The following is a 56,104-nucleotide window of genomic DNA, read 5'->3' on the forward strand; positions in this document are numbered from 1 at the left end:
ATAATCGGTGTGGTAGCCGGCGTTTTTATCCCCTATACGGTTTCCGCCAGCTATTCCATCTATGTGGCTATTGCTATCCTGGCGGCTTTTGATTCCATGCTGGGCGGCTTTGTGGCCATGATGAACAAAAACTTCAAACTGCTGATTTTTATAACTGGATTTTTCGGCAATGCTATTTTGTCCGTACTGATTGTTTTTCTGGGCACGAAGCTTGGATTGGATCTGTATATTGCAGTTGGTGTTGTATTTGCGATCAGAATTTTTCAAAATTTCGCAATTATCCGCAGATTTTTATTGAATAAATGGCCGAAAAGTGATAAAATAGAAAAAAACGCTGAGAAAAAAGCCTGATCACCGTTGCAGGCTGCTTATATAGTGTGGTAGGAGGAACTGATATTATGCCTTATGATGTTTCATATGAAGACAGCCAGGATACTGCTGTACTGAAGGTTATCGGTGTCGGCGGAGCCGGCAATAATGCGGTTAACAATATGATTGACAACCAGCTTTCCAGTGTGGAATTTGTTGCGGTTAATACGGACAAGCAGGCACTGAAGCATTCGCTGGCTACTTATAAAATTCAGATCGGTGAAAAGATCACAAAAGGTCTTGGTGCGGGTGCCAACCCTGAAGTGGGGAAAAAAGCAGCGGAAGAGAGCCGTGAAGAGATAGCACAGATCATTAAGGGCGCGGATATGGTATTCATTACAGCCGGCATGGGAGGCGGTACTGGTACCGGTGCGGCGCCTATCGTTGCTTCCGTTGCCAAGGAGCTTGGAATTTTAACCGTTGGCGTAGTCACCAAACCCTTCTCCTTTGAGGGCAAAAAACGTGCGGAATCAGCTCTGCGGGGGATGACGGAATTGAAGGATCAGGTGGATTCCCTGATTGTTATCCCGAATGACCGTCTTTTGCAGGTGGTGGACAAGAACACCAGCCTGATCGATGCGTTTAAAATTGCAGATGATGTGCTTCGCCAAGGTGTGCAGGGTATTTCCGACATCATTCAGATTACCGGTATCGTCAACAGCGACTTTGCTGATGTAAAAGCGGTTATGAAGGCAAGCGGTCTGGCTCATATGGGGATTGGCAGTGCCAGCGGTGAGAACAAGGCGGAGGAGGCAACCAGAGCGGCAATCGAAAGTCCGCTTTTGGAAACCTCAATTGATGGCGCACAGGGCGTTCTGGTCAATATCACTGGTGGTTTGGATATGACCATTCTGGATATCAACACGGTTTCCAGTATGATTCAGGAAAAGGTAGATGAGGACGCAACCTTCATCTTTGGCTCTGTCACAGATGAATCTTTGAAGGATCAGATAAAGGTTACCGTGATTGCAACCGGGTTTGACAACGGTCCGAAACAGCCTGAAATTTTCCGTCCTGCAACGCAGAGAGAACCGGAATTAGAAACCAAAGCAAACGATTCCCAGATTGATCTCTTCTCTGAAATGGGGCAAAACAGGAAACCCAATACAGTGGAAGAATTGGATATCCCCTCATTTATTGAGAGCATCTCCCATAATAAAATGAACCGGGATTCTTAATGATACGATATTAGGAGAGGCAGAGCATGTTTTCATGCCCTGCCTTTTTTCATCGTTTAAAGCTCCAGTGATGATTTTCCTTCTTTTCGAAGGAAAGAAAAATACTGCTTTGTATAAGTTGTATATATTCCCAAAATTGCATGCGAAGCGGATTTGTGATTTTCGGAATAGGGATTGAAATTATGGTGAAATGAATAAAGAATAAAAAAGAAACATTTTGTGAGAAAAAGATAGAAAGAAGAAAAGAGAAGATGAAGATACAAACAATAGAAAAAAACGGAATTCGAATAGCATGTGTGACCAGCTCGAAAATCGTAATTTCAGATGTCAGCTCAGCGCTGGATTTTATGATGTCTATCCATCATAAAACCGGAAGCCGCTGCATCGCTCTGAATAAGAAAGCAATTGACGACAATTTTTTTCGATTGGGTACCAACATCGCAGGGGAAATTCTCCAGCGTTTTATCAATTATAGGATAAAAATGGCCGTTTACGGTGATTTCAGTGTTTATTCCAGTAAGCCGCTGAAAGACTTTATTTACGAGAGTAACAAAGGAAAAGATTTCTTCTTTGTAGAAACGGAAGCGGAAGCAGTCAAATTACTTGTCAAAGCAGTTTGCGGAAGCACACAAGAATAAGTGGAACTCCTGCGTAAAACAGGATACGGTCATAAAAGGAGTAATTGTATGAATGACAAAAAGTCTTGGGCAAGAACGTTTTTTGCCGTCTGGGGAGGTCAAAGTATCAGCTTGCTGACTAGTTCCATTGTTCAATTTGCAATTGTATGGTATATTACACAGAAAACAGATTCCCCTGCAATGCTGTCATTGGCATCTCTGATGGCTTTTTTGCCTCAGGGAATACTAGGCCCCTTCGCAGGTGTATTGATTGACCGCTATGACCGCAAGAGAGTGATGATACTATCTGATTTGTGCATTGCTGCAGCAGGATTTTTTCTGGCGGTTTGGGGAATGTTTGGAGAGCTTCCAATGTGGGCTGTTATGTCTGTTTTGGCGGTTCGTTCCATAGGATCCGCTTTTCATACACCGGCCGCACAAGCACTCACACCGTCCATTGCTCCGGAAGAGATGCTGACGAAGTGTGCGGGGTATTCCCAAAGTTTTCAGTCAGCTTCGCTGATTGTCAGTCCTGCATTGGCAAGTATTCTCTTTGCTGTGTGGAAACTGCCGTTTATTATTCTTTTGGATGTGGGGGGAGCACTCATTGCAGTATTTATTTTGATGGGAATTCGTCTGCCAGAATACCATCCTGGTAAAGAGACTGAAATGCCGAATGTACTGCGGGAGATTAAAGAGGGATTTCTTGTATTGAAAAAGCAGAGAGCACTGTTTGCCCTCACCGCTATTTCGTGTATTTTTGGTCTGCTCTATGCTCCGATTAATGCCTTATTTCCCTTGATGAGTATGTCTTATTTTCAGGGCACCGCATTTCATGCAGGATTGTCGGAAAGTTTGTTTTCCATAGGACTTCTTTTGGGTTCTCTTCTGCTGGGAATATGGGGAGGTTTCCGAAACAGGTTATATATGCTGATTCTGTCCTTTGGAATAATGGGACTAGCATTGACCGGTACAGGTTTGCTTCCGCCCGGCGGTTTTGTATGGTTTGCAGTGTTTGCTGTTTTTATGGGTGCTTCGGCTCCCTATTTTACCGGTACTTATATGGCCCTCTTGCAGGAGAGAATTGCACCAGATTATCTTGGAAGGGTATTCTCTCTGAGCGGAAGTCTGATGATGCTTTCTACCCCGCTTGGATTGTTGGCTTCCGGTCTATTTGCGGAATGGCTGGGGATAGAGAGATGGTTTGGGCTATCCGGCATTTTGATTCTTTTTCTGGCCGCCGTATGTGTGCTTACTCCTTCCATCCGAAGAATTGATAAGGAGGGAAAACGTTGATTATCAGTGCAAGCCGCAGAACAGATCTTCCAGCCTTTTACAGCGATTGGTTTTTTGAACGGCTGAGGGCAGGATTTGCCGATGTGCGCAATCCAATCAATCCCCGCAGAGTCAGCAGAGTATCTCTTCTCCCCGAAGATACGGATTTGTTTGTGTTTTGGACAAAGAATCCGGCGCCCATGCTGAAGAGACTGAATGAAATGGAAAGTCCGTTTTATTTTCAGTTCACCTTGACGCCTTATGGCAGAGAACTGGAGCCGGGTCTTCCGGACAAAGAAACGCTGGCGGAAACATTTCGTGTACTGGGCAAGAAAATTGGAAAAGAACGTCTTGTATGGCGGTATGATCCAATTGTTTTAGGCGGGCAGTACAATCTGCAGTATCACGAGCAGGCTTTTCATGCTCTTTGCCATGATGTGGGGGTGTATACCTGTCGGTGTATCATCAGCTTCCTTGATATTTATCGCCGCAACCGAAAAGCAATGCAGCAATATTCAGGAGTTGCCGAGGAATATCGGATTCTGGCAGCGAAACTTTCTGTTATTGCAAGGCAGTATGGACTTCCGCTTTACACTTGCTCGGAGGAAATTGATTTGTCAGAGTGTGGTATTTCACATAGCGCTTGTATCGATCCGGTCTTGGTGACAAAACTGATTGGAAAGAAAATAAATTTTTCAAAGGATAAGAGTCAAAGAGCTTCCTGTGGTTGTATGCAGAGTGTGGATATCGGCGCTTACCATTCCTGCCTCCATGGATGTCACTATTGTTATGCGAATGGAACGGAAGAAAGGGTGCGGAGGAACAGCAAGCTTCATGACCCCTCGTCTACAATGCTTGTAGGCTCTCTGACGGAGAATGATATTTTGAGGATTCGAAAATGAAAAACGACAATCCCACTTCGTTCTCTGTTTTTTGGAATTTCCTAAATTGTGATTTTCTCAATAGAAATTTTAATTTATTTTGACGTAATCTTTTAAGCATTAGGGAGTCGAACACAATATGGTTTCCGCAGGCAAATTTCCCGCAATCCTGCGTCAAAATGCTCGTCAATCCGTCAGGATGATCTGCGCTTTTTCCTTGTCTTACAAAAAATTTGCTCTGTGGAAACTCTGCGACCCTGCATGCAGGAAAAATTTCGTTTTTCTGGCGCGTAAGTGTGCAGCAAGGCTGACGCCTTGCAAGACCGACAATACGAAAAGGCGAAAGTTTAACAAGTGCAGGGCATATGGGGTTCGACTCTCTAATGCTTATGTCATAAAAAGCGGACGCAATTCAAGCTGCGTCCGCTTTTTGCAGTGATATCATCCAAAAATTGTCTGTACTAAAAACATATAAAAAATGGTTCCACCGGCAATGCTGAGCAACATACTTTTCTTCCAGAGATGCAGTGCGGTGATACATAACAGAGCGATCGCTTCCGGAATCCCATGACTTCCGCTGAATAATGAGACATCCTTCAGGGAATAGACAACTAGAAGCCCCATGACAGCGTAAGGCAGGATCTTCCCCAGATACCGGATGAAAGGAGGAAGCTCTCTGCTGTCGGGAAACAGTAAAAAAGGAAGAAAGCGGGTTGCAACGGTGCCTAAAACAACCGCCGCAATGGTCAGAATGCTTTGCGTAACCGTCATGATTGTACCTCCTGCTCAGAACCAACCGGCAGTTTATTGCGAAACAGGGCGAAAAACAGGACGATTGCTGCCATAGCTGGAAGCATAAAATGTTCTGCTCCGAACAAAGCCAGACAGAGCACAGAGAAAAGAATACCAATCGCCGAGGGAATATGCCGCTTTGTTTCCATCCACTGATCCAAAAATATCACGGTGAACAGAGCCGTCATAACAAATTCAATGCCTTTGGTGCTGATGGTAATAAAACTGCCCAAAACAGCCCCAAGAGCTGTGCCGCCAACCCAATAAATCTGGTTGAGCAGAGTGACGAAAAAGTAAAACCAGCCCTTGTCGACATCTTCCGATATTTTGGCGGAAAAATTGATAGAAAAAGATTCGTCGCACATACCGAAAATCAGATACCATTTTTTTCTCCCGGTCCCTCTGTATGTTTCCAGCATAGAGATTCCGTAAAACAAATGTCTTGCGTTCACCATCAAAGCCAGAAAAAAGGCGGACAGCGGCTGAAAAGCGCTGAGCAGGAGATGAACCGTCACAAATTCCATGGAACCGGCAAAAATAAATGTTGCCATAAAAATGGGATACCAGATGGAAAACCCTTTGCTGACCATCAAAACTCCATAGGAGCAGCCTAGAAACAGAAAGCCTGCCAAAATGGGCAGTGTGAGGGGAAAGGCGGCGCGAAACGCCTTTTGTTTTGCATGCATAACGTTTTTGACCTCCGATGTGAAAAATAGGATCCTGTTAGATCATATTTTAGGAGGAATGTGGCGGTTTGTCAAGGAAGGGTTACTTCGATTGGTATATTTTCTTTATGGCTCGGGCATCCCGGTAAAATCTTATACAATGACATGTCTTTTACATTTAACAGCGGGAATGAAAATGAAATCTAATGTTTGGGAAAAGGCTTTTTTATTTTTGAAATACCACATATATAATTCATATCGACGTCATAGTGGCTGGCTAAAATGATAAAAACATTGTAGAGTATATCACTCTAAAAATCAATCTAGGATTTTATTCTATGGTATACTTTTCTAAAATGGAGGGATTTTTATGGATGTAATAAATATGATTAGAGAGTATAATGATAAAAGCAAAACAGATATAGAGAAATATCAAATGTCGGTTAAAAATGTATTCTGATTATGAAACAAGAAAAATAAGAATACCTTTGGAAAGTGTTATATAAAATATGCGTTTTTAAAAAATAATAAAAACATATTTATACATAAGAAAATTCAGAAATTGCAATAAAAAAAGGCATATTTATAAATAAAAATGTGGGGTAAACTCCTCTTAAAATAGGGACGATTTCGTATTAGAATAATGAGGAAGTTTATAGGAGGCTTGGATAAATGAATCAGTATTTTGATACAAAATTTGAAAGGAAAGAAGCGGTTTATCGCAGAAACTATGATATAGATGAAAGCTTGTACAGCCAGTTGGAGGAATTATCAAAATATTATGCGGCATCCGTTACCGATTTGATCAATGCAAGTATTAAAAAGCTCATTCAAACGGAAAAAATAGCACTATATGAAAAGAGAAGGGATGTTCTTTCCATACGACATAGCTTGCTTGTCAAAGAGAGCAATTTAAAAGGATTGGATAAATTAAAGGACAAATATGGAGTCAGCATTTCAAAACTTGTAAATATTGCAATTAAAAATACACTGGAAGATGAGGAAAATGAATGAAACAGTACAAAGTGACTTACAAGAAAGTATTGCAGGAATTTATCAGTCAGTTTGTTGAGGAATATTTTTACTCTTTCTGTAATCAGAGAGGATTTATTTGCGGGATGGAATTTTTGGATAATGATGATTTCTGCATGCATCTTTATTACAAGGGTAAAAAGTACAATATTCAGGCCATAGAAAAAGAAGGATTTTACCTTTGGCATTTGGAGCCATACCGTCAGACATTCTTTGAGACAGATCTTTGCGGTATAGACAGCTTTCGGCTGGTTTTGACCGCGATTCTTGAGAATAAATGAAATTTTTCAATAAGAGGAAATTGCGCCGTTATAGTCTGCTTGAAGAAAAAATGAGAATCCAATGGAAACGAAAAAATCGTCATGGAATATTCTGAATTCCATGACGATTTCTTGTATTCTGTTCCTTCAGATGTGCTTTTACGATGCCTCGGTTTTATTTCATGATTTACTCGCCGGCCTGGGCAATATGTCTTGCCACAACAACGCCGCTGCAGGAGGCCTGAATCAATCCCCGGGTGATTCCTGCGCCGTCGCCTGTGACATACAGACCTTTTACCGGAGTCTGCAGATGCTCGTCCACGGTGATTTTGGCAGAGTAAAATTTGACTTCGGGACCGTATAGCAAGGTGTCCCTGCCGTTGATACCGGGACACAGGTGATCCATTGCCTCCAGGCATTTGAGGATTGGTTTTAATATTCTGGGTGTGAAAGCATGCCCGATATCGCCGGGAACAGCGTCCTTCAGAGTTGGGTCGAGCGCAACCTTTTTTAAACGCTCCGGCGTGGTGCGCCGTTCCATTTTAATATCCTCCAGCCGCTGTACCATGATTTTTCCGCCGGTCAAATCATTCACCAGTTTGGCAATCCGTTTTCCGTAACCGATGGAGTCCTTAAAGGGCTCTTTGAAACGAATGGAAGTAAGAAGGGCAAAGTTTGTATTCTGAGATTTTACATCCTGGTAGCAGTGCCCGTTGACCACAGCCAAATCATCGTCATAGTTTTCCTGTGACACAAATCCGCCCGGATTCATACAGAAACTACGCACTTTATTTTTGTCCCAGAAAACCACTTTCATCTCATACAGTTCGTTGGTCACGTGATCCATAACAGAGCGTGGTACCTCCACCCGCACGCCGATATCCACTTCTTTGGAATTCAGTTCAATCCCTAAGTCATAGCACTGCTGTGTCAACCAGCCGCTGCCTACCCGGCCGACTCCCGCAACCACATTCGCAGCATGATAGATATTCCCGTCAGAAGCCAGCACGCCGGTAATTCTTTGGCCGTCCTCCGAGGGGATAAGACTTTTGGCATAGGTCAGCTCTTTCACGGTTACATGAGGGTAAGAGACAACCTTATCATACATTCTGAGCATAATCTGCGCGCTTTTTTCAGAACCCAAATGACGGACAGGACACTGAATCAGTTTCAGAGAATATTTGCTGGCCTCATAGGAAAGTTTTTCCGCAAATTCTTTATTAAAATGTACTACCGGTGATCCGCCGAATTCCAGATATATATTGTCTACATAACGGATCAATTCATCAATGTTTCCGACATGTTCGGGTAACTCTCCGCCCACATCGGAATTTAAGGAAAGTTTGCCGTCAGAAAAGGCGCCTGCGCCGCCCCAGCCGGTTGTGATATGGCAGGGAGAACAGCTGACGCAATGTTTTGTTTTTATCTTAGGGCATTGCCTGTGAATTCGCCCTTTCTCCAGAATCAGAATTTTTGTGTCTGCATTGTACTTTAGAAGTTCCAGAGCGGTGAAAATACCGGCAGGACCGGCTCCTACAATGATAACGTCATACATGACAGAAACCTCCATTATTTGAGTAGGTTTTTGCATACTGCAAAAAGACCCTAGACTATTATAGCGGTTTTCCAAAAAAAATCAAGAGAAATCGTCAAATGAAACAAAAACGATGCGAAGAAGGGGAATGATATTGCTCATATGGTCATTAGGTCTATATGCGGCCGGGCTCTAATTTAGAAAGAAAAAGGAAGATATTTCCTGATAGGAAAAGTTGAAACGCTTGTATGATGGATTTTGCCGCCTATTATGCGCAAAAGCATTTCATTTTGTTATAAAATACGCTGTGTATGGCATAATATAGTAAGAGAGGAAGAAATCTCTGGGGAAAATAAACAAATATGCTTTTGCCACTTGATTTTTAAGGAAATTTTCAGTATAATTACAATGATTATCGTGGGGTAATTTTTAAAAATAGCCGTTAAAACGAAAAGCAAGATGTTCGCCGCCTCTTCAAGCGGTTGAGGATCACTTTCTTTTTTCAGCGAGAGTATCATCTTCCGCTGAATCGTCGCATAACGGAGCAAAGCCCCTTATTGAGCAAGAAAAAACGCTTTTGCAAAGCTCATTATAAAAGCGTTATAACCTTGTCAGGCGGAGGATATATATTCTTCGCTTGCTCACAAATCGGAAACCGTCTGCAAGTTGGGATGGGAACCGATTGCTTGTTTTCATAATGAGCTATTATGGAAGCATGAAATGGCGGAATGATCCCTCTTTTGATAAAAAAGAATTCTGCCGCATTTGTCGGCTGCGAATGGAAAGCTTCATTCCGTGCTAAAAATGTGGAACGATGGGGGAGTCTTTCGTTGAAACAGTTTTCCGGATAAAATCATGTCCGGGATACGGGAGGATTTTCGAATGTGGACTGTTGTTTATATGGCGCAGAATAAAGAGGATGCTGACAGTATCGGTAAGGTTCTGGAGGAAAAGGGTCTTTTGATCAAAGTGCGTACCATGGGGGAAAACAACGATGAAGGTGAACTGTGCTATGAAATTTTGGTTCCTGAATCAGAGGTAAACGAAGCACATGAAATCATCATTGAAAATAATATTTGAAAAAGCGTTTTTTTGAAGGCTTTATTTAAAATTTAAACAATGTTGGACAGGCTGTGCTGTAAAAAGGGCTTGCCTGTTGGAATTATTTTGATGGGAGATGGATGTATGAAACGCATAGGTGTATTGACAAGCGGCGGTGACGCGCCGGGCATGAACGCGGCGATTCGTTCTGTTGTCCGCAGCGGCCTGCATTACGGAATGGAAGTGTATGGAATACGGGAAGGATATAAAGGTCTTCTGGAAGAAAATGTGGAAGCAATGACATACCGTTCTGTTTCCGAGATTATAAACCGCGGCGGCACCATTCTGAAAACCGCTAGATGTCTGGAATTTGCCACAGAGGAAGGCGTTTCCAAGGCAGTGGAAGCGGCAAAAAGGCTGGGCCTTGAAGGGATTGTTGTTGTTGGCGGTGATGGATCTTTCCGCGGTGCACGGGATTTAAGCCGGAATGGCTTGCCCACGATTGGGATACCCGGAACAATCGATAATGATATCGCCTGCACCGATTACACAATCGGTTTTGATACAGCGCTGAATACGGCGTGTGAAGCGATTGATAAGCTGAAGGACACCTGTGCGTCCCATAACCGCTGTAGCGTGGTGGAGGTTATGGGGCGGCATGCGGGGCACATCGCAATGCATGTCGGAATTGCCAACGGGGCGGAATCTATCATCGTGCCGGAAAAGCGGTTTGATTTAAAGGCTGATATTGTAGACCGAATAGAAAAAGCGGATGACAAGGGGAAATCTCATTTTATTGTCATTCTTGCAGAGGGAATCGGTCAGGCTTCCATGATGGCGAAACAAATTGAAGAGATCACCGGAGTGGAGACCCGTGCTACCATTCTTGGACACATACAGAGAGGCGGTTCTCCGACTGTTCAGGACAGGGTTATGGCAACCCGTATGGGCGTGAAAGCAGTGGAATTACTCAAGGAAGGTGTTGGCAACCGAGTTATCGCTTATAAGAGCGGCCAGGTTGTGGATTATGATATTACCGAAGCATTGAACATGACCAAGAGTGTGGAGGAAGATCTGGTACACGCGTCACAGGTCGTTACCGAGTAGTCCGGATTGGAGTGAGTTATTTGAGAAAAACAAAGATTATATGTACCTTAGGTCCGGCGACAGACGATGAGGAAATATTAAGGCAATTGATGCGAAACGGCATGAATGTAGCGAGAGTTAATTTTTCGCACGGCACCCATGCGGAACAGAAGAAACGGATTGAGCGGTTCAAAAAGATTAGGGATGAATTACAACTTCCTGTGGCTTTGCTGCTGGACACCAAAGGACCGGAAATCCGTATTAAAACATTCTCAAAGGGGAAGATTACCCTTTCAGCCGGAGAACAGTTTACCCTGACCACAGATGAGGTGGAAGGAACCGATAAGATTGTCAGTGTTACATACAAAGACTTGAACAAGGATTTAAAGGCCGGTGATACGGTTTTGATCGACGATGGTCTGATTGAACTGAATGTTATCCGGATCCAGGGAACGGAAATTGTCTGCGAAGTGAAGAACGGCGGAGACGTTTCCAACAATAAAAGCATCAACATTCCCAATGCGGCCATTCATTTGCCTTATATGTCTGAAAAGGACCGGGCGGATATCCTGTTTGGAATCGAAAACGATTTCGATTTCATCGCGGCTTCTTTTGTGAGAACTGCTTACGATGTAATGGAAGTCAAAAAGATACTGGAAGAGAATGACGGGCTTAATATCATGGTGATCTCTAAGATAGAGAACCAGGATGGGATCCGGAACATTGATGAGATTCTGAAAGTCAGCAACGGCATTATGATTGCCCGCGGTGACATGGGGGTTGAGGTTCCGTTTGAAGAATTGCCTACCATTCAGAAAATGCTGACACAGAAATGCTATAAGAGCGGAAAGATTGTTATTACAGCAACCCAGATGCTGGACTCTATGATTCGTAATCCGCGCCCTACCCGTGCGGAAACCACTGATGTGGCAACGGCTGTGTTCGATGGAACCAGCGCAGTCATGCTCTCCGGGGAGACAGCGGTGGGAAAATACCCGGTTGAAAGCTTGAAAACCATGGCTAAGATAGCCAGAAGGACAGAAAAATCCATCAATTATAAAGAAAATTTCAATTTGAATAAAATGGACACGGCCCAGAATGTCACCAATGCGATTTCCCATGCAACCTGCATGACTGCGCATGATCTGGAGGCGTCCGCGATCATTGCCATCACCATCAGCGGTGCAACAGCGAGAATGGCTTCCAAGTTTCGCCCTAACTGTCCGATTATAGCACCGACTCCCTCCCAAAAGGCCTATCGTCAGCTGGCGCTTTCCTGGGGAGTATATCCGGTCTTGGCGGAAATGAAGGAAAGTTCTGATGAGCTGTTTGAATATGCGGTAGATAAGGCATTGGAAACAAAGATTGTAAAGAACGGGGATATCGTGGTGATTGCCGCGGGGCTTCCCTCCGGAACAGGCGGTACCACCAATATGCTGAAAGTTCAGCTAGTTGGCCGCAGCCTTGCAAACGGAACAGGCGTCAATGAGTTGGTGATAAGCGGTAAGCTGTGTGTTGCCAAGACAGACGAGGAAGCGACCACGAAATTTGAAGAAGGGGATATTTTGGTGGTGCGTTCCACCAGCAATCTGCTGCTTCCGATTATTAAAAATGCAAAGGGTATCATCACAGAGGAGGAAGGGTTGACTTCCCATGCTGCTATTGTGGGACTGACACTGGATATTCCGGTTATTGTTGGCGTGAAGGATGCCACTGATATCCTGGAACATGGAATGACCGTCACAATCGATTCCCGCCGTGGATGTGTTTATTGCGGTGTGACAAAGGTGCTGTAAAGATATTTCATTTGTATACTCGTCAAAAGGCTTGAGACATAAGGCAAATTCAGTGTGTGATAGGAAGATACAGAGCGTGGATGCTGCATCTTTGCATGGCGCTTTGTTCAAAGGAGCGCTTATGAATAAAAATATACCGAATATCATAACGGTGTTTCGTTTTGTGTTGGTGGTTGTTTTTGCTATTTTCTTTTTCTCTCCTTTGGAGAATGGAAGAATGATTGCTGCAGGTATTTTCCTGCTGGCTGAATTCAGTGATGCGCTGGACGGCTATCTGGCACGAAAGTATCAAATCGTCAGCGATTTTGGAAAGATTATGGATCCTCTAGCGGATAAAGTGATGCAGATTGTTGTCGCAGTCTGTGTAGCGGTGGCTGAGCCCAGCTTGATTTGGGTGCCCATCTTTTTATTTGCCAAGGAAATTGTGATGGTGATTGGTGCGGCGAATCTGCTCACCAAGGATACCGTTGTCAAGGCAAACTGGGCCGGTAAACTGGCCAGTGTGATCTATTTTGTAGTCTTTACCGTTATCATGCTTTTTAAAGATATCAGTCCGGCTGTGAAGCAGTTGCTTTGCGGTACCTTTGTGGCGTTTTCCATCCTGGCATTCATCATCTATGGAATAGATTTTATTCATATGGTGAAAAAAAAGAAATAAAGCAATGAACTGTGCTTTGACGCTCTTAGAAAAACGCAAGGTTCTATAAGATAAAAGAATACAAAAAAAGAATCGTCATAGAAGTTAAATTATTCTATGGCGATTGCTTATTCGTTACATATTTTTCACGTTCAGATAGAGGAACGCATTGAAAAGTATCTCGGAAAGGATTGGTTTTATGTTCTTATTTGATACCCATGTACATACAAAAGAAGTCAGCCCCTGTGGGAATGTTTCGGCAGCGAAAACCGTGCGGTTATATCATGAAGCAGGCTATAGCGGGCTATGCATCACGGATCATTTAAAGAGGGGGTATATCCGTGATCACTGTTTTGAAAACTGGAAGGAATATATCTCCTGTTTTCTCCGCGGATGGCATGCTGCAAAAGCGGAGGGAGAGCAGCTCGGAATGGATGTGTTGCTGGGAGCTGAATTGTGTTTGGATGAAAGCGTCAATGAATATCTGCTGTTTGGTATCAACGAAAAATTTTTATACGACCATCCGGATTTATATGCCAAAAGTTTACCGGAATTGAGGAAGATTGCTGATCAAAATGACATTCTTATTTTTCAGGCGCATCCGTTTCGTCCAGAGATGGAACGGGCCGATGCAAGGCTTCTGGACGGTGTGGAGGCGGTGAACGGAAACCCGCGGCACAACTCTCATAATGAGTTAGCGGCTCAGTTCGCGGAAAAGAATAAACTGCTGGTATGCGCCGGCTCCGATTGTCATGAGATAGAAGATGTGGGGAGAAGCGGTATCAGGACACAGAACCGGATCTGCAATTTATTCGATTTGAAAAATATACTGAAAAATGGAGCATTTGAGTATATTTCGATTAGATGATGTTTTTCGATTAGAAGGCCTTGCAGCAGCAAGGCCTTCCGTATTTTTCATATGTACAGCAGCCGCAATAAATAGCTTCCGATAACGCCGTATATACCACAGAATCCATAACATATCGCTGTTACCGCGTTCACACCGACTGTGAAGGAGAAGGCCTGTGTCACCAGATTAAATAAAAAGACCAAAACGCTGTAACACAGGCCTCTTAACACAAACTTTGATAAAGTTAAGATTGGTTTGAAAAATACAAATAAAACAATTAAGGTAACCGAGATTACCAAAAGTAGCATGCCGATATTGCCGAAATCAACCTGTGATCCCATCCTGCGCACCACCCATTTCCATTTCAGAATGATATTGAGCTGTAAAACCAGCTTTTTTCGCTTGATTCATCAGGTTTTGATATCTTCTTTCAGCGGCATTCAGTTCATAGATTGCAAGTTCCACATTTTCCGCACCTGCGACCATATCAAAATTTTGTCTTGCGAAGTTCAGTTCTTTTAAGGCCCATTTAATGTTTTTGCGAAGGATTTCTTCCTCACTCATCTGTGGTTTTATAAACAGCGCTTTCAGATTGTATTTTTCCAGCATTGATTCACCATCCTTTTCTATTTGGCTCTTATTGTATTTTATGCCCAGTTTGTACAATTTTATAACAAGTTTTCCTATCTTTTTACCTAGGATCAAAAAGAAACCATTGATTGACGGTGGAAGCTTGCCATGTTACAATGGACAAAGAGGTGAGAAGAATGACGAAATATAGAATCCTCGCTTTTTTGGAGAAAGAAAAAAATAATGTGATATCCGGTATGGAAATCGCTCAGAAGATGGGGATCTCGCGCAACGCTGTTTGGAAAGCTGTGAATTCATTAAAGGCCGAGGGGTATCCAATTGAAAGCATAAAGAACGGAGGGTATTGTTATTCCCCTGTTGAAAAGGAGGATATCCTTTCCGTATATGAGATCCGCAAGCGGCTGCGAAGCGGTAAATTCGGAGAAAATATGAAGGTGGTTCCCGTTCTTGATTCTACCAATACGGACTTGAAGCGTATTGCATTTGAAAAGGAAGACGGTTTTGTTTTGGTCTCGGAAAAACAGACTGGAGGGCGGGGCAGGATGAACCGGACCTTTTTGTCAGACGGCACAGAAGGAGCCTATTTCAGTTTTTTACTGAGGCCGGAACTGTATGCGGGGCAGTTGCCTCTGCTGACCGCCGCAGTCTCGCTGGCGGTTGCAGAATGCCTTGAAATAGATTTCCAAATAAAAGCAGATATCAAATGGCCGAATGATATCTTTGTAAATGGCAGAAAAATTTGCGGGATTTTGACTGAAGCATCGGTAGAACAGGAATCCGGAAAAGTGGAATGGGTGATCGTCGGAATCGGAGTAAATGTTAATCAATCCTGTTTTCAGGGAGAGCTATTAGATAAGGCAATATCGATAAAAATGCTTATTGGCGGCAATGTCTGCCGTGCAGATGTGATTGCTGGAATACTGAACTGTTTTGAAGCTTATTATGCGGACGGGATATGCAGAAAAGAGATGATTGCAAACTATCGGAAAAAGCTTTCTTCCATTGGAACGAAAAGACGGGTTTGGAGCAATGGAACTTTGTATGAGGGAAAGATTATCGGGGTTGATGAAGACGGCAGACTGTTGGTGGAACTGCCGGATCAAACAGAGATAACGGTAATGTCTGGGGAGCTGGAGAATTGAGTTTTTCGTGCTAGCAGAAAAACAGAATTCTTTGTATTTTTATATTTAACAAAAATGCCAAAGATGAAAATCTTTGGCATTTTTATCTTATTTCATTTTTCGAATTATGATAAAATTTATTCTGTCATCATTTCCTTGATGATATCCGGTGCGATTTTTTGGAAATTCTCTTTTGCTTCGTCGGTCATAAGAGGCCGGTTGAGCTTTCTAAGATAAAGCACCGAAGCGATCCAGGCGTTCGTCCAGCCTGTTTCCACACACCAGGCGCCCCAGTCACGGTCGGCACTGCTGCCGAAATATTCCCACTTGTCAAAATCAAAGCTGCGCATCCAGGCACCGTCAAGATTCGGATGGCTGTCGGACTTGATCTGGATTCGGCAGAGAAATTCCGCAAGCTTGTCTTCCATGCGTTTCAGCTCCGGATCACCGGTGGCGTCCGCCGCTTCGTGAAGACCCAGGAAAGCCCAATTTGTTGTGTAGAGCAGATCCGTGGCAGGATCTCCGTTGTTCTGCACCAGGGAAGCTTCGGTGGTGCCATATGCTTCATTGGACTGTGGGGGCGGGTAGGTACCCTTGGATACATCACCAAACATATCAAGTACAGCACCGCATTCCACCAGCTGTTTTGCCAACGCATCCGTCATCGTTTTCAGCCAGCTTCTGTGCTCCTGCGTATCTTCCACTTTTACTAAGAAAGAAAGGGGAAGGATCAGCCTTGCAATTTCAGCGGTCAGACTGTTCGTCCACTGCCAAGTATCCGGGAAGCCGTCCACTGAAATTTTCAATCCGCTTTTTGCTTTTTCCAAAAATTCTGTATAACCTGTCAGTTCATATGCCCACAGGAAGGTTGCCCAGACATAACATTGGAAGTGGGGGCGGGGAGGAAATTCCTGATCCAGATGATAATAGTACCGCCAGTCCTTTCCGTCCTTAAAATCCTCACTTGTCAGAACGGTTTCCTTAAAACCTTTGTCGTTGGAGGTCCGCAGGTTTGCCAGAATACATTTCAATATTTTTTCGTCCCATGCGGTTTCTCCTGTCACGCTTCTGGCGCACATTGCCGCAAGAAGCGCTCTTGCATTGTCGTCCCCGTAAAAGGTCTTTTTATTTTTAAACCAGTTTAAGAAACCATATTCGGAACTGGTTTTGTCATCGATAAAAAATTCATCCGAGAAGCCGTAATTCAACAGTTCTTTGAAGATAACATCTGCCTTTGGATTATGGTTTGCAACGCTTTCCAGAGCGAATACCAAGGAACTTTCCATAATACAATCACAGCGCATCACGTTATGTACCCGCTGATGTCCGTCAAACTCAATTTTGGACATGAAACCTTCAAAAGTGCCTACGCCGTGTTCCTCCTGGGCTACCATAAAATCCTTGAACCAGTTATAACTGCGCTTTGCCGTATCCATCTCGTAGCTTTGGGGCAGCGAATCTTCTTTTCCGTAAGTCGCGCGTACAGTCAGTTCATAGCGCAGCTGCGGACGGACATCTCCGCTGGTTAACCAGCATATAATCTCTTTCCACAAAGCAGTCCAACTTTTGGCAGGTGAAAAACGTCCGGTGACAAATTTGGAGAGACAAGTAGTGGCGATCATGACATTTTCACTTTGCTGATACAAAGCAGGATAAACCTCATCCGGCAAACCGAAAGCCAGCGTATCATATCCAGCCACTTTTCCAATCAGCAGATGGGATTTTTCTGCATTTTCAGAGGGAAGAAAAAACACATCGTTGGCCATCAGAATAGAACCGCATGGAAGATCAGCGAAGAAGCCGTCTGAGACAATTACCCGTTCCGCCACGGTAGGCGTCGGCGCGCCGAAGTTCATACCCGCAAACCGCTTCGGATACTCCACATAGAGTTTCAGCTTTTTTTCCTCCGCCTGTTTTAAGACACCGGAAGAGATTTCCGTATCCAGATAGGGATAGGAGTCTGCCAGCACCAGGACGCCGCTGCCCATTTCGGCTTCCTGAACCAGCGTTTCGAGGCATTCGCCCCGCTTGGCATCAAATCCGCAGGAGACAAAAACCCGGTACAGATCATTGTTCTCCCGGCAACAGAATGACACCTTTGCTGCCATTTTCATTTCACATTCTCCTAACTATTTTGTTTTCAAAAAAATCCTGAGTATGAGAGAACTGAGCACAGCCTGCTTTTTTCAGCGGCGGGTATAATTTCCCACTGAAACAATTGCATTCAGGGCGCAGTCCCTTATTGAATTTTTCATCATTCATCTTATCATGTGCGGATATAAAATTCAAGGCATTTAAAGTGCTTTTCACATATTTTGTGGAAAAAATGAATAGGATGGGATTATACAGGATTGGATTTGGAGGTGATTACCATAGACAGGGCATCGGAAATTCAAAAAAAAGAGGTAATCAATATTTCGGATGGGCGGCGGCTGGGTTTTGTGTATGATGTGGAGGTGGATCTGGCAACAGGAAAGATCGGCTCTATCATTGTGCCCGGCGAGACAAAAATGTTCGGTCTTTTCGGAAAATATGAGGATTATGTCATCCCATGGAAGGAGATCAAGAAGATCGGGGATGATATCATCTTGGTTGATTTGGATAAAAAGGAGCATATTTACGAAAAATAGGATTGTTTATTGTGGAAATGCACCAAAAAAAACTTCAAATTTGTATGATTTGTTAGCAGGAATTTCTTGATATCCGGCGAAATTATATATAAGGAGTTTTGGGGGCTTTCAATAGTTCTGTCTAAAATCCTATTTTTACTACTACAAGGAGGAAAAACATATGAAAGATTACAACACATCTGCAATCAGAAATATCTGTCTGATTGCACATGGCGGTACGGGCAAAACGAATTTGGTCGAAGCGATGCTTTACAATGTGAAAGCAATTGAACGTCTGGGCAAGGTTGCCGATGGAAACACCACAATGGATTTTGACGCGGAAGAAATCAAACGGAAAAGTTCTGTAAATACTTCCATAGCAAACATTGAGTGGAATGATTGTAAGATTAATATTATAGATACTCCTGGGTATTTTGATTTTATCGGTGAAATGATGGAGGGGAGCTCGGTCGCCGATGGAACCATCATTATGGTCAGCGGAAAGGCCGGTGTTCAGGTGGGAACGGAAAAAGCCTGGGCGCGCGCTGACAAGCATAGCATTCCAAAGATTCTGTTTATCAATGAAATAGATGAAGAAAATGTGGATTTTACCAAAGTGGTGGATCAGCTGAAGGATACTTTTGGGAAATCTATTGCCCCGTTCTTTATTCCGATCCGGGAAAACGGGAAAGTAATCGGGTTTATCGATGTGATACATATGGAGGCTCGGAGATATATCCCCGGCGGAAACGATCCGATGGATATTCCTGCCGAGTACGAAAGTGAGGTTGCAAAGGTACGCGACATGTTGTTTGAAGCAGTAGCGGAAACCTCGGAAGAATTGATGGAAAAATATTTTGGCGGCGAAGAGTTTACACCCAAAGAGATTATATCAGGCGTCCGTAAAGGTGTGGATGATTGCTCTCTCGTTCCGGTTTTATTCGGATCCGCCACCCACAATATCGGTGTAAAGCGTTTGCTTGATACCTGTGTAGAGCTGTTCCCCGCGCCGAATGAGATTGCGCAGCGCCAGACTTTCAAGGCTGGCACGGATGAGGAGATTGCTCTCAAGTGTGATGAGAAAGAGCCGCCGGTTTTGTTTGTCTTCAAGACTTTGGTTGATCCTTATATCGGCAAGCTTTCCTATTTCAAAGTGCTTTCCGGTACCATAACACCGGATATTCAGCTTTATAATGTCCGGAAAGAAGAAGCGGAAAAAATAGGCAGACTGTACACTATGGTAGGCAAGAAACAGACCGAGGTGAAAAAACTGGTTGCCGGAGATATCGGCGCAGTCACCAAAATGCCTTTTGCCAAGACAGGGGATACGCTTTGTTCACCTTCCAATAAAGTACAGGTGAAATATTTTGATTTTCCAAAACCAACCCTTTCCCTTGCTATTGTTCCAAAGGAAAAAGGCGATGAAGAAAAGATCAGCAGCGGACTTTCCAAGCTTCGTCAGGAAGATCCAACCTTTACTTTTCAGAATAACACGGAAACTCATGAGCTGGTCATCTCCGGGATGGGAGAACAGCATTTGGATGTTATCGTGAATAAGCTTGCCAGCCGTTACGGGGTTTCCGTCACCTTAAAGGAGCCAAAAGTGGCATACCGTGAAACCATCCGCGGCAAGGCGAAAGTGGAGGGAAAACATAAAAAACAATCCGGCGGGCATGGACAGTACGGGCATGTATGGATTGAGTTTGAACCCGGAGAACAGGAAAGGCTTACTTTTGAAGAAAAAATATTCGGCGGCAGTGTACCGAAGAATTATTTCCCTGCTGTGGAAAAGGGCTTGCAGGAGTGTATCGAGCACGGTGTTCTTGCGGGATATCCCGTAGTGAACCTGAAAGCCACTCTGCTGGATGGTTCTTACCATCCGGTAGACTCTTCGGAAATGGCCTTCAAGATGGCGGCACACATCGCTTATAAAAAGGGAGTAGAGGCGGCAAAGCCTGTTTTGCTGGAGCCTATCGGTTCTTTGAAGGTTTTGGTTCCGGATTCCTATATGGGGGATGTCATCGGCGATATCAATAAGCGCCGCGGAAGAATTCTGGGTATGAATCCGATCGGAAAAGGGATACAGCAGGTCGACGCAGAGGTGCCGATGGCTGAAATGCATAAGTATGCCATAGATCTGCGCTCCATGACCCAGGCCAGAGGATCCTTTGAATTTGAGTTTGTCCGGTACGAGGAAGCACCCGCCAATGTGGCGCAGAAGATTATAGAAGAATCGAAAAAAGATTAGGATAAGAAGAATTCCTATGGCGGCTGAGCCGCCATAGGATATTTTTGTGTCAACGAAAAAAGGAAGGCTCCCTTTTGCGGGGAGCCTTCCGGCTTCTGAGAGATATTTTCCAGGCATTCCAATCGTTCTCTTTTATACACTGCATTGACTGTTTCGGTAGAGATAGAGATACAGCAGGCTGTGCCGCATTTCGTCGGAGGCAATGTCCGCCATCCGCATGGCTTGATTGATATTGGAAAGGCACCAGGCGGTCTGATGACTGCGGGCAATGGCTTCCCGTTTACGGTTAAGCGCACGGGAAAGTCCGTCACAGTAAGAAGCAGGCGGGGAAAAAGATCCTTTTTTAGGGGGTGGAAGCGTTTGTCCGGCCAGATTGAAATAGAGCTGGCGCAGCAGTTTTCCATGCGCGGTTTCCTCGTTATGAATGCCGGTTAGAATATTTTTATTCTCTTCGTCCGGGGTATTGTTTAGTAAGTACTCGTAAAGCATTCGGTTATGATACTCCGCATATACCCCATTGCGTATTAAATTCAGGCAGTAGGGCAGGGAAGCGGCCATTTCCGGGCGGGAATTTTTCAAACAAAAGACCTCCTTTCCGGTTTTGTTCTGCCGCATTATTGCGAATGATTATTTGTTCCGTAACATTATATGCGTATTTCTGTGGTTTGTTCGTTTGGCTACCTGCGAATGATCCAATAAGAGGCTGGCGCAAAACGATTTTGAATCGAATTGCGCCAGCCTCTTTGGCAGAAAAACAATGTTTAAAATTTGTGCGGTTCCTTTTCAATCATAGTGCCGATTCCTGATTTGGTAAAGATTTCGAGCAGCAGACAGTGAGGAATCCGCCCGTCGATGATATGTACGGAACCGACTCCCTGATCCAGTGCCTCGAGACAGCCCGAAACTTTTGGAATCATGCCGCCTGTGATAACTCCCTGGCTGATTAGGTTCAAAAGTTCTTTTTTATGGCTGTAATACAGAAGCTCGCCGTTTACCTGGATTCCTTCCACATCGGTGAGCATGATCAGCTTTTCCGCATGGAGATGAGTGGCTACAGCGCTGGCTACCGTATCCGCATTGATATTGTAGCTGTGCCCGTCAGGGCCTATGCCTATCGGTGCAACGACAGGAATATACTCGTCCTGTGTCATGTGCTTCAGAATTTTGGTATTCACTTTCGTGATCTGTCCTACATAACCGATATCCTGCTGCTTTCCGTCCACTTCGGTGAAGCATTTTTCACATTCAATCAGATTTCCGTCAATGCCGCACAAGCCGACTGCGCGTCCTCCTTTCTGATTCAGAAGAGCCACAATCTCTTTGTTGGTCTTTCCTACCAACACCATTTGCGCGATCTCCATCGTCTGTTCATCGGTAACCCGCAAGCCATTGATGAATTTGCTTTCCACACGATGTGCTTTTAAGGCGCCCGTAATATCAGGACCGCCTCCGTGTACCAGGATCGGATTTAAGCCGATATATTTTAGAAGTGTCAGGTCTTCCATAACTGCATTCTTTAACGATTCATTGATCATCGCGTTTCCGCCGTATTTGACCACGATGGTTTTGCCGGCAAAGGTTTGAATATAGGGAAGGGCCTCTATCAGTATACCTGCCTTTTTGATCAAAAGCTCCATGTCATTCATATTTTTACGCTCCTTCTTTTCATTCTGTTACAGATAAAATCCCGGGTTGGAAATACCCATTTCCTCAGGCAGGTCGAACAGCAGATTCATATTCTGGATAGCCTGACCTGCCGCGCCCTTTATCAGATTGTCAATACAGGACACCGCGATTACCCGATTGAGCCGTTGGTCAATTTTAACGCCGATATCCACAAAATTGGATCCAGCCACGTGATTGGTTTCCGGAAGGCTTCCTTTATCATATATCCGCACAAAGTGCTCATCCTTGTAAAATTCTTTGTACAGGGCAAGAATTTCATCCTCCGTTACTTTTCGGGACAGATTCGCATAGATGGTGGCCAAAATTCCGCGTTTCAGGGGAATCAGATGGGGAGTGAAGGAGAGGGTGACCTCCTCGCCCGCCAGCAGAGAGCACTCTTGTTCAATCTCAGAAGTGTGGCGGTGTGTCGCGATTTTATAGGCCTTCATATTTTCTGTACATTCGCAGAAGCTGTTATCCAGTGAGGTGGAACGGCCTGCGCCGGTCACACCGGATTTGGCATCTATGATTACAGAGTCGGTTTGGATCAGCTTGTTGGCAAACAGGGGAGCACTTCCGAGGATGGAACAGGTGGTATAGCAACCCGGATTACCGATGAGCTCCGCCTTTTTGATTGCTTCCCGGTGAAGCTCACAAAGACCGTAAACCGCTTTTTTCATCAATTCTGGATTCGTATGAGGCTCCCCGTACCAAGCTTCATAAACTTTTTCGTCATTATAGCGGAAATCGCCACTCAGATCGATAATCTTTACCCCGTATCCGTACAGGTCTGGAATAACCGTTTTAGACGCGCCGTGAGGCAAAGCGGTAAATACCACATCGCTTTCCTCTGCGATTTTTTTGGTATCCAGAGCAGTACACTCGATATCCAGTACATTTTTAAAGTTGGGATATATTTTTGAAATTTTTTCACCGACAAAACTTTGGGAAACTAGATTTTTTATGCAGGCCTCCGGATGGGAAGCAAGCAGGCGAACCAATTCAATTCCGGCATAGCCGGTGGCGCCCAGAACAGAAACGTTTATCATGGTACATTCCTCCGTTCAAACATTTGGGATCGGAAGCCGATATTGTATTCGGCTTTCAAAAGCTTACTTATTTGTTTTACTAATTATACATCTTAATGAATAAAAATTCAAGTATGTTCCTGTCGAAAATTACGAAAAAAAGGGTAAACAAATCATGAATAATGAATAAAAAGTGTAGAATTTTTATTTTCTTTATAGTATAATATAAAAATAAACTTATAATCATCTTTTTTTAATTGCGGAGCCGCCGTGTTTTTGCAGAACTGTATCAGGAAAGGAGAAAAGCCATGCCACTTGGTTTGATACATATTTATACAGGTGACGGCAAGGGAAAATCCACTGCTGCGTGCGGTCTTGCGATCCGCGCTTTCGGCGCTGGCTTGAGAGTCAAAATCGTTCGTTTTCTGAAGTCTTCACAGAGTGGAGAGTGCAAGGCGATTGCCATGCTGCGGGCAATTGACGAACGAATTGAGGTAAAATATTTCGAGACAAGCCATAAATTTTTATGGGATATGAATGAGGAAGAAAAGGAAGCGTTAAAAGAACAGGTTTTAAAAGCCTATCAATATTGCTTTCAGACGGCAAAGAAACACAGCTGTGACTTGCTCGTCATGGATGAAGCCATTGGGGCTGTACATGCCGGCTTTATCAGCGAAGAGGAACTGCTGCGGCTGATGCAGGAAAAAAATCCTCATGTAGAACTGGTGCTGACCGGAAGAAATGCACCGGAAAGCTTGGTAGAAAAAGCGGATTATGTCTCGGAAATCCGGGCGGTGAAACATCCCTATGATCAGGGAATATCCGCCAGAGAGGGTATTGAATTTTAAGAGAGAATGGAGTAGGAGAATGGGGATTTTCAGTTTTAATCAAGGTAGTTACAGCAAGGCGGGGAAAGGTGTTGAAAAAGACGCAAAAACACTGGTTCGTCCTCTGCTGTTTTTTACAGAATACTTTGGAAAATATGGAAAGATACTGCTTGCCAATGTTCTTTATCTGGTTTTATGCATTCCAGTAATCACGATCGGTCCCGCTACTGCGGGATATACCTATGTGCTTAAGACTTTGGAAAGCGGAAAACATTCCTTTGTGGCCTCCGACTTTTTTGAGCATTTCAGAAAGAATCTGCTGCAGGGGTTTCTGATGTCGCTGATTAATTTGCTGGTAGGCTATTCGATGTTTTTGGTTATTGCGAATTTTAATGTGAAAGAGCTCGCGCATCTGCAAAATTTTTTCATGCCGCTTTTGGTGATTTCCATCCTGACGGCGATTATGAATTTTTATATCTGGCCCATGATGGTGACTTACGATCTTTCTTTTCCGGCACTTCTGAAAAATGGCTTTCTTTTCGCATTGATCCGCCTACCGATGAATCTTCTTATTTTTGTGGCGTTTTTGCTTGTCCTGGCGATTGTATTTGCTGTTGTTTACTTCCTGAGTGCACTTCTGTCTGCGATGTTTGGGTTGACTGGAATAGATCCTAGAGTGTTTGCTGTTTTCGGCGTGATAGCAGCGGTGTTTATCGGCACTTCCATGCCTGCCTTTCTGTCGGTTTTTTCCGTGATGCCAACGATCCGAAAAAATATGGAAGGGGCGGATAAAAAGCCGGAGGAAGAAAAATAGGAATGAAAAGCAAGCTGTTTCTATTATGAAAATACGGGACGAGAAAAGGCCTTGGCTGGATAAGCCAAGGCCTTTTCCGGGAGAAGATAATTAGAAAAAAACATATCAAATCCGCTTTTCAGCGGCAGAAACAGTCTTAAGCATAGAATACCGTATACGAACCCGTTTTTTTGAACGTTTTTCCGCCATTACATCGTCAAAATGCTCGTGCATACTCCAAGTATGCCCTGTGCTTTTTCCTCGTCCTGACGAAAAAACGAATCAAAAAAATTGCAAACCGAAAGCAATCATAAAACGAGAAGTTTTCAAGGCGAAAGGGTGCAGGCATACCATCGTATGACAAGCCCGACAACAAAGAAAAATTCCGTTTTTGGTTGGTTGCGGCGGGTTCGAATACGGTATTCTATGCTTAAGTTGTTTCGCCGGGAACAAAGAGCGGTTCCACCTTAACACTTTTTGAAAATGGTTTTCCTTCTATTAATTCAATCAACAGCTCCATGCTTTTTTCTCCAAGTTTTTTTGTCGGTTGAATGATCCCTGTGATCCGCGGGTTCATATATTCAAACATGGCTACGTAATCGTAAATTGTTACCGCTACGTCCTCGGGAACACGAAGCCCTCTTTCGCGGCAATAGTCCAGAATCCAAAAGCCGTATTTATAAAACATGCTGATATAAGCGCGCTTGGGATGCGCATCGAGGTATTCGTAAAGCTGTTTTTTTGTGCGAAAAATGTCTGTATTCCAGATTGTACCGTTTGTGATATGGTATTGCTCAAACAGCTCCTTTATAATTTCGCTGTACTCAGGTGATTTGGTTATATCGTCCTGCCAGTTAATCACGCCGATATCACTGTAATTTCTCTCTAGCATATGCTCCAGAAACATCTCTATGGCGGCGCGCCAGTCGGTCAGTACCCATGCAGATTTTTTTGCGTCAAAACCGACATCTACGCTGCGGTAATACCAGTTGACGGAAACAAAAGGTATCTCATAGTGGGATATCATTTTATACACTTGTTTATCCATCGTGTTTAATGCAATGATTCCGCACAGATCGTTTTGATTGATAAGCTCCCATATTTTATTTTTATCGGTTTTAAAATCCTCAAAGAAAAGAGATATGGTATACCCCTTTTCGCCGGCTACCCTGGCGATGCCCATCATTTTTTTGGTAAGACTATCAGGCAAAATAGGATCTTCATAGCGGGAACTGATAAAAATGCCAACATTTTTGTTGACTTGTCCCTGCAGATTGCGGGCTGCGGAGTTGGAGAGATACTTCATATTATATACTTCTTCAAGCACCCTCGACCGGGTTTCTTCACTGACGCCTTCCTTGTTGTTCAGAGCGCGGGAAACCGTGGCAACGCTGACATTTAGTTTTTGTGCAATATCTTGAATGGAAGTTTTTTTCACAGCTGCCCCCACTTTCTTTGGTATTTTTCGTAAACGTTTTCGCCAGCATTATTATAGCATAACCCCATATTTATGTCAACGCTCTTTTGTTTTTATGACTTTATCACAATAATCAGTTGACAATTAATGCACAACGTGGTACAATATCAACATAGTAAACGATTACGTTTTGGCTTATTTTGCTGTTTTTCACAAACAAAATGTTGATAACTACACAGGCTCAGAACTATTTTGGAAGGTGAAAAATATTTTTTTATTTATAACGTAAACGTTTACGTTATGTTTTTCACAAACTTATTATTTGATTCATGGGAGGGAAATCAATGAAAAAGGTGCTGCGATTATTTTTGGCAGTGAGTGTGCTTTTGAGCACTGTTCTGCCGGCGGGAGCGGCGGACACGGAAGCAGCAAAACAGAAGCTGGAGGACATCAGCTTCGGCAGTCCTTATGACTACGGTACTGCACTGGAAAATACGAACCTTGTAAAAGGCACGGTGACGATCCAGGATGGAAAACCGGTGGGGCTTACGGTTGTTCCCGGCTCTCCGACGCTTCTGAATATTGTGGATTTGGAGACAGGGAAGCTGATCAACTATTTGGAGGTTCCCCATATGGATTCTGCGGCCTGGCAGAACGAGGCGACGGCGAATGGAGATGTCTATTTCGGCTCTTATATTAAATGCAGATTATACAAATACTCGCCGGTGACGAAAACCATTACGGATTATGGTTCCATTGCAGGCGAGGGGGCCTGTATCTCCATGGTATACGGAGACAATAATGATATCTATATGGGAACCATGCCCAGTGCGAAAATTGTGAAATTCGATATGGAAACGGAAAAGTTCACCGATTATGGTAACCAGGTGTCTGGACAGCAGTATCTGCAATCTCTTGCTTATCACAAGGGAACGCTTTATTTTACGGGGATGACAGATTCTTGTATCCATACGCTGAATCCGGAAAACGGATCAACCGGAAAAGTGGATTATCCATCCGCTGACATCAAAAATTATGATAAACTTTTTGTAAGGGATAACCTTCTGGTTGGCTTCGCAAACTATCTGGACGGCAGTCAAAAGCTTACGGTCTATGATTTTGAAAACCAGAAATGGGATGAGCCGATTGCCGGTGTAAAGGGGCAGTATATTTCAGATATCTTAGACGGTTCTTTCTATTTTTTAAAAGACGGTTACTATCACAGTTTCAGCATGGTGGATCACAGCATCAAAAAATTTGAAAATCTGCCGTGGGGATCCTACCAGAGGGCAACGAAATGGGTTGAAATACCAAACGATCCGGACTTCCCGGGGAAAAGCCTGTTCAATATCCAATACGGCGGTGGATTTTATCTGGTAAATTTTCAAACGCAGAAAATAAAGAGTTATGTCAATATGTTAAAAGGGGTTCCCAGTGAGACCAGAGATTTTTGTTTTGGCCCTGACGGACGGTTTTATGTGGGGGAATATATGGGCACCAAGGCGGCGGCTGTGGATCTGAAAACCAGGGAAATTGAACTGTTCCATATGGCGCAGCCGGAAGGCATTACCGTGCTGGGCGACAAAATGTATTTTGGAAACTATACGCAGGCGGAGCTCTACATACTGGATACCACTAAACCCTATTATCCGGTCAGCAAACCGAATGATCCCAACAACAATCCCCGTATCTGGGGCTCTATGGGAAAAGGTCTTGACAGGCCTTTTGCAATGCTCACCGCCGGCGATAAAATCGTTGCCGGCTGTGTTCCGGATTACGGTATTTTAGGAGCACCTTTGACGATATACGATCCGGAAACCGATCAGGTCAGTCATTATGACATGGTTGCAAAACAGATGGTGGAAAGTTTGGCTTATAGGGATGGCAAACTCTATGTAGGAACTTCTGTATCGGGAGGACTGGGTATCAATCCGACGGAGAATGACGCTCATATTTTAATCTTCGATATGGAGAAACGAGAGATTGAGAAAGATATCACGTTCAGGGTAGATGGCATAAGCACTCCGCTCAAAGGAATTACAGGTCTTCAGGTAGCTCCCGACGGAACACTTTGGGTAATGGCGAAAGGGGTAATGGCGAAATTGGATCCGGTCACCCTGGAAGTGAGGCAGTCGAAGATTACTGGCTCCTATGACTTTTATAATGGAATGCAGGTGTGGAAGCCTTATACGATGTACTTTGATGAGTTGTCCGGATTGATGTTCTGCGCACCGAACGGCAAGCTTCTAATTATCGATCCGGAAACCATGGAATACAGGGATACCGGCATATCAATGGGGTATAAATTTGCTGTAGGAGACGACGGAAACTTCTACTATATCGGCGAGGGTTATCATATCACGATGCTTCCGGTTATCCGGGGCAATGACAACAGCTATGTGATACGCGGAAAGCTTATCATGAAAACCGGTTCCAACACGGCAATCATAGACGGTGCGGAAAATGCGATCGACAAAGACGCGGAAATTGCTCCCTATGTAGACCGGGATAAAATGATGGTTCCGCTGCGTTTTATGGCACAGACTCTGGGAATGAAAGTAAGCTGGAATGATGATGAGCAGACCGCGATGGTTTATAATAATAATACGACCATCAAAGCAGCGGCCGGAGAATATAAGATATTGGTCAACGGCGAAACGAAAAATCTGGTGGTGCCTTTGGAAATGAAGAACGACAGACTGTTCTTCCATGTGCGCACCTTTATGGAATTGATGCAGAAACAGGTCTACTGGGATGAAAGCGGTATTATTGTTATGAATATGGACGGCACTGCTTTCGATCCCATTGCCGAACAGGATGTATTAACTTATGCGAAGAATTATTTTAACGGGAGGGGCGAATGATGAGGATGAAAAAATTACTCTGCGGGGCGCTGTCAGCTCTGATGCTGCTCTCCGCAGCTCTGCCGGGTGTATCAGCTTCGGCTGCTGACAGCCAGCCTTATGCACATGCGGTAAAAGTCATCAAAGCGCTGGGTTTAATGGATAGTGAGAACAGCGTGGACTTTTTTGAGAATGAACCGCTGACCAGAGAAGACGCGGTACGGTATATTCTAAAGCTGAAGAATACGGAGATATCTGCATCCGGTTCTCAGCAGTATTTCAAGGATGTATCCCCTTACGATGATAATTATGCGCTGCTCAGCACAGCTGTACGGCTGGGGCTTGTCCGCGGTGCAGACAGCTACTTTCGGCCGTCAGACAAAGTGACGGGGATGGAAGCGGTCATCATGCTGATGCGTGCCATGGGCTATGATAACCAGGCTGACCCTATGGGTGGAACGGTTGCCCAGTATATGAGTCTGGCGCTGCAGTATGATTTCTTAAAAGGCGTGACGGACTATAATGGGGAAATCACCCGAGCGGCCTTTGCGAAACTCATGTACAATACCTTCGATATCGGTATCGTGGAACAATCCTCCTTTGGTGACAACAATACCTTCACGATCAACAGGGATAAAACCTCCCTGTCATTCCTTGGACTGGCCAGAGAGACTGGAATTGTGACAGAGAACAGTGTCTCCTCGATCTATGATACAGCAGAGCCTGCCTCGGCTGGAAATATTATCATGGAAGGCAAACGTTTTGATGTGAACGGAACCAATGCGGCTTCTTACTTAGGTTACCGCGCGGAATGCTATTATCTAGATGAAAAGGGAGAGGAAATCCCGAAAATTAAGTATATCACGGATTTTGAAAACGAAGAGATGACGCTGGATTTAAGCGGCGGTGATCTAAGAACGGAAAATGGAAAGCTCATTTTCTATGATGAAGAGAGCGGAAAAGACCGTACCTTGGATATCAATGCCACAACCAGCATTCTGTTAAACGGCAAAGCCATTGCCTATGACTTGGAAGTACTTGCAAACCTTCCGGCAACAGGGAATATTTTATTTGTCAACAACAAGGATAAAAATGTTACTGCAAAATACGGTGTTGTTTTTGTCATTTCCGAAGCGAACGACATTGTCCGCAGTGTAGATTTGGAAAACAAATATCTTTATCTGGAAAATTCACTGGTAAACAGCAGTCCTTATTTGGACCTGAGTAATGATTACAACGATATGGACATCTCCATTGTGAAGGACGGCAAGGAAATCGGTTTCAGTGATATCGCGGCGGGAAATGTTGTCACCTATGCGGTTTCCGGTGATGGCAAAAGCGTCAGCATTATCGTTTGCGATAAAACGGTCAAAGGGGAAATTCAGGAATTTGACAATGAAAAGAACGGAAATCTTGTATTGAACGGCACAAGGTATCCCATGTCCTATGATTTTTATGCCAGGGATAAGGTTTCCGCCGGGCGCTCGGCAACGGTTTATCTGAATGCGGATGGTTATGCTGTGGATATGGATATTACCCTGGATAAAAACTATGCCTATGTGGCGGGTGTGATGGCGGAAGAAGGTATTGAAGATTCGGTAAAAATAAAGGTATTCACAGTGAGCGGATCCTTTTCCGTTATGACTTTGGCGGATAAGGTGACGGTTTACGAGGGCGTGTCTGTGCCGGACACGGACACGCTGACCTATCACATGGAGGAAATATCCGAGAAAATACCTGCCAAAGAGGTGGCAGAAAAGCTGAAAAGCTTGTCAAACGACCTGATTGTATACGAAACAAATTCCAAATCAGAGGTGACAGCTATCCGGTTTGCGATTGATATTCGTCAGGGGAATACCATTACGGATTCAGAGGGCAAAAAAAGGACGATTTCGATCAATCCGGAATACTATGAAAATATGTTTACTCTGAATATGTATAAGACGAGTTCTTTTCAGCCGAACTATGGCTCCATAGACGGTATGGGTACAACAAATATGGTGACATTTGCCATCCCGCTGGATAAAACCGGAAAAATAGTGGAGAAGGATTGTAAGGCGGGAGTAAACATGCTGTCTACTGATAGAAATTACAGCAATGTAAAATTTTATGATGCAGGAGTGAAAGGGGTTGCAACTGTCTCTCTGATGCAGCAGGGCACCTCTTCTGACATCACATCACCGAATCAGCCTCTGTGCATCATGAAACGAATGGCTACTGTAATAGATAAGAACGGCGATACAAAGGATAAAATTTATTATACGAAAAATGGCGTGGAGGAAAGCGCCGTTATCTCTGATGAACCGGTAGATGCTATGTGGGTAAAATCAAAAAATATCCGAGAGCTGAACTTCGGTGATCTGTTTGTCTATGAGACGAACGGACAGGGGGAACTGGCAACTTACAGTGTTTTGTTTGAACCATCCAAAGACATGGATATACAGAAAAACCTTGCTTCCAAGGGGAATGGGGTTGGAGATACCCGTGAGTTCCAGGTTTTGAGCGGGACGATGCGGTACAGCGGAACGGATGCGGTTACCTTGGCTATGGCGAACAGCGGAGTGGTTTCCACCTTTTCTCTGATTGGAAACAAGGATGTGTCTGCCTATAAAGTGAACTTGGGCAGGGAAACGGTTTCAACCATTGACATCGGCGGTATTCGTGAGGAGAGTTTTGGAAGCAATGCTCAGCCGGGGCAGTTTGTTATCGCGCGTGCAAACCGCGGTGTGATTCAGGAGGTGATTGTTTATGAATAAGACATTCCGCGCTATCAGTGTCCTGCTGGCAATCTCTATCCTACTGTCCTTTGGTATGATGGGATTTGCGGCGGATGACACTTTGAATTTCACAATAACCAATTTAGAAGTATTCGCTGACGGCAGCAATATCGGAAGTGTTCAAAATGGTAATATGACGGTCAAGGCCGCTTTGAAGGCAACCGAAGCGCAGACGCCTCTTATCATGGCGCTTCTGTGTGACGGAACGCCGGATTATTACAATGTGGCGTCCAGCAGCTATGTGGATGATATCCCGTTTGATGCCGGAGAGACAAAAACAGTCGAAATTCCGCTGAACTGTTCGGATAAAACCAATAAATTTATCAAGATTATGGTATTTGACAGCTATAATTCTATGCATTTGGAAGCAGAATCTGCAATCTTTCCTACGGGGGATGAAGGAAAAGTCAAGTCTGTTGTAATCAATGGCGAAGAACTCAAAGGATTCGACAAAAATATTGATACTTATAACAATGTGCAGGCGCCTTATGCAGCGGCATTGCCGCTGAATGTGGATGTGACAACTGTGGTGGAGGGTGCAAAGGTTACGGTGACACAGCCAAGCTCTATTCCTGGAAAGCTGGTTATTCAGTCAGGCTTTGAGGGAGAAGAAATCTTTACGTACACGATCAATCTGATTGAAGGGCAGCCGCTTACGGTTGACTATTTTGCGGGCGGAGATGTCAGCGAAATCAATATCGTTAAAAATATGAATTCGGATACTTACCGTTATAGTGATTACAATGCGGATTTCAGCCTGGCTCTGCCGGACGGGCTGGCTGGTTCCACCTATTTGCAGCCCAGCTACAATAAATGGACCGGCAGTAAACTATACACATCAAATAATTCGGAAAGATGGCTGGAATTCACGATAAAGAAACCGGCGACGGTCTATTATTTAACAACTACAGGGTATGTTGGAACCAGCTGTCAGAATTTTGTGAACGGATGGCTGGCGGACGGCTGGACCTGGATGACCACGGACGGAAAGGAACCGGATACCAAAAATGCTTCGAATGCATGGACTGTTAACTCGGATAAATGGATGCGATCCAGATTATTTCTTCTGAAAAAGGATATTGACGCAAGTCCGGAAAAACCGGTGACGATCAGTGCAAAAACAATGGGAGATATCAGCGGTACACCGGTATATTCCTTTGCTGTCCAATGGAAAGCGGACGCTTTGGACTTGACGGATATTAAAATAAACGGCAGTACAGTGAAAGGATTTGCTCCGGAAAAGCTGAGCTATGACGTTTTTGTTCCGTCTGCTGATTATGAAATTTCAGCAACGGCAGTGGACAGCGCGGCATCCGTTCATATTCAGAAACCTGCGGCTCTGCCTGGGGATGCGACGATCACCGTTTCTAAGGACGGCAAGAGCAGAGTCTATACCCTCCATATTGCAGAAGGGGAATTGGAACCTGAAATTAAAATGCTCAAGTATGAAAGCAGCGGGGATTATACCATTGGATATGATTTGCAAATCGGAACCCCTATGTTTTATAATAACACCAATCGGGCGTATGCTGATTTCGGCGGGTTGCCTTTTGAGGGAGCGGCATACATTGCACCATACGGAGATGACTGGAGTAATCCGCTGTTCAATATTCAGAGACCGGAGAGCGGGCAATCGGTTGCTGCTATGGATTGGATTACGTTCCGTATCAACAAGTCTGCTAATGTGTATATAGTCAACAATTTGAACCCGACGAGCAACGGAAAATATATGGGATGGCTTCAAAATTGGGAAAAGGTACGAGATTATACAGATGCAAGCACTGTGAAGGATGCTGCCGGAGAGGCGAAATCCGTATTCAAAAAAACCTTCCATGTTGAGCCTGGCGAAACGGCTACGATTGCCTTGCAGAACATGGGGTTATATGGAAATAGGATGTATTCTGTGGTTGTGGAATGGCTGGAGGATACCAGTTATTTGAACCTAAAGAATATTAAAATTGACGGCAGCGAAATTCCTGACTTTGATGCGGAAACTTTGGAATATAATGATGTACAGGTTGCCCCTTCTTCTGTCATTACAGCAGAAGCGGCGGACAGCAGTGCTGTGGTGACGGTATCTGCGATGCCGGAGAGCTTGCCGGGTGACGTAACCATTACGGTGGCGAAAGATGGAAAGAATAGAATTTATGTTCTGCATTTGATTCAAAAGACATATGAGCCAAAAGTTACAAATCTTAAAACAGCTGGACCAGATGCGGTTACCTTGGTAGAAGGCTTTGGTACCGGCACAAAAAGATGGACGGATTATCCTGTACTGTGGGATGACATGGACGGTCTTACTTTCCAGTCGGATAACTGTTATTACATTCAAACCGCCTTTAAAAACGCTGTGACTCCTGCAGATTATCAGCAGGATAAGAGCGAAGGATGGATCACTTTTGATATCAACCGCAGCGCGAATGTATATGTTCTGTATGGAGGGGGCAATGCTTATGGATCCGCTGACTATCTCCCCGGACTTGCCGGATGGGAACAGATGAAGAAAGCGGATGACAGTCTGTACCGCATCAAAACACAAAATGCCAATACCGGAAGCCTCTACTACGCAAAATATACATCTGCTTTTGTTTATAAGAAGACTTTTGACGTTCCGGGCGAAGGAGAAAACGTCAGAACGGTTTCTCTGACATACGGTGGTCTGAAGGGAGCATACAACTACAATGTAATTGTAGAATTTATTGATGATGCTGCAGAACCCGATCTGAGTCTTTCGGGCATTACAGTCGGCGGCGAATCAATTTCCGGATTTGATGCAAATATTACAGAGTATAACGTGGAAGTAGAATCTTTGGATACGGAGATTCTGGGGACAGCGGCCGATAGCACTGCGAAAGTAACCCTGTCCAAACCCAGCAGTCTTCCGGGGGATGCAACGATTACGGTAACGAAAGATGGCAAAAGCAAGGTTTACACACTGCATCTGACACAAAAAGCGGATCAAAAGAATCAAATTGTTTTCGAAAAAAATCCTTCTAACTGGAGCATTGCGGAGGATGTGAAGGCGCAAAAAACAAAGGTGTACAGCGATTCCGATATCGCTTTTTGGGATTGGGGTGGACTGGATTTGGATGGAACAACTGCGATTCAGCCAGCGAATTCCGATGCGACAAATGCAACCTGCACATCAAAAACCCAACAAACATGGGCGAGTTTTACAATTAACAATTCGGCTGATATTTATGTGATGAGCCGTTACGCGCCGGGAACAGATTATATGAAATGGCTTACAACAGACGGATATCAGCAGGTGACTGATAAAAATGGAGATCCTGTAAAAGTTTTATATTCCAATTCGACAAGCAAAAATTATAATGTATACAAAAAGACGGTTTCCGTAGCTCCGGGGGAAATCAAGAGCATTGATTTGGGAATTCTTGGACCCTACGGAGACGGATTGATGTATTCCGTCCTGGTGCAGTGGAAAGAAAGCGGAGCGGAAGAAGCCCTTCCCGGCCAGGTGACAAATATCCAGTCTGCGGCATCTATGCCGAATTTGATAGAAGGCTTTGGAATAGGGACGAAGAGATGGTCTAATACAGGCTCTACATGGGATATCCATACATGGGCGAACCTGGACGGATTTACAGTGAACTCGGCAAACAGCTATTATCTGCAATGCAACTTCAGTGATTGGGATACGGATAATTTTAAACAGAGCAAAAGCGAGGGTTGGTTAAGTTTCGATGTCAACCGCAGTGCAAACATCTATGTGATTTTGGCAACCAACGGAAGCGGTGTCGGCGGTGCGTCCGCATATCCTGGCTTAAACGCCGCGAATGGCTGGGAGAAGATGACGAAAGCAGACGGAACCGATTTGAAAATCACAACAGCAAGCTATGTTGAGGGAACCTCATATGGCAGGACAGATACGATTTTAAGGGTCGGTTATGTATATAAGAAGAACGTCACACTGCCTGCTGACGGAGAGAGTGTACAAAATATTTCTTTGCCATACGGAGGCACCTATGCTTACGGCAACTATGGTGTTGTAGTTGAATTTACGGACAGTGCGGAATAGGAGGTAGAATCATGAAAATAAAAAGATGTTTAAGCGCTTTTCTGTGCTTCGCTCTTCTGTTCTGCGGCACAGTTTTTGCGGCGGGGACCGGTATTTCGATTAACCAGCCAATTGTCGAGACGGGAAAAGTGACAGTGACGGGAACTGCGGCAGTGCCGGAGGGAACTTATGTTGTCCTTCGGGTAGCGAAAGCGGGTATTGCAATTGACACAGCAGCACCAAATGAACATATTTATATTGGTGAAACCAAAACAGATAAAGACGGAAACTATCATTTTTCTTTCCCGATCGGAGCAAATAGAGGAACATTCGAGATGGAAGCCACCAGCAACATGCTGGACGAAAAGGCGCAAACCAGATTTACGTTTGAGCCCAATGGGGATTCCAGGATAAAATCCTTCCAGTTGAACGGGAAAAATTGTACGGTCAGCGGCAATCGAATTACCGGTCCCGAATTTACAAATGTGACAGGCTTGATTGCAACATTTACATTGGCGGATGGAGCTGCTGCATACGTCAATGGAGTAAAACAGGTAAGCGGTACGACAAGAAACAATTTTACAAATCCAGTTATCTATACGGTCATAGCGGATGACGGCACGGAAAGCCAATATACTGTGACAGCCTCCAAGGCTGACAGCGGCAACGGTGGAGGCGGCTCTGGAAGCGGTTCCGGCAATGGCGGAAATTTTGTTTCACCGGGAAAAGATGAGCCGGTTTCTCCAGATCCGGTTACAAGCACCTTTGAAGATGTGATGCCAAGCCATTGGGCATATGATGCCGTAGAAAAGATGGCGGCAAAAGATGTTGTGAAAGGTTATGAGGATGGCAATTTCTATCCGGATAATCAGATAACCAGAGAAGAGTTTGTGAAAGTTTTGGTTAATTTCTTTGATTTTGTACCATCGGAATCCGAAGCGTCTTTCTCTGATGTAGACACCAGTGAATGGTATGCATACTATATCAATACTGCCGTAGCAAATGGTATCATCAAAGGAATTTCGGAGGATCAGTTTGGAATCGGTGAAAACATTAGTCGTCAGGATATGGCGGTCATGCTGGACAGAGCGCTTTCTGCAAAGGAAATGACTTTGAACGAGGTAAATGACAAAATTGATTTCGAAGATAGTTCTTCGATTGCGCCTTATGCTTCAAATGCGGTGGAAACACTGCAAAAGGCTGGAGTAATCAATGGCTATACGGATGGCAGTTTCCGTCCCTATGACAATGCATCCAGAGCGGAAGTCTGTGCGATGCTCTCCAAGATTGATTGACATTTTAGATTCATACAACAGAAAGAAAATTACGGAGGCATATGCCTCCGTAATTTTTTGATAACGAATGACGGGAGTGATTTTCATCCACACTCTCTTTCTGTTCCGGGTGGAAGGCGGAAAACAAAATAAAAAGAAAATGAAACCGCCTGAAATAGACAGGAGAAGCGGCAGCTTGGATCATGGAATACCAAAAATATATGGCTCAGAAAATGAGCCGGAAAGAAGGTTTTGTATGAAAAAAGTTTTAGCACTGTTTTTAAGCATATCTTTTTTGCTGACAACTTTTGGATTGACAGCGATTGCAGCCACGACAGTTCCGGAATCATTATCAGACAAACTTACAATTGATTACTATGGCGGAGATTATGAAGCGGAACCGTTTTCCTGTAACATTATTGAAAATATGACTGCCACAACACAGCGTTATACGGATCAGACAACAAATTTTGATATTGATACAGCGCCATCCGAACTGATAGGTTCTACCTACATTCAGACTAATTGTGACAAAAGCGGAGCGAGCACGACATATCGGACAAACAACGGAGGCTCCTGGCTGAAATTCACTTTGAAAGCACCGGCAACTGTGTATTATCTGACAACCGGAACCTATGCGGGCACATCTATGCAGAATTTTGTCAATAGCTGGCTTAGCAATGGATGGAGCTGGATAAAGGAGCAGGACACCGGCAATCCAAAGGAATGGACGCTGAACAGCAACGGCGGAAGTACTTCCTGGACAAAAACCAGGCTGTTTATGCTGAAAAAGGATATTGAAGCATCAGTAGAAAATCCTATAACAATTGATGCGCAAACTTTGGGGACAGAAAACGGTGTTGTCTATAGTTTTGCAATTCAGTGGAGAGATACCTCCTGCGACCTTTCTGGTATTACAGTCGGCGGCAGCACACTGGCAGGCTTTGCGCCCGGGACTACAGAGTACAGTGATGTGGAAGTTGCTTCTCTGGAGACTGAAATAACAGGGACTCCGGCAGATAGCTCTGCACAGGTAATTGTTAAAAAGCCTGCAAGCTTGCCGGGCGATGCAACTATTACAGTAACAAAAGGCGACAATACAAGAATTTATACCTTGCGTTTGATTCAAATGTCTTTGGAACCGAAGGTTTCCAACATTAAGACAGAGGATTCAAGCCAACCTAACTTAATCAGTGGATTTGGCGTGGGGACCAAGCGTTGGTCGGATTACCCCATACTCTGGGAGGATATGGACGGTTTGATGTTTGACTCCGATAACTGCTATTATATCCAGACGGCGTTCCATAACGCTGTCATGCCTGATGGATATGCCCAGGATAAGAGCGAGGGCTGGATTACCTTTGACATCAATAAAAGTGCAAATGTATATATCCTGTACGGTGCAGGTGATTGGGTTGGAGACCCACAGTATCTTCCTGGTTTGACGGATTGGGAAATGCTGAAAAAAGAGGACGGAACAACGCCTTATACTTTAAAAACAGCGGATTACGATGAAAAGCAAACCTTATATTACCATAAATACAGACGAGGCTATGTGTTTAAAAAGAGCTTTATAGTACCTGGTGAAGGTGAGACAAAAAGAACGGTTTCTTTGACTTATGGCGGAACGAATGCATTGAGTACCTATAATGTTATTGTAGAATTTGCAGATAAGGCGAATCTGACAGTAACCAGCACAGGAAACGGTACGGTGTCTCCTGTCGGCACAACGGAAGTAATTAAGGGCAGTACGCAGACCATCACAGCAACGCCGGAGGACGGATGGAAAATCAGCAAAATCACAGTTAACAGTGTAGAACAGCCGATCAAGGAGAGCTTCTCCGTGACGGTTGACGCGGATACCACCGTGGAGGTGACCTTTGCAGAACTTTCAGAGACACCGCCGGCGATTCATACCTTTGACAAAACCTATGTTCCCGATGATAAGACGAACAGTGTCACCTTCGGAACGGTTGCAGAGGGAAGCAAGACAACCGTGAAGGAATACGGCATCATTTATTCCGCAACCGACAGTACGGATCCTCAGATTGGAAAAGAGAACTGTTATAAGCTGAAGGCAGAAAAGGCGCTCAGCGCCAACGGCCATTACGGGATAGAGATCAAAGGTGATCTTCTGCTGAATACCACTTACTATACAAGGACCTATGTGATTTACGAAAAGGAAGATGGAACCGAAGCGATTCTTTACGGAGAGATAAAAACCATCGCTTTACAATAGAATGATACGACAAAAAGAGCACGGCATTTTAATGCGCCGTGCTCTTTTCCTATGATTCTTATCATTTCAATTTGCATTATTCTTTTGCATAGCAAAAGTGTTTCAAATTTCCTATAACCTCGCTAAGATGTCCCTCACCTCTTTCGATGGAGGGTACCGCATTATCGAAGCAAACGGCGGGCATATATATCCTCCGCTTCGCGAGGTTGAAACGCCTGTAAGGCAGCTTTTGCAACATTTTGTTGCAAAAGTGATTTCATCTTGTTCAATAAGGGCTTGCCCCGTCATTCAACGAGGACAAGGGCATTGCATAGCAGTGCCGCGATCAGCGGGAGATTGCACTCCCGCTGATCACGGATATGGAACCCGCCGCCTTAAGAGGCGGGGGACATCTTGTCCACAGTTATAACGGTTTTCCGGTTTTCCAGTTTTCATAAAAGGGAACATGATCGATATGGAATTCCATTCCGTTTAAATAATCTAGAATTCCGGTGGATTCCCGAAAAGAAAATTTCAATTTATAAGAATAAAGATATTGATATTTTGTCTTGAATGGCATTTGTGCCAATTTGGCATATTTTGTGTCCCCTAAGAGAGGATGTCCAATGCTGGCAAAGTGGGCTCGTATTTGATGTGTTCGGCCCGTGATTAAATGAACCTCCACTAAGGAAAGGTTTTCTTTTATATCAAGAACCCGGTATTCGGTCAGAATCGTTTTGCTGCCTCTTTGCGGTGTTTTCGATATAGTGACCATATTTTTATCGCTGTTCTTTTTCAGATATCCTTTTAATATTCCTTTTTTATCTTGCATTTGCCCTAATGCAATACATAAATAATATTTGTCGATTTCATTGTTCTTGATTTTTTCATTTATAATTTTCAGCGTTTCCGCATTTTTCGCAGCGATTACAATGCCGCCGGTATTCCGGTCAATTCGGTTGCAGAGGGAAGGGCGGAAGGCATGTTCTGCCTGGGGGTTATATTCTCCTTTTTGATACAAATAGGACAGGATATGGTTGATAAGCGTATTAAAAGATTCCTTGTCATCGCTGTGAACAATCATGCCTTGGCGTTTATCAACCAGCAGAATGTTTTCGTCTTCATATAAAATATGAAGATTCGGTTTGATTTTGAGATATGCATTCTCATCTTCGGCGGATTCAAAAAAATCATCGTTGATATAGAGCTGAACCAAATCTCCCTCCTGCAGACGGTAGGCGATTTCCGTTTTCTTTCCGTTTACTTTGATTCGCTTTTTGCGAATGTATTTATAAATCAGAGGGAAGGGCATTGTTCTCAAATATTTCGATAAAAACTTGTCTACCCTTTGTTGGGAGTCATTTCGATTGATGGTTATCTCTTTCATTCATTTCGGGATCCTTTTCTGTTTGATAAGTCTATTATAAAGAAAAAATAGCAAAAAAGCAATGAAAATAGCAGGATTTAATAGACAGAAGAAAATGGAGTAATGGATAAAAGCTACATAATAAGCATAAGAATAAATTTATTTTTTGTGCAAAGTGCTGAAAATGCTTTTGAGGCCAAAAAAAACGCTGAAAAACTTGCAATGATGCGGAAAATACGGTAAAATAATCGAGTATGAATATATGCGATGATGCGGGAGGTTGCAGTCTGCCGAATGCGGCAGGGTGGTGTTTCCGCGGAGTATGTCCGATTATAAAACCGGGCGACAGGCACCAATACAATATGTCGAACATCAGGCGTGGCCTTTCTGGGCACATTCTGCGCGCTTTTGGTGAATATCCCGGGTTGCATGCGAAACTTCGGGTTTTTATTTGAAGTGGATACGAAACACCCGGCATAGTGTTTGGTTTTTAAAATTGTCGCGCCTATCAAAACTTAAGGAGGCGAAACAAATGGCAGCAGTAAAAGAGAAAATCAGAATCAGGCTGAAAGCATACGATTACATGATTCTGGACCAGTCCGCTGAAAAAATTGTCGAAACAGCGAAGAGAACCGGTGCAAAAGTATCCGGTCCGATACCACTACCGACCAAAAAGGAAATCGTGACTATCTTAAGGTCTGTTCACATCAACAAAGATTCCCGTGAACAATTCGAGATGAGAACGCACAAAAGATTGATCGACATTTTAAGCCCTACCAGCAAAACGGTAGACGCTCTGATGAAGCTGGACTTGCCTGCAGGTGTTGAGATCGACATCAAACTGTAAGGTGAAAATGATTCAGCCGCCTGGCTGAAAGAATCCGATGCCTTAAATTTTCAGAAGGCACCAAGGTAATGTTGGCAGTGCCAACCAATAACCATAGGAGGTAAAAAAGAATATGGAAAAAGCAATTATGGGCAAAAAGCTCGGCATGACTCAGATTTTCGACGAGTCAGGCAAATTCATCCCCGTAACTGTTGTGGAAGCCGGACCCTGTGTTGTTGTACAGAAGAAAACGGCAGAGAACGATGGATACGAAGCAATCCAGGTTGGATTCGGGGAATTAAAAGAGAAACATTCTAACAAACCGTCTAAAGGTCATTTTGATAAAGCGAACGTTGCGCTGAAAAAAAACGTAAAAGAAATGCGTTTGGACAGCATTGAAAATTACAACGTTGGCGATGAAATCAAAGCGGATATCTTTAACGAAGGCGACAAGATTGATGTGACCGGCACATCCAAAGGTAAAGGATACGCTGGAACCATTAAGAAGGACGGCACGCACAGAGGCCCGATGACGCACGGTTCCGGTTATCACAGAGGTCCGGGTTCCATGGGCGCATGCTCCAGTCCTTCCCGTGTTTACAAAGGCAAGGCACTTCCCGGCCATATGGGCAGCAATAAAGTGACTGTTCAGAACCTTGACGTTGTGAAAGTGATTGCCGACAAAAATCTGTTGCTCGTCAAAGGCGCCGTACCGGGACCTAAGGGCGGCATTTTAATGATAAAAAATTCGGTGAAAGCTTAATCCGATATGGAGTAGAAAGGAGGAAACACCATGCCGAAAGTGGCTTTATATAATATGGAAGGTTCACAAGTTGGTGACATTGAACTGAATGACGGCATTTTTGCTGTAGAAGTGAATCAGAATGCGTTACATGCAGTTGTTGTGAATCATTTGGCAAATGTAAGACAAGGAACACAGAGCACGAAGACAAGAGCGGAAGTAAGCGGCGGCGGTATCAAACCGTGGAGACAGAAAGGCACAGGCCGTGCAAGACAAGGTTCTATCCGTTCACCTCAATGGGCAGGCGGCGGTATTGCTCTCGGGCCCAAACCCAGAAGCTATCGCTATTCTTTGAACAAGAAGACAAGACAGTTGGCTCTGAAATCTGTATTGACTTCCAAAGTAAATGAAGAAAATCTGATTGTTTTAGATAAGATTTCTATGGACGCATACAAAACCAAAGAGATCGTCAAGATGCTCAAAAGCTTAAACTGCGATGGCAAAACCCTGGTTGTTTTAAGCGAAAAAGACGAGAAAGTTGTCAAGAGCGCGAACAATATTCCGGGTGTTGCAACCACATTGGTTACGACTTTGAACACCTATGAGATTATGAAACATGACAAATGCGTAATCACTGCGGATGCGGTTAAGAAACTCGAGGAGGTGTACGCATAATGAAATACGCACACGACATTATCAGAAGACCTATTATTTCGGAAAAGAGTATGCAGGGAATCGCTGATAAAAAATATACCTTTGAGGTTGCCCTCAGCGCAAATAAATTTGAAATCAAAAACGCAGTGGAGGAAGTGTTCGGCGTAAAAGTAAAAAGCGTTAACACCCTAAGAATCCACGGCAAAGAAAAAAGAGTCGGCGTGCATACTGGAAGACGTCCCGACTACAAAAAAGCTGTCGTTACTTTAAAAGAAGAATCCAAGCCGATTGAATTCTTTGAGAGCATGGCGTAAGCGGCAGTTTCGTAAGTTTTAGAATAAGGAGATGAATGTTAATGGCTATAAAAAGTTATCGTCCGACAACGCCGTCCAGAAGATTTATGACGGTCACGGATTTTTCCGAGTTGTCCAATGTTAAGCCAGAGAAATCACTCACGACGAATTTAAAGAAAAACGCCGGCAGAAACAGCTACGGCAGAATTACTGTTCGTCACAGAGGCGGCGGCAACAAGAGAAAATATAGAATTATCGATTTTAAAAGAGATAAAGTGGATATGCCTGCAACGGTAAAAACACTGGAATACGATCCGAACAGAAGCGCTCATATCGCATTGGTTGAATATCAGGACGGCGAGAAGAGATACATTCTGGCACCGGTTGGCCTGAAGGTTGGAGACACAGTAATTTCCAGTCCAGCAGCAGATATCAAACCGGGTAACACCCTTCCGATTTCTGCGATTCCCGTAGGTACAGTTATTCACAATATTGAGCTTGCACCTGGTAAAGGCGGCCAGTTGGTTCGTTCTGCGGGAAACAGCGCGCAGCTGATGGCGAAAGAAGGAAAGTATGCGCAGGTAAGACTTCCTTCCGGCGAGGTGAGAATGATTCTGACCGTCTGCAAAGCAACGATTGGTCAGGTCGGCAACATCGATCATGAGAATGTAACCATTGGTAAAGCCGGAAGAAAACGTCATATGGGTATCAAACCTACCGTACGTGGTGTTGTTATGAATCCCTGTGACCATCCGCACGGTGGTGGTGAAGGTAAATCTCCCATCGGCCGGCCTTCTCCGGTTACTCCTTGGGGTAAACCTGCTCTTGGTTATAAGACCAGAAAGAAAAACAAACAGAGCAGCAAATATATTGTGAAAGCAAGAAACAGCAAATAATAGAGAGGAGGCAAATCAATGAGTAGATCTCTGAAAAAAGGCCCTTTCGTAGAAGCGAAGTTATATAAAAGAATCGAAGAGATGAACGAAAAAGGGGAAAAGAGAGTATTAAAGACCTGGTCTAGGGCTTCCACAATCTTCCCAGAATTCGTTGGTCATACCATTGCGGTTCATGACGGAAGAAAACATGTCCCGGTGTATGTGACAGAAGACATGGTTGGGCATAAACTCGGTGAGTTTGCGCCAACAAGGACATACAGAGGACATGCCGGAAATAAATCAGGTGTAAAATAGAAAAGAAGTATCCCGAAGAGAGGAGGATCATTGAATGGAAGCGAAAGCTATACTTCGTTATGCTAGAATATCTCCCCGTAAGGTCAAAATTGTTATCGATCTTATCAGAAACAAACCGGTCGGAGAAGCAATCGGTATCCTGAGAAACACACCGAAAGCAGCTTCCCCGATTGTTGATAAACTGCTGTGCTCCGCAATCGCGAATGCGGAAAACAATCACAGCATGACAGCCGATACATTATATGTAAAGGAAATCTATGCAAATCCCGGCCCGATTTTGAAGAGGATCCAGCCTAGGGCACAGGGCAGAGCGAACAGAATCAACAAGAGAACCAGCCACATTACGGTTGTTGTCGGCGAAAAAGAGTAGTAAGGAGGGAAAGCTATGGGTCAAAAAGTGAATCCGCACGGCTTAAGAGTCGGTGTGATTAAAGATTGGGATTCCAGATGGTATGCTCCGGATCACACATTTGGAGACAGCCTGGTGGAAGACTATAATATCAGAAAATACCTGAAAAAGAAATTATTCAATGCTGGGATTGCCAGAATTGAAATAGAAAAGAAAGCAAACAGAACGATCATCACGCTGCATGCTGGCAAACCCGGTATCATCATTGGAAGAGGCGGCGTTGAAATTGATAAGCTAAAAAAAGACATGCAGGCAAGGCTTGGCAAAGATGTTTTCATTAACATCGTGGAAGTCAAACAGCCCGATATGTCCGCACAGTTGGTTGCTGAAAACATTGCTGCACAGCTGGAAAAGAGAATTTCTTTCCGCCGCGCGATGAAACAGGCAATGCAGAGAACCATGAGACTGGGCGCAAAGGGTATCAAGACTTCTGTATCCGGCCGTCTGGGCGGTGCTGAAATTGCGAGAACCGAGCATTATCACGAAGGGACCATTCCCCTGCAGACTTTGAGAGCTGATATCGACTATGGCTTCTGGGAAGCAAATACCACATATGGTAAAATCGGTGTAAAAGTTTGGATCTATAAAGGTGAAGTTCTTCCTGAAAACAAAAGAGTGAAAAAAGCAGCGGAAGGAGGAAAATAATTATGTTGATGCCAAAGAGAGTAAAACGCCGCAGAGTCCACAGAGGCAGAATGAAAGGCGTTGCTACCAGAGGTAACAAAGTAACATACGGTGATTTCGGCTTGGTCGCTACTGACCCCTGCTGGATCACTTCCAACCAGATTGAAGCTGCCCGTATCGCTATGACCCGTTACATTAAGAGGGGCGGTCAGGTTTGGATTAAAATTTTCCCAGACAAACCGGTGACTGAGAAACCGGCTGAAACCCGAATGGGTAGCGGTAAAGGTTCTCCGGAATACTGGGTTGCAGTTGTAAAACCGGGCAGAGTGATGTTTGAAATTGCCGGTGTGAGCGAAGAGGTGGCAAGAGAGGCGTTAAGGCTGGCTTCCCATAAGCTTCCGGTCAAATGCAAAATCGTAGCCCGCGAAGAAGACAAGGGTGGTGACGTCAATGAAAATTAATAATATCGTAGAGATGGCTGACAATGAACTGGTTCAAAAGCTGGCCGAATTGAAAGCAGAATTATTAAATTTAAGATTTCAGCACGAAATCAACCAACTTGACAATCCAATGAGAATCCAGGAAGTTAAGAAAACAATCGCCAGAATCAAAACAGTCCTTCGCGAGAGGGAAATCAAAAACGCTAATTAATAGTAAGGAGGTTTTGAAATGTCAGAAGAAAGAAATTTCAGAAAGACCAGAGTCGGCCAAGTTGTAAGTGACAAGATGGACAAAACGATCGTCGTTGCTATTATTGACAGCGTAAAGCATCCTTTGTATAACAAGGTTATCAAAAGGACATATAAACTGAAGGCGCATGATGAGAACAACGAATGCCGCATCGGTGACAGAGTAAGGGTGATGGAAACCCGTCCTTTGTCCAAGGATAAGAGATGGAGACTTGTCTCAATCGTTGAAAAAGCGAAATAATAAAAATCCTAACTGAAAAGGAGGATAACCATGATACAGCAAGAAACCAGAATGAAGGTTGCTGACAACACCGGCGCAAAAGAGCTTCTTTGTATCCGCGTCATGGGCGGTTCCAAAAGAAGATATGCCAATGTGGGCGATGTTGTAGTTGCTACCGTAAAAAAAGCAACGCCAGGCGGTGTTGTTAAAAAAGGTGAAGTCGTTAAAGCAGTTATCGTCAGAAGCCAGAAGGGCGTTCGCAGAGCTGACGGTTCCTATATAAAATTTGATGAAAATGCAGCGGTTCTGATTCGTGATGACAAGAATCCGAGAGGAACCCGTATTTTTGGGCCTGTTGCAAGGGAGCTTCGTGACAAAGAGTACATGAAAATCCTTTCTCTTGCACCTGAAGTTCTGTAGGAGGTGGCGAAGAGATGATGAAAAAAGTACAGGTTAAAAAAGGCGACCAGGTTATGGTCATTTCCGGCAAAGATAAAGGAAAAAAGGGTAAAGTACTGGTTGTTATGCCGAAACAGGGGAAAATCATTGTGGAGGGCATTAACATTGCGACCAAGCATACCAAGCCGAGAAAACAGGGCGATACCGGCGGAATTTTGAAGCAGGAAACTCCGATGTACGCTTCCAAGGTAATGTACCTTTGCAGTAAGTGCGGAAAACCGGCGAGAGTCGGAAAAAGAGTACTGGAAAACGGCGACAAGGTAAGATTCTGCAAAAAATGTAACGAAGAGATCGACTAATAGGGAAGGGAGGTTTTTCCATGTCCAGATTACAGGAATACTATAAAAATGAAGTTGCACCGGCAATGATGAAAAAATTTGGATATAAAAATGTGATGCAGATTCCAAAATTGGAGAAGATCGTGGTAAACATCGGCGCAGGCGATTCCAAAGACAACTCCAAATTATTGGATGCTGCAGTCAGTGAACTGGCGATGATAACCGGTCAGAAACCGCTTATCACCGTGGCAAAAAAATCCGTTTCAAACTTCAAAGTCAGAGAAGGTATGAAATTAGGCTGCAAAGTTACTTTAAGAAGCGACAAGATGTATGAATTTATGGACAGATTGTTCAACATCGCACTGCCCAGAGTAAGAGACTTCAGAGGTATCAACCCCAACTCTTTCGACGGCAGGGGCAACTATGCGCTCGGTATCAAAGAACAGCTGATCTTCCCTGAAATTGAGTATGATAAAATTGAAAAGATCAGAGGTATGGACGTTATATTCGTTACTACCGCGAAAACAGACGAAGAAGCAAAAGAGCTGCTGACCCTGATGGGCGCTCCGTATGCTCGCGCGTAGTTGGAAGGAGGTTCCTAACAAGTGGCTAAAAAAGCAATGGTGATCAAACAGCAGAGAACACCGAAATATAAGACAAGAGCTTACAACAGATGTAAAATCTGCGGCCGTCCTCACGGATATTTAAGAAAATACGGTATCTGCAGAATTTGCTTCAGAGAATTGGCGTACAAGGGACAGATTCCGGGCGTTAAAAAAGCAAGCTGGTAAAGCTGGGTTATAAGGAAGGAGGCATGACACATGCAAATTACAGATCCTATCGCTGATATGCTGACAAGAATCAGAAACGCGAACACAGCAAGACATGAGTCAGTTGACATCCCCGCTTCCAATATGAAAAAGGCGATTGCTGAAATTTTATTGGGCGAGGGTTATATAAAGAATTATCAAATCATCGATGACGGAAAACAGGGCATCATCCGTGTGACTTTGAAATATGCGGAAAACAAACAGAGAGTCATCAGCGGAATCAAAAGAATTTCAAAACCGGGCCTTAGGGTATATGCTTCGAAGGAAGAGTTGCCAAAAGTTTTAAGAGGTTTAGGTGTCGCGATCATATCTACATCTAAGGGTGTTATGACAGACAAAAAAGCCCGCAGTGAAAATGTTGGCGGCGAAGTTTTAGCATACGTCTGGTAATCATATTAGGAGGTGACTATTAGTGTCAAGAATAGGTAGAATGCCAATCGCTGTTCCGGCCGGTGTGGACGTCAAGATCACTCCTGACAACCATGTGACGGTGAAAGGTCCGAAAGGAACTTTGGAACAGGCTTTTGATAAGAATATGTCTATTGCTTTGGAAAACAGCGAAATCGTTGTGACAAGGCCGAATGACAACAAAACAAACAGAGCGCTGCACGGTTTGACAAGAACTTTAGTTGCTAATATGGTTACTGGTGTAACTGAAGGCTATACCAAAGAACTTGAAATCAACGGTGTAGGTTACAGAGCTGCAAAACAAGGAAAAAAACTTGTTTTAACTCTTGGCTATTCTCATCCGGTTGAAATGGAAGATATCGATGGAATTACCACCGATGTTCCCCAGCCGAATAAAATTATTGTCAGCGGGATTGACAAACAGGCTGTGGGTCAGTACGCTGCAATCATCAGGGAAAAGAGACCGCCGGAACCGTATAAAGGCAAAGGCATCAAGTATGTTGATGAATTTATTAAGAGAAAAGAAGGCAAGACTGGCGGTAAATAAGCCTTAAGAAAGGAGCGATATTGAATGATTAAGAAACCCAGTAGTGAAATCGCTAGACATAAAAGACATAAATCTGTTCGGAAACATATCAGCGGTACTGCCGAAAGGCCGAGACTGAATGTGTACAGAAGTCTTAACAATATATATGCTCAGATCATTGACGATGTCAAAGGTGTAACCCTGGTTGCCGCTTCCACATTGGAGTTAAAAGACCTGAAAAACGGCGGCAATAAAGAAGCCGCGAACGAAGTCGGCAAGCTTGTTGCAAAAAAAGCAGCGGAAAAGGGCATCACAAACGTTGTATTTGACAGAGGCGGGTATGTATACCACGGCAGAGTTGCTTCACTTGCAGATGGTGCACGTGAAGGTGGCTTAGTATTCTAATAAAGGAGGTAAGACCACGTGAGTGTTGAAAGAATAGATGCAAGCACACTGGATATTAAAGAAAGAGTAGTTTGCTTGAACCGTGTTGCAAAAGTTGTAAAAGGTGGTAGAACATTCCGTTTCAGCGCTTTGGTTGTTGTCGGTGACGAAAACGGCCATGTAGGCTGCGGAATGGGGAAAGCTGCTGAAATACCGGATGCGATCAGAAAAGGAATTGAAGATGCGAAGAAAAATATGATCACTGTCCCGATTTTAGGCACGTCAATCCCTCATGATATTATCGGTAAATTCGGTGCCGGAAGCGTTCTTCTGAAGACTGCTCCCGAAGGTACCGGCGTTATTGCCGGCGGACCTGTCCGTGCGGTGTTGGAGCTTGCAGGTATTCGGGACATCCGGACGAAATCACTTCGTTCCAATAACCCGAGAAACGTTGTAAGTGCTACCATTAACGGCCTTGCTAATTTGGTAAAAGCAGAGGACGTTGCAAAATTAAGAGGCAAAACTGTAGAAGAAATTTTAGGATAGGAGGGACTTTTCGTGGCTAACAAAACGATAAAGATTACTTTGACCAAAAGCATTATCGGCAGAAAACAAGACCATATCGCCACTGTAAAGGCCCTTGGTCTGAAAAAGATAAGAGACTGCGTTGAGCTTACCGATACCCCTGCCATCAGAGGTATGGTGAAAAAAGTTTCTTATTTAGTAGACGTGACTGAATAAAGAGGAGGTGTGCCATATGAAATTGAATGAACTATCTCCTGCTCCGGGTTCTTCCAAAGAGCCGAAGAGAAAGGGAAGAGGGCACGGCACCGGAAACGGAAAGACTGCCGGAAGAGGTCATAAAGGTCAGAAGGCTCGTTCAGGCGGCGGTGTGAGACCGGGCTTTGAAGGCGGTCAGATGCCTTTGTACAGAAGACTTCCCAAAAGAGGTTTTCATAATGTTTTCGCAAAGAAATTTACAGCAATCAATGTATCAGAATTGAATAAATTCGAGGACAATACAGTAGTGACACCTGAAATGCTTAAGGAAACCGGTGTTATCTCTAAAATCAATGACGGTATTGTTGTTCTGGGCAGAGGTGATCTGGATAAGAAAGTGGTTGTTAAAGCCGCACGTTTCTCCAAATCCGCTCAGGAAAAAATAACTGCTAAAGGCGGAAAATACGAGGTGATTTAAATGTTCAAGGTTTTCGCAAATGCATGGAAAATCCCGGATATCAGAAAAAAACTTCTGTTCACGCTGATGCTTTTGGTAGTATTCAGATTCGGAACATTTATCCCGGTGCCTTTCGTCAGTGCTGATCAGTTAAAACAATTGATCGGCGACGGAAACTCACTGTTCAGCATGCTGGATATCTTCTCCGGTGGTGCGTTCTCCAATGCAACGATTTTTGCGATGAGCATTACCCCGTACGTCAATTCATCGATCATTATGCAGCTTCTGACTGTCGCTATTCCAGCTTTGGAACGTCTTTCCAAGGAAGGAGAAGAGGGCAGAAAGAAAATTGCACAGTGGACCAGATATCTGACCATCGTGCTTGCGTTTATCCAGGCAACCGGCTTATTCTTCGGTCTGCGTGCTGCGTTTACCAGAAGAGACGTGCTGGCATTCATCGTTGTAACATTAACGTTTACAGCAGGTACGGCATTTTTGATGTGGCTGGGCGAACAGATCAATGAAAAAGGGATCGGAAATGGTATTTCTCTTTTGATTTTTGCCGGTATCGTATCCCGTTTGCCGCAGATGATAAGTGCTTTTGTTCAATACAATAAAAACGGCGTGTTAAACTGGTTCACCACCCTTCTAATCCTCGTTTTTGCACTTGCAATTATCGCTCTGGTTGTTCTGATGAACAATGCGGAGCGCCGTATTCCGGTGCAATATGCAAAACGGGTTGTGGGAAGAAAAATGTACGGCGGGCAGAGTACCCATATCCCGATTAAAGTGGCTATGGCGGGTGTTCTTCCCATTATCTTTGCCGTATCTATCATTTCTTTTCCCGCGACGATTGCACAGTTTGTTGGTGTAACCGCAAACTCTGGCGGATTCTGGGGCGGCTTTTTGAAAGTCTTCTCTCAGGGATCTCCGGTTTATATGATACTGTATTTCATTTTGATTATCTTCTTCACGTATTTCTATACGGAGATGCAGTATAATCCGATTGAAATGGCAAACAACATGAAAAAGAACGGCGGATTTATTCCGGGCATTCGGCCTGGAAAACCCACATCCGACTTTATCCGTTCCGTACTCAATAAAATCACATTAGTCGGGGCGGTCTTCCTGGCTTTGGTTGCAGTTCTTCCGATGCTTTTAACCAACAGCGTCGGGGCGGGCATCGCATTCGGCGGTACCAGTGTTCTGATTATGGTTGGCGTTGCACTGGAGACAGTAAAACAGCTGGAATCCCAAATGATGATGCGTCATTACAAAGGATTTCTGGACTAATTTTGATATGAGGGTATGAAAAATGAAATTGATTATTGTAGGTGCACCGGGTGCTGGAAAAGGTACCCAGGCCGCCATTCTGGCAGACACTTTAAAAGTGCCTACAATCTCGACCGGCGCTGTGCTGCGCAAAGAGATAGCTGACGGTACTGAATTCGGAAAAACGGCTGACAGCTATATTAAAGCAGGCAATCTGGTACCGGATGAGTTTATGGTGGAACTGATGAAGGACCGTTTAAGCCGGGATGACTGTCAGAACGGTTTTATATTAGACGGATTTCCGCGTACGGTAAAACAGGCGGAAGCCTTGGATGAAATGGGCGTTGTCATTGATAAGGTGTTGGACATTGAGGTTGCGGATGAAAAGATTGTAATGCGGCTTTCCGGCAGAAGAGAATGCTCTTCCTGCCGCGCAACCTACCACACGTCCTATAACCCGCCCAAGCAGGCAGATATCTGCGACAAATGCGGCGCTGATTTGACTGTACGGGAGGATGATAAACCGGAAACGATCCAAAACCGCCTGAATGTCTATCACGAGTCGACGGAACCGCTGATTGATTTCTATCGAAAAAAAGGTCTGCTTGTTGTAGCACAAGGTCAGGAAGAAGTAACAGAAACGACGAAAGAAGTCTTTCGCGTGCTGGGGATAGAATAATATGATTACGATAAAGAATCAGAATGATATTGCAGCTATGCGGATCGCCGGCAGGATTACCAAGCAGGCGCTGAACCTGGTTGGACAGCATGTAAGGCCGGGTATCACAACAAAGGAATTGGATAAAATTGCTTATGACTATATCCGTTCCCAAGGGGCGGTACCTTCCTTTCTGAATTATAACGGATTTCCGGCATCCATCTGCGCTTCCAGAAATGATGAAGTGGTGCATGGCATTCCCAGCAAAAAGACCGTTCTTCAGGACGGCGATATTATCAGTATAGACGTGGGGGCCTATAAAGGCGGATTTCACGGCGACTGTGCGAAGACCTTCTTTGTGGGTCAGGTTTCTGAAGAAGCACAAAAACTCGTTGCGGCGACCCGCCAGAGCTTCTATGAAGGAATGAAATATGCCAAGGCTGGCAACCGAATCGGAGATATCTCTTCTGCGATACAGAGTTATATCGAGTCAATGGGATATTCCATTGTACGGGATTTGGTCGGTCACGGTATCGGTTCCCATATGCACGAGGATCCCTCCGTCCCCAATTTCGGCCGGCCAGGCAGGGGCCCCAGACTGGTTCCGGGAATGGCTTTGGCGATTGAACCGATGGTGAACGCGGGCAATTTTGAAGTTCGGGTCATGGATGACGATTGGACGGTAAAAACCCTTGACGGCAGTTTATCCGCCCATTACGAGAACACCATCCTGATCACAGGCGGCGAACCTGAGATCCTAACGGTAGCCGATGAATAATTCTTTGAGGTGATTTTGTGGATATCAATCCTGCGGATCTAGTATGCTCCACAGCAGGGCGGGATAAAGAGAAATATTTTATGGTTCTTTCGGTTATAGACAGTCAATACGTGCTGCTCTGTGATGGAAAGATGAGGCCGGTTGACAAACCGAAAAAGAAAAAGATTAAGCATGTAAAATTGTTGGATTATTCACTTGACAGGATCAAAGAAAAATTTGCAGAATGCAAAAAAATCAATAACGCTGATGTGCGCAAAGCGCTCAAATCGGCACTAGATGATTTGGGTATTTCCAGTTAGGAGGGTTTTAATGGCTAAAGAAGATGTTTTGGAGTTGGAAGGCACTGTGATCGATGCGTTGCCGAATGCGATGTTCATGGTTGAACTGGAAAACGGACATAAAATTTTGGCTCATATATCAGGTAAGTTACGGATGAACTATATTAAAATCTTGCAGGGTGACAGGGTGACTGTTGAGGTTTCTCCTTACGACCTGACAAAAGGCCGGATCACCTGGCGGGCGAAATAGCAAAATGCGAGTTCATTCCCATTTAAGGAGGTAGTAATCTTATGAAAGTAAGACCATCAGTAAAACCAATGTGCGAAAAATGCAAGATTATCAAACGCAAAGGCCGCGTTATGGTTATCTGCGAAAACCCGAAGCACAAACAGAAACAGGGTTAAAACCAACAGCGTTCAATTCTTAAAAGGTGCGGCTGTGCAAACTTGTTTTGTACCCTTCATAAGAATTAACATAAATATTTTTTAGAAAGAATTCGATGAAATTCAGGAGGTGTAATCACTAGATGGCTAGAATAGCTGGTGTCGACCTGCCAAGAGAAAAGCGTGTTGAAATTGGTTTGACATACATTTTCGGTATCGGCAGAACGACTGCGAACAAAATCTTGAAAGAAACCGGTGTCAATCCGGATACAAGAGTAAAAGACTTAAGTGATGATGATATTTCCAAATTAAGAGCGAACATCGATGGTACCTATACTGTTGAAGGGGACTTAAGAAGAGATATTGCATTAGATATTAAGCGGCTCATGGAAATTGGCTGTTACAGAGGGTCAAGGCATAAAAAAGGCCTCCCTGTTCGCGGTCAGAGAAGCAAAACAAACGCTCGGACAAGAAAAGGTCCGAAGAGAACCATTGCGAACAAGAAGAAATAAGAGGGAGGGATAGATCTTGGCTAAAACTGCAAGAAAAGTAACACGCAGAAAAAAAGAGCGTAAAAATATTGAACGCGGTGCGGCTCATATCCGTTCTTCGTTTAACAACACGATCGTGACGCTGACGGACGTCCAGGGAAATGCGTTGTCTTGGGCAAGTGCCGGCGGACTTGGTTTTAGAGGTTCTAGAAAGAACACGCCGTTTGCTGCACAGATGGCTGCTGAAACGGCTGCAAAAGCTGCGATGGAACATGGTTTAAAGACCGTTGAGGTCTATGTGAAAGGTCCTGGTTCCGGTAGGGAAGCCGCTATCAGAGCTTTGCAGACAGCTGGTTTAGAGGTTACGATGATCAAAGACGTCAGCCCTATTCCGCATAACGGTTGCAGACCGCCAAAAAGAAGAAGAGTGTAATTAAACGGAGGTGTGATATTAAATGGCAAGATATACTGGTGCAGTATGCAGATTGTGCCGCAGAGAAGGGCAAAAGCTTTTCTTAAAAGGCCAGAGATGCTTTACTGACAAATGTGCAGTACAGCGCCGCGCTTATGCTCCCGGCCAGCATGGCCAGAGCCGGAAGAAAATGTCCGAGTACGGCCTGCAGCTGAGAGAAAAACAGAAAGCAAGAAGAACTTACGGCTTGTTGGAAAGCCAGTTCGAAAAATATTTTGAGATGGCGGTTTCCAAAAAAGAGGGGATCACCGGTGAAAACCTGCTTCAGATCTGTGAAAGCCGTCTGGACAGTGTTATCTACAGACTGGGATTTGCGTCTTCCAGACCGGAAGCACGCCAGCTGGTTCGTCACGGTCATTTTACCGTTAATGGTAAAAGGGTTGATATCCCTTCTTATCTGGTAAAACCCGATGATGTAATCGCAATCAAGGAAGCAAGCAAAGGCAGCGAAAAAATCAAAGCTGTTTTGGATTTCACAGACGGGAAACATATCCCGGAATGGTTAAGCCTGGATAAGAATACCCTGACAGCCACGGTAACCCGACTGGCAAACAGGGATGAGATTGATCTGGATATTGAAGAGCATCTTATCGTTGAGTACTATTCTAAATAATTTAAATACCTTTCGGTATTTTATCCGGCATACAGCTTTATATGGCTGTATGAAAAACCATTCATGCACCGGGGTATCCGGTGTCCTTTAAGGAGGGTATGATATGATAGAAATGGAAAAGCCAAAAATAGAATGCGCTGCGTTTTCGGAAGATAAAACCTATGCGAAATTTATCATTTCTCCATTGGAACGGGGCTATGGCACGACTCTGGGAAACAGTTTAAGAAGAATTCTTCTTTCTTCTCTTCCGGGCGCCGCTGTCACCAGTGTGAAAATGGACGGCGTGATGCACGAATTTTCAACCATACCCGGCGTGAAAGAGGATGTGACGGAGATTATCCTGAACATCAAAAATATCGCACCCAAGCTGTACGGTGACGGGCCTAAAGTCGGATACATCGAGGCAGAGGGAGAATGCGAGGTTAAAGCCGGAGATATCCGCACGGATGCGGATGTGGAAATTCTGAATCCAGATCTTCATATTGCTACTTTGAACGTAGATGCGAAACTCTATATGGAGATTAATATGAACAAGGGACGGGGCTATGTTTCCTCTGAGAAAAACAAAATCCCCAATATGCCGATCGGGCATATCCCTGTCGATTCCATATACACACCAGTAAGAAAGGTTAATTGTGTGA

Annotated in this window: 64 protein-coding genes (2 of these 64 cut by a window edge); 53 read left to right on the top strand and 11 right to left on the bottom strand. The window is 44.2% G+C overall.

Going from position 1 to position 56,104, the window contains the following annotated elements:
• The 5 genes from KQI32_RS03080 to KQI32_RS03100 all read left to right on the top strand — a co-directional run.
• Positions 1 to 351, top strand: partial view of a small basic family protein gene (locus KQI32_RS03080; protein ID WP_177690790.1) — the 3' portion only. 24 nt of this gene lie to the left of the window's left edge; the window shows 351 of its 375 coding nt (coding positions 25-375); its start codon lies beyond the left edge, outside the window; it ends in the stop codon at positions 349 to 351.
• Positions 352 to 395: 44 nt separating this feature from the next.
• Positions 396 to 1,547 carry a cell division protein FtsZ gene (ftsZ, locus tag KQI32_RS03085; RefSeq protein ID WP_216423964.1) on the top strand — a complete coding sequence of 384 codons (1,152 nt, stop codon included), beginning with the start codon at positions 396 to 398 and terminating at the stop codon, positions 1,545 to 1,547.
• Positions 1,548 to 1,798: 251 nt separating this feature from the next.
• On the top strand, positions 1,799 to 2,185 hold the full coding sequence (locus KQI32_RS03090; protein ID WP_177690794.1) for a DUF4180 domain-containing protein: 387 nt from the start codon (positions 1,799 to 1,801) through the stop codon (positions 2,183 to 2,185).
• Positions 2,186 to 2,233: 48 nt separating this feature from the next.
• Complete coding sequence (locus KQI32_RS03095; protein WP_216423931.1) at positions 2,234 to 3,460, top strand: MFS transporter; 1,227 nt, start codon at positions 2,234 to 2,236, stop codon at positions 3,458 to 3,460.
• Entirely contained in the window at positions 3,457 to 4,341 is an 885-nt protein-coding gene (locus KQI32_RS03100) for a DUF1848 domain-containing protein (protein WP_177690798.1), read from the top strand. Before KQI32_RS03095 ends, KQI32_RS03100 begins: the two co-directional genes overlap by 4 nt.
• Positions 4,342 to 4,761: 420 nt before the next feature.
• Here KQI32_RS03100 and KQI32_RS03105 read toward each other — a convergent pair whose 3' ends face one another.
• Both KQI32_RS03105 and KQI32_RS03110 read right to left on the bottom strand, forming a co-directional pair.
• Positions 4,762 to 5,091: a branched-chain amino acid transporter permease gene (locus KQI32_RS03105; protein WP_216423932.1), complete on the bottom strand. Its 330-nt coding sequence runs from the start codon at positions 5,089 to 5,091 to the stop codon at positions 4,762 to 4,764.
• Positions 5,088 to 5,798: an AzlC family ABC transporter permease gene (locus KQI32_RS03110; RefSeq protein WP_216423933.1), complete on the bottom strand. Its 711-nt coding sequence runs from the start codon at positions 5,796 to 5,798 to the stop codon at positions 5,088 to 5,090. Before KQI32_RS03110 ends, KQI32_RS03105 begins: the two co-directional genes overlap by 4 nt.
• 651 nt (positions 5,799 to 6,449) lie before the next feature.
• Here KQI32_RS03110 and KQI32_RS03115 point away from each other — a divergent pair.
• Together KQI32_RS03115 and KQI32_RS03120 are read left to right on the top strand one after the other, a co-directional pair.
• Positions 6,450 to 6,791, top strand: a complete 342-nt coding sequence (locus tag KQI32_RS03115; protein ID WP_216423934.1) for a hypothetical protein — start codon at positions 6,450 to 6,452, stop codon at positions 6,789 to 6,791.
• A complete protein-coding gene (locus KQI32_RS03120; protein ID WP_216423935.1) occupies positions 6,788 to 7,090 on the top strand; it encodes a hypothetical protein in 303 nt (100 codons plus the stop codon). Before KQI32_RS03115 ends, KQI32_RS03120 begins: the two co-directional genes overlap by 4 nt.
• Before the next feature lie 166 nt (positions 7,091 to 7,256).
• Here the strand turns inward: KQI32_RS03120 and KQI32_RS03125 are convergent, their stop codons facing one another.
• Positions 7,257 to 8,624, bottom strand: coding sequence for an NAD(P)/FAD-dependent oxidoreductase (locus tag KQI32_RS03125; RefSeq protein ID WP_253291007.1), 1,368 nt, complete (start codon positions 8,622 to 8,624; stop codon positions 7,257 to 7,259).
• Positions 8,625 to 9,485: 861 nt separating this feature from the next.
• Between KQI32_RS03125 and KQI32_RS03130 the strand changes: the two genes are divergently transcribed.
• The 5 genes from KQI32_RS03130 (at position 9,486) to KQI32_RS03150 (ending at position 14,031) form a co-directional block, all read left to right on the top strand.
• On the top strand, positions 9,486 to 9,683 hold the full coding sequence (locus KQI32_RS03130) for a hypothetical protein (RefSeq protein ID WP_177691023.1): 198 nt from the start codon (positions 9,486 to 9,488) through the stop codon (positions 9,681 to 9,683).
• A 105-nt stretch (positions 9,684 to 9,788) separates the two neighbouring features.
• On the top strand, positions 9,789 to 10,751 hold the full coding sequence (gene pfkA / locus KQI32_RS03135; protein WP_374197053.1) for a 6-phosphofructokinase: 963 nt from the start codon (positions 9,789 to 9,791) through the stop codon (positions 10,749 to 10,751).
• A gap of 20 nt (positions 10,752 to 10,771) precedes the next feature.
• Entirely contained in the window at positions 10,772 to 12,526 is a 1,755-nt protein-coding gene (gene pyk, locus KQI32_RS03140; RefSeq protein ID WP_177691028.1) for a pyruvate kinase, read from the top strand.
• Positions 12,527 to 12,647: 121 nt separating this feature from the next.
• Positions 12,648 to 13,184, top strand: coding sequence for a CDP-diacylglycerol--glycerol-3-phosphate 3-phosphatidyltransferase (gene pgsA, locus KQI32_RS03145; RefSeq protein ID WP_177691030.1), 537 nt, complete (start codon positions 12,648 to 12,650; stop codon positions 13,182 to 13,184).
• A 178-nt stretch (positions 13,185 to 13,362) separates the two neighbouring features.
• Entirely contained in the window at positions 13,363 to 14,031 is a 669-nt protein-coding gene (locus KQI32_RS03150; RefSeq protein WP_177691032.1) for a PHP domain-containing protein, read from the top strand.
• A 47-nt stretch (positions 14,032 to 14,078) separates the two neighbouring features.
• Here KQI32_RS03150 and KQI32_RS03155 read toward each other — a convergent pair whose 3' ends face one another.
• Positions 14,079 to 14,354 (bottom strand): pro-sigmaK processing inhibitor BofA family protein, encoded by a 276-nt coding sequence (locus KQI32_RS03155; protein ID WP_177691034.1) that lies wholly within the window; start codon positions 14,352 to 14,354, stop codon positions 14,079 to 14,081.
• Positions 14,338 to 14,622, bottom strand: a complete 285-nt coding sequence (locus tag KQI32_RS03160) for a DUF2508 family protein (RefSeq protein ID WP_177691036.1) — start codon at positions 14,620 to 14,622, stop codon at positions 14,338 to 14,340. The genes KQI32_RS03155 and KQI32_RS03160 overlap by 17 nt, the downstream gene beginning before the upstream one ends.
• Positions 14,623 to 14,780: 158 nt before the next feature.
• On the opposite strand from KQI32_RS03160, the gene KQI32_RS03165 reads away from it, so the two are divergent.
• Positions 14,781 to 15,746: a biotin--[acetyl-CoA-carboxylase] ligase gene (locus tag KQI32_RS03165; protein ID WP_177691038.1), complete on the top strand. Its 966-nt coding sequence runs from the start codon at positions 14,781 to 14,783 to the stop codon at positions 15,744 to 15,746.
• A gap of 116 nt (positions 15,747 to 15,862) precedes the next feature.
• On the opposite strand, the gene KQI32_RS03170 is transcribed toward KQI32_RS03165, so the two are convergent.
• The gene (locus KQI32_RS03170; RefSeq protein ID WP_216423937.1) at positions 15,863 to 17,839 is read right to left on the bottom strand and encodes a hypothetical protein; all 1,977 of its coding nucleotides are present in this window, start codon (positions 17,837 to 17,839) and stop codon (positions 15,863 to 15,865) included.
• A gap of 237 nt (positions 17,840 to 18,076) precedes the next feature.
• On the opposite strand from KQI32_RS03170, the gene KQI32_RS03175 reads away from it, so the two are divergent.
• On the top strand, positions 18,077 to 18,355 hold the full coding sequence (locus tag KQI32_RS03175; RefSeq protein ID WP_253291009.1) for a YlmC/YmxH family sporulation protein: 279 nt from the start codon (positions 18,077 to 18,079) through the stop codon (positions 18,353 to 18,355).
• 160 nt (positions 18,356 to 18,515) lie between these two features.
• The gene (gene fusA / locus KQI32_RS03180; protein WP_216423938.1) at positions 18,516 to 20,582 is read left to right on the top strand and encodes an elongation factor G; all 2,067 of its coding nucleotides are present in this window, start codon (positions 18,516 to 18,518) and stop codon (positions 20,580 to 20,582) included.
• A gap of 132 nt (positions 20,583 to 20,714) precedes the next feature.
• Here the strand turns inward: fusA and KQI32_RS03185 are convergent, their stop codons facing one another.
• The 3 genes from KQI32_RS03185 to argC all read right to left on the bottom strand — a co-directional run bounded on the left by KQI32_RS03185 (position 20,715) and on the right by argC (position 23,296).
• Positions 20,715 to 21,161: a rubrerythrin gene (locus KQI32_RS03185; RefSeq protein WP_177691733.1), complete on the bottom strand. Its 447-nt coding sequence runs from the start codon at positions 21,159 to 21,161 to the stop codon at positions 20,715 to 20,717.
• 182 nt (positions 21,162 to 21,343) lie between these two features.
• On the bottom strand, positions 21,344 to 22,228 hold the full coding sequence (argB, locus tag KQI32_RS03190; RefSeq protein WP_177691732.1) for an acetylglutamate kinase: 885 nt from the start codon (positions 22,226 to 22,228) through the stop codon (positions 21,344 to 21,346).
• A gap of 27 nt (positions 22,229 to 22,255) precedes the next feature.
• Positions 22,256 to 23,296 (bottom strand): N-acetyl-gamma-glutamyl-phosphate reductase, encoded by a 1,041-nt coding sequence (gene argC / locus KQI32_RS03195; protein ID WP_216423939.1) that lies wholly within the window; start codon positions 23,294 to 23,296, stop codon positions 22,256 to 22,258.
• Positions 23,297 to 23,583: 287 nt separating this feature from the next.
• Here argC and KQI32_RS03200 point away from each other — a divergent pair, with 287 nt between their 5' ends.
• A complete protein-coding gene (locus KQI32_RS03200) occupies positions 23,584 to 24,123 on the top strand; it encodes a cob(I)yrinic acid a,c-diamide adenosyltransferase (protein WP_216423940.1) in 540 nt (179 codons plus the stop codon).
• A 19-nt stretch (positions 24,124 to 24,142) separates the two neighbouring features.
• Positions 24,143 to 24,916 carry a YesL family protein gene (locus KQI32_RS03205; RefSeq protein WP_177691729.1) on the top strand — a complete coding sequence of 258 codons (774 nt, stop codon included), beginning with the start codon at positions 24,143 to 24,145 and terminating at the stop codon, positions 24,914 to 24,916.
• 409 nt (positions 24,917 to 25,325) lie between these two features.
• Here KQI32_RS03205 and KQI32_RS13560 read toward each other — a convergent pair whose 3' ends face one another.
• Positions 25,326 to 26,333, bottom strand: coding sequence for a LacI family DNA-binding transcriptional regulator (locus KQI32_RS13560; RefSeq protein ID WP_177691269.1), 1,008 nt, complete (start codon positions 26,331 to 26,333; stop codon positions 25,326 to 25,328).
• Between the two features lie 323 nt (positions 26,334 to 26,656).
• Between KQI32_RS13560 and KQI32_RS03215 the strand changes: the two genes are divergently transcribed.
• The 5 genes from KQI32_RS03215 to KQI32_RS03235 all read left to right on the top strand — a co-directional run bounded on the left by KQI32_RS03215 (position 26,657) and on the right by KQI32_RS03235 (position 39,463).
• Positions 26,657 to 29,176, top strand: coding sequence for a copper amine oxidase N-terminal domain-containing protein (locus KQI32_RS03215; protein ID WP_216423941.1), 2,520 nt, complete (start codon positions 26,657 to 26,659; stop codon positions 29,174 to 29,176).
• On the top strand, positions 29,173 to 31,911 hold the full coding sequence (locus KQI32_RS03220; protein ID WP_216423942.1) for an S-layer homology domain-containing protein: 2,739 nt from the start codon (positions 29,173 to 29,175) through the stop codon (positions 31,909 to 31,911). The genes KQI32_RS03215 and KQI32_RS03220 overlap by 4 nt, the downstream gene beginning before the upstream one ends.
• Positions 31,904 to 35,971, top strand: coding sequence for a hypothetical protein (locus tag KQI32_RS03225; protein ID WP_216423943.1), 4,068 nt, complete (start codon positions 31,904 to 31,906; stop codon positions 35,969 to 35,971). Before KQI32_RS03220 ends, KQI32_RS03225 begins: the two co-directional genes overlap by 8 nt.
• A gap of 11 nt (positions 35,972 to 35,982) precedes the next feature.
• Positions 35,983 to 37,245 carry an S-layer homology domain-containing protein gene (locus tag KQI32_RS03230; RefSeq protein ID WP_216423944.1) on the top strand — a complete coding sequence of 421 codons (1,263 nt, stop codon included), beginning with the start codon at positions 35,983 to 35,985 and terminating at the stop codon, positions 37,243 to 37,245.
• A gap of 235 nt (positions 37,246 to 37,480) precedes the next feature.
• Positions 37,481 to 39,463 carry a hypothetical protein gene (locus KQI32_RS03235; RefSeq protein ID WP_216423945.1) on the top strand — a complete coding sequence of 661 codons (1,983 nt, stop codon included), beginning with the start codon at positions 37,481 to 37,483 and terminating at the stop codon, positions 39,461 to 39,463.
• Positions 39,464 to 39,866: 403 nt separating this feature from the next.
• Here the strand turns inward: KQI32_RS03235 and KQI32_RS03240 are convergent, their stop codons facing one another.
• A complete protein-coding gene (locus KQI32_RS03240; protein WP_216423946.1) occupies positions 39,867 to 40,829 on the bottom strand; it encodes an RluA family pseudouridine synthase in 963 nt (320 codons plus the stop codon).
• A 511-nt stretch (positions 40,830 to 41,340) separates the two neighbouring features.
• On the opposite strand from KQI32_RS03240, the gene rpsJ reads away from it, so the two are divergent.
• The 31 genes from rpsJ to KQI32_RS03395 form a co-directional block, all read left to right on the top strand.
• Positions 41,341 to 41,655: a 30S ribosomal protein S10 gene (gene rpsJ / locus KQI32_RS03245; RefSeq protein ID WP_216423947.1), complete on the top strand. Its 315-nt coding sequence runs from the start codon at positions 41,341 to 41,343 to the stop codon at positions 41,653 to 41,655.
• A 112-nt stretch (positions 41,656 to 41,767) separates the two neighbouring features.
• Positions 41,768 to 42,397, top strand: a complete 630-nt coding sequence (gene rplC / locus KQI32_RS03250; protein WP_216423948.1) for a 50S ribosomal protein L3 — start codon at positions 41,768 to 41,770, stop codon at positions 42,395 to 42,397.
• Between the two features lie 30 nt (positions 42,398 to 42,427).
• Complete coding sequence (rplD, locus tag KQI32_RS03255) at positions 42,428 to 43,051, top strand: 50S ribosomal protein L4 (protein WP_216423949.1); 624 nt, start codon at positions 42,428 to 42,430, stop codon at positions 43,049 to 43,051.
• Positions 43,051 to 43,344, top strand: a complete 294-nt coding sequence (rplW, locus tag KQI32_RS03260; RefSeq protein ID WP_177690086.1) for a 50S ribosomal protein L23 — start codon at positions 43,051 to 43,053, stop codon at positions 43,342 to 43,344. The genes rplD and rplW overlap by 1 nt, the downstream gene beginning before the upstream one ends.
• Positions 43,345 to 43,385: 41 nt before the next feature.
• A complete protein-coding gene (gene rplB / locus KQI32_RS03265) occupies positions 43,386 to 44,219 on the top strand; it encodes a 50S ribosomal protein L2 (RefSeq protein ID WP_216423950.1) in 834 nt (277 codons plus the stop codon).
• Between the two features lie 18 nt (positions 44,220 to 44,237).
• Positions 44,238 to 44,513, top strand: coding sequence for a 30S ribosomal protein S19 (rpsS, locus tag KQI32_RS03270; RefSeq protein WP_177690090.1), 276 nt, complete (start codon positions 44,238 to 44,240; stop codon positions 44,511 to 44,513).
• A 34-nt stretch (positions 44,514 to 44,547) separates the two neighbouring features.
• Entirely contained in the window at positions 44,548 to 44,883 is a 336-nt protein-coding gene (gene rplV, locus KQI32_RS03275; protein WP_177690092.1) for a 50S ribosomal protein L22, read from the top strand.
• 15 nt (positions 44,884 to 44,898) lie between these two features.
• Positions 44,899 to 45,567, top strand: a complete 669-nt coding sequence (gene rpsC / locus KQI32_RS03280) for a 30S ribosomal protein S3 (RefSeq protein ID WP_177690094.1) — start codon at positions 44,899 to 44,901, stop codon at positions 45,565 to 45,567.
• A 2-nt stretch (positions 45,568 to 45,569) separates the two neighbouring features.
• Positions 45,570 to 46,007 carry a 50S ribosomal protein L16 gene (rplP, locus tag KQI32_RS03285; protein WP_177690096.1) on the top strand — a complete coding sequence of 146 codons (438 nt, stop codon included), beginning with the start codon at positions 45,570 to 45,572 and terminating at the stop codon, positions 46,005 to 46,007.
• Positions 45,997 to 46,197 (top strand): 50S ribosomal protein L29, encoded by a 201-nt coding sequence (gene rpmC, locus KQI32_RS03290; RefSeq protein ID WP_177690098.1) that lies wholly within the window; start codon positions 45,997 to 45,999, stop codon positions 46,195 to 46,197. The genes rplP and rpmC overlap by 11 nt, the downstream gene beginning before the upstream one ends.
• Positions 46,198 to 46,215: 18 nt before the next feature.
• On the top strand, positions 46,216 to 46,476 hold the full coding sequence (rpsQ, locus tag KQI32_RS03295; protein ID WP_216423951.1) for a 30S ribosomal protein S17: 261 nt from the start codon (positions 46,216 to 46,218) through the stop codon (positions 46,474 to 46,476).
• A gap of 30 nt (positions 46,477 to 46,506) precedes the next feature.
• Positions 46,507 to 46,875: a 50S ribosomal protein L14 gene (gene rplN, locus KQI32_RS03300; RefSeq protein ID WP_177690102.1), complete on the top strand. Its 369-nt coding sequence runs from the start codon at positions 46,507 to 46,509 to the stop codon at positions 46,873 to 46,875.
• A 17-nt stretch (positions 46,876 to 46,892) separates the two neighbouring features.
• The gene (gene rplX, locus KQI32_RS03305) at positions 46,893 to 47,213 is read left to right on the top strand and encodes a 50S ribosomal protein L24 (RefSeq protein WP_177690128.1); all 321 of its coding nucleotides are present in this window, start codon (positions 46,893 to 46,895) and stop codon (positions 47,211 to 47,213) included.
• A gap of 20 nt (positions 47,214 to 47,233) precedes the next feature.
• Entirely contained in the window at positions 47,234 to 47,776 is a 543-nt protein-coding gene (rplE, locus tag KQI32_RS03310) for a 50S ribosomal protein L5 (RefSeq protein WP_177690104.1), read from the top strand.
• A gap of 21 nt (positions 47,777 to 47,797) precedes the next feature.
• Entirely contained in the window at positions 47,798 to 47,983 is a 186-nt protein-coding gene (locus KQI32_RS03315; RefSeq protein ID WP_177690106.1) for a type Z 30S ribosomal protein S14, read from the top strand.
• A 30-nt stretch (positions 47,984 to 48,013) separates the two neighbouring features.
• The gene (gene rpsH, locus KQI32_RS03320) at positions 48,014 to 48,412 is read left to right on the top strand and encodes a 30S ribosomal protein S8 (protein WP_177690108.1); all 399 of its coding nucleotides are present in this window, start codon (positions 48,014 to 48,016) and stop codon (positions 48,410 to 48,412) included.
• A 22-nt stretch (positions 48,413 to 48,434) separates the two neighbouring features.
• Positions 48,435 to 48,977, top strand: coding sequence for a 50S ribosomal protein L6 (gene rplF, locus KQI32_RS03325; RefSeq protein WP_177690110.1), 543 nt, complete (start codon positions 48,435 to 48,437; stop codon positions 48,975 to 48,977).
• Positions 48,978 to 49,001: 24 nt separating this feature from the next.
• Complete coding sequence (gene rplR / locus KQI32_RS03330) at positions 49,002 to 49,361, top strand: 50S ribosomal protein L18 (RefSeq protein WP_216423952.1); 360 nt, start codon at positions 49,002 to 49,004, stop codon at positions 49,359 to 49,361.
• An 18-nt stretch (positions 49,362 to 49,379) separates the two neighbouring features.
• Entirely contained in the window at positions 49,380 to 49,886 is a 507-nt protein-coding gene (rpsE, locus tag KQI32_RS03335) for a 30S ribosomal protein S5 (protein WP_177690115.1), read from the top strand.
• Between the two features lie 27 nt (positions 49,887 to 49,913).
• Positions 49,914 to 50,081 (top strand): 50S ribosomal protein L30, encoded by a 168-nt coding sequence (rpmD, locus tag KQI32_RS03340; protein WP_308167033.1) that lies wholly within the window; start codon positions 49,914 to 49,916, stop codon positions 50,079 to 50,081.
• 16 nt (positions 50,082 to 50,097) lie between these two features.
• Positions 50,098 to 50,538: a 50S ribosomal protein L15 gene (rplO, locus tag KQI32_RS03345; RefSeq protein ID WP_177690119.1), complete on the top strand. Its 441-nt coding sequence runs from the start codon at positions 50,098 to 50,100 to the stop codon at positions 50,536 to 50,538.
• Positions 50,539 to 51,810 (top strand): preprotein translocase subunit SecY, encoded by a 1,272-nt coding sequence (gene secY / locus KQI32_RS03350; RefSeq protein ID WP_177690121.1) that lies wholly within the window; start codon positions 50,539 to 50,541, stop codon positions 51,808 to 51,810.
• Positions 51,811 to 51,832: 22 nt separating this feature from the next.
• Positions 51,833 to 52,468 carry an adenylate kinase gene (locus tag KQI32_RS03355; RefSeq protein WP_177690124.1) on the top strand — a complete coding sequence of 212 codons (636 nt, stop codon included), beginning with the start codon at positions 51,833 to 51,835 and terminating at the stop codon, positions 52,466 to 52,468.
• Position 52,469: 1 nt separating this feature from the next.
• Positions 52,470 to 53,225, top strand: coding sequence for a type I methionyl aminopeptidase (gene map, locus KQI32_RS03360; RefSeq protein ID WP_216423953.1), 756 nt, complete (start codon positions 52,470 to 52,472; stop codon positions 53,223 to 53,225).
• A gap of 17 nt (positions 53,226 to 53,242) precedes the next feature.
• Positions 53,243 to 53,524 (top strand): RNA-binding protein, encoded by a 282-nt coding sequence (locus KQI32_RS03365; RefSeq protein ID WP_216423954.1) that lies wholly within the window; start codon positions 53,243 to 53,245, stop codon positions 53,522 to 53,524.
• A gap of 10 nt (positions 53,525 to 53,534) precedes the next feature.
• On the top strand, positions 53,535 to 53,753 hold the full coding sequence (gene infA, locus KQI32_RS03370; protein WP_216423955.1) for a translation initiation factor IF-1: 219 nt from the start codon (positions 53,535 to 53,537) through the stop codon (positions 53,751 to 53,753).
• A 41-nt stretch (positions 53,754 to 53,794) separates the two neighbouring features.
• A complete protein-coding gene (gene rpmJ, locus KQI32_RS03375; protein ID WP_007062395.1) occupies positions 53,795 to 53,908 on the top strand; it encodes a 50S ribosomal protein L36 in 114 nt (37 codons plus the stop codon).
• A 122-nt stretch (positions 53,909 to 54,030) separates the two neighbouring features.
• Positions 54,031 to 54,399, top strand: coding sequence for a 30S ribosomal protein S13 (rpsM, locus tag KQI32_RS03380; protein ID WP_216423956.1), 369 nt, complete (start codon positions 54,031 to 54,033; stop codon positions 54,397 to 54,399).
• 13 nt (positions 54,400 to 54,412) lie between these two features.
• Positions 54,413 to 54,811, top strand: a complete 399-nt coding sequence (gene rpsK / locus KQI32_RS03385; RefSeq protein WP_216423965.1) for a 30S ribosomal protein S11 — start codon at positions 54,413 to 54,415, stop codon at positions 54,809 to 54,811.
• A 22-nt stretch (positions 54,812 to 54,833) separates the two neighbouring features.
• Positions 54,834 to 55,463 (top strand): 30S ribosomal protein S4, encoded by a 630-nt coding sequence (gene rpsD / locus KQI32_RS03390; protein ID WP_216423957.1) that lies wholly within the window; start codon positions 54,834 to 54,836, stop codon positions 55,461 to 55,463.
• Positions 55,464 to 55,566: 103 nt separating this feature from the next.
• Positions 55,567 to 56,104: the 5' portion of a DNA-directed RNA polymerase subunit alpha gene (locus KQI32_RS03395; protein WP_216423958.1), read on the top strand. 410 nt of this gene lie beyond the right edge of the window; the window shows 538 of its 948 coding nt (coding positions 1-538); the start codon lies at positions 55,567 to 55,569; the stop codon falls past the right edge of the window.

This window comes from Acetivibrio sp. MSJd-27, from assembly GCF_018918095.1.
In the GTDB taxonomy this organism is placed as follows: Bacteria; Bacillota; Clostridia; order UMGS1840; family HGM11507; genus HGM11507.

What these genes read in the sequence shown, in the direction of transcription:
- KQI32_RS03090 (WP_177690794.1), top strand. Translation starts at nt 1,799, where the DNA reads ATGAAGATACAAACAATAGAAAAAAACGGAATTCGAATAGCATGTGTG.
- KQI32_RS03095 (WP_216423931.1), top strand. Translation starts at nt 2,234, where the DNA reads ATGAATGACAAAAAGTCTTGGGCAAGAACGTTTTTTGCCGTCTGGGGA.
- KQI32_RS03105 (WP_216423932.1), bottom strand. Translation starts at nt 5,091, where the DNA reads ATGACGGTTACGCAAAGCATTCTGACCATTGCGGCGGTTGTTTTAGGC.
- KQI32_RS03110 (WP_216423933.1), bottom strand. Translation starts at nt 5,798, where the DNA reads ATGCATGCAAAACAAAAGGCGTTTCGCGCCGCCTTTCCCCTCACACTG.
- KQI32_RS03115 (WP_216423934.1), top strand. Translation starts at nt 6,450, where the DNA reads ATGAATCAGTATTTTGATACAAAATTTGAAAGGAAAGAAGCGGTTTAT.
- KQI32_RS03120 (WP_216423935.1), top strand. Translation starts at nt 6,788, where the DNA reads ATGAAACAGTACAAAGTGACTTACAAGAAAGTATTGCAGGAATTTATC.
- KQI32_RS03125 (WP_253291007.1), bottom strand. Translation starts at nt 8,624, where the DNA reads ATGTATGACGTTATCATTGTAGGAGCCGGTCCTGCCGGTATTTTCACC.
- KQI32_RS03130 (WP_177691023.1), top strand. Translation starts at nt 9,486, where the DNA reads ATGTGGACTGTTGTTTATATGGCGCAGAATAAAGAGGATGCTGACAGT.
- pfkA (WP_374197053.1), top strand. Translation starts at nt 9,789, where the DNA reads ATGAAACGCATAGGTGTATTGACAAGCGGCGGTGACGCGCCGGGCATG.
- pgsA (WP_177691030.1), top strand. Translation starts at nt 12,648, where the DNA reads ATGAATAAAAATATACCGAATATCATAACGGTGTTTCGTTTTGTGTTG.
- KQI32_RS03150 (WP_177691032.1), top strand. Translation starts at nt 13,363, where the DNA reads ATGTTCTTATTTGATACCCATGTACATACAAAAGAAGTCAGCCCCTGT.
- KQI32_RS03155 (WP_177691034.1), bottom strand. Translation starts at nt 14,354, where the DNA reads ATGGGATCACAGGTTGATTTCGGCAATATCGGCATGCTACTTTTGGTA.
- KQI32_RS03160 (WP_177691036.1), bottom strand. Translation starts at nt 14,622, where the DNA reads ATGCTGGAAAAATACAATCTGAAAGCGCTGTTTATAAAACCACAGATG.
- KQI32_RS03165 (WP_177691038.1), top strand. Translation starts at nt 14,781, where the DNA reads ATGACGAAATATAGAATCCTCGCTTTTTTGGAGAAAGAAAAAAATAAT.
- KQI32_RS03170 (WP_216423937.1), bottom strand. Translation starts at nt 17,839, where the DNA reads ATGAAAATGGCAGCAAAGGTGTCATTCTGTTGCCGGGAGAACAATGAT.
- fusA (WP_216423938.1), top strand. Translation starts at nt 18,516, where the DNA reads ATGAAAGATTACAACACATCTGCAATCAGAAATATCTGTCTGATTGCA.
- argB (WP_177691732.1), bottom strand. Translation starts at nt 22,228, where the DNA reads ATGAATGACATGGAGCTTTTGATCAAAAAGGCAGGTATACTGATAGAG.
- argC (WP_216423939.1), bottom strand. Translation starts at nt 23,296, where the DNA reads ATGATAAACGTTTCTGTTCTGGGCGCCACCGGCTATGCCGGAATTGAA.
- KQI32_RS03200 (WP_216423940.1), top strand. Translation starts at nt 23,584, where the DNA reads ATGCCACTTGGTTTGATACATATTTATACAGGTGACGGCAAGGGAAAA.
- KQI32_RS03205 (WP_177691729.1), top strand. Translation starts at nt 24,143, where the DNA reads ATGGGGATTTTCAGTTTTAATCAAGGTAGTTACAGCAAGGCGGGGAAA.
- KQI32_RS03215 (WP_216423941.1), top strand. Translation starts at nt 26,657, where the DNA reads ATGAAAAAGGTGCTGCGATTATTTTTGGCAGTGAGTGTGCTTTTGAGC.
- KQI32_RS03220 (WP_216423942.1), top strand. Translation starts at nt 29,173, where the DNA reads ATGATGAGGATGAAAAAATTACTCTGCGGGGCGCTGTCAGCTCTGATG.
- KQI32_RS03225 (WP_216423943.1), top strand. Translation starts at nt 31,904, where the DNA reads ATGAATAAGACATTCCGCGCTATCAGTGTCCTGCTGGCAATCTCTATC.
- KQI32_RS03230 (WP_216423944.1), top strand. Translation starts at nt 35,983, where the DNA reads ATGAAAATAAAAAGATGTTTAAGCGCTTTTCTGTGCTTCGCTCTTCTG.
- KQI32_RS03235 (WP_216423945.1), top strand. Translation starts at nt 37,481, where the DNA reads ATGAAAAAAGTTTTAGCACTGTTTTTAAGCATATCTTTTTTGCTGACA.
- KQI32_RS03240 (WP_216423946.1), bottom strand. Translation starts at nt 40,829, where the DNA reads ATGAAAGAGATAACCATCAATCGAAATGACTCCCAACAAAGGGTAGAC.
- rpsJ (WP_216423947.1), top strand. Translation starts at nt 41,341, where the DNA reads ATGGCAGCAGTAAAAGAGAAAATCAGAATCAGGCTGAAAGCATACGAT.
- rplC (WP_216423948.1), top strand. Translation starts at nt 41,768, where the DNA reads ATGGAAAAAGCAATTATGGGCAAAAAGCTCGGCATGACTCAGATTTTC.
- rplD (WP_216423949.1), top strand. Translation starts at nt 42,428, where the DNA reads ATGCCGAAAGTGGCTTTATATAATATGGAAGGTTCACAAGTTGGTGAC.
- rplW (WP_177690086.1), top strand. Translation starts at nt 43,051, where the DNA reads ATGAAATACGCACACGACATTATCAGAAGACCTATTATTTCGGAAAAG.
- rplB (WP_216423950.1), top strand. Translation starts at nt 43,386, where the DNA reads ATGGCTATAAAAAGTTATCGTCCGACAACGCCGTCCAGAAGATTTATG.
- rpsS (WP_177690090.1), top strand. Translation starts at nt 44,238, where the DNA reads ATGAGTAGATCTCTGAAAAAAGGCCCTTTCGTAGAAGCGAAGTTATAT.
- rplV (WP_177690092.1), top strand. Translation starts at nt 44,548, where the DNA reads ATGGAAGCGAAAGCTATACTTCGTTATGCTAGAATATCTCCCCGTAAG.
- rpsC (WP_177690094.1), top strand. Translation starts at nt 44,899, where the DNA reads ATGGGTCAAAAAGTGAATCCGCACGGCTTAAGAGTCGGTGTGATTAAA.
- rplP (WP_177690096.1), top strand. Translation starts at nt 45,570, where the DNA reads ATGTTGATGCCAAAGAGAGTAAAACGCCGCAGAGTCCACAGAGGCAGA.
- rpmC (WP_177690098.1), top strand. Translation starts at nt 45,997, where the DNA reads ATGAAAATTAATAATATCGTAGAGATGGCTGACAATGAACTGGTTCAA.
- rpsQ (WP_216423951.1), top strand. Translation starts at nt 46,216, where the DNA reads ATGTCAGAAGAAAGAAATTTCAGAAAGACCAGAGTCGGCCAAGTTGTA.
- rplN (WP_177690102.1), top strand. Translation starts at nt 46,507, where the DNA reads ATGATACAGCAAGAAACCAGAATGAAGGTTGCTGACAACACCGGCGCA.
- rplX (WP_177690128.1), top strand. Translation starts at nt 46,893, where the DNA reads ATGAAAAAAGTACAGGTTAAAAAAGGCGACCAGGTTATGGTCATTTCC.
- rplE (WP_177690104.1), top strand. Translation starts at nt 47,234, where the DNA reads ATGTCCAGATTACAGGAATACTATAAAAATGAAGTTGCACCGGCAATG.
- rpsH (WP_177690108.1), top strand. Translation starts at nt 48,014, where the DNA reads ATGCAAATTACAGATCCTATCGCTGATATGCTGACAAGAATCAGAAAC.
- rplR (WP_216423952.1), top strand. Translation starts at nt 49,002, where the DNA reads ATGATTAAGAAACCCAGTAGTGAAATCGCTAGACATAAAAGACATAAA.
- rplO (WP_177690119.1), top strand. Translation starts at nt 50,098, where the DNA reads ATGAAATTGAATGAACTATCTCCTGCTCCGGGTTCTTCCAAAGAGCCG.
- secY (WP_177690121.1), top strand. Translation starts at nt 50,539, where the DNA reads ATGTTCAAGGTTTTCGCAAATGCATGGAAAATCCCGGATATCAGAAAA.
- KQI32_RS03355 (WP_177690124.1), top strand. Translation starts at nt 51,833, where the DNA reads ATGAAATTGATTATTGTAGGTGCACCGGGTGCTGGAAAAGGTACCCAG.
- map (WP_216423953.1), top strand. Translation starts at nt 52,470, where the DNA reads ATGATTACGATAAAGAATCAGAATGATATTGCAGCTATGCGGATCGCC.
- infA (WP_216423955.1), top strand. Translation starts at nt 53,535, where the DNA reads ATGGCTAAAGAAGATGTTTTGGAGTTGGAAGGCACTGTGATCGATGCG.
- rpmJ (WP_007062395.1), top strand. Translation starts at nt 53,795, where the DNA reads ATGAAAGTAAGACCATCAGTAAAACCAATGTGCGAAAAATGCAAGATT.
- rpsM (WP_216423956.1), top strand. Translation starts at nt 54,031, where the DNA reads ATGGCTAGAATAGCTGGTGTCGACCTGCCAAGAGAAAAGCGTGTTGAA.
- rpsD (WP_216423957.1), top strand. Translation starts at nt 54,834, where the DNA reads ATGGCAAGATATACTGGTGCAGTATGCAGATTGTGCCGCAGAGAAGGG.